Raw genomic sequence first — 44,181 nt, 5'->3', positions numbered from 1 at the left:
CACGAGAACGCTCAGCTGACGCCAGCCGCCTAAACGCCACACGCAAATACGTCACCGAAATTCCGACCCAGACCACTAAGTGCCGGAGTTGCCGGATACCCGCTGGTGGACCGTCAGCAGGAGATGGTCGAATTCGCTTTGGACGCGGGCCGACGGAGGTGGCAGCGTTTGGATTTCGGCGACCAACTGCGTGGCCAGCGCGCGCAGCTTGCTGTTGGTCTCCTGCGATCGCCAGCGCAAGACGCCGAAGGCCTGCTCGGCGCTGACCCGGTAGATGGCCATCAGGACACCCTTGGCCTGCTCTATCACCGCCCGGGCCTCGACCAGGTCAGGCAGCGTTTCGTCGAGGACCTCCTGGCGGGTCTCCTGGAAGGTGTCCGTCAGGTCGATGTAGTAGCCCTCGGTTCCCACCACGGCGCCGGTCTCCTCGGTCATCCGGTCGCCCACCACGATCGCGTGGTGCACATTGCCGGCGGTGTCCAGGAAGCGGTGGCGGCTGGAAAACGTGCCGCCGCCGTGCAGCGCGCGGTCGAGTATCTCCTGCACGTGGGCCCGGTCCTCCGGATGCTTGTGCGCGAGCATCAGTTCCGTCGTCGGCTCCACCGACCCGGGCTCGTAGCCGTGCATCCGGGCCACCTCGTCGGACCACTCCCAGCGCTGGCCCACGAACCAGAACCGGAACATGCCCACGTTCGCGTAGGTCCTGGGTTCGGCGATCATCGCCTTCTGCACGTTAAGAAATCATTCCACCCGGGAGTCGAACCGGCCAGGGGGCAGCACCTCGGCGGCGTAGCGTCCCGGCGCCACCAGCGACGCCAACGCACCGAGCAGCATCATCACCGTCGCCGCACTGAACACCACCGTCAGCCCGGTGTGGAACGGCCCGGACATCAGCAGCGGGAAGAAGGTGTGGCCGGTCAACACGTCGGCGGCCACCCCGGGCTGCCGCAGGGCCCCGGACGGTCCGAGCAGCTCGGCGATCGGGTCGTAGCCGAGGAACGCCGCGAACAGGCTGCCGACCGGCGGCGTGTGCGCCACCTGGTGGGCCACCGACGGCGCCACCCCTTGCTGCTGTAAACCGGCGCTCATCGCGCCCGGCAACGAGTTGGCCAGCCCGATGACCATCAGCGAGAAGAAGATGCCGATCGACAGCGAGGTGCCCGCGTTGAAGAACGTCGCCCGCACGCCCGAGGCCGACCCGCGCTGATCGGCGGGAACGCTGGACATGATGACGGCGGTGTTGGGTGCGGTGAAGATGCCGCCGCCGAACCCGTTCAGGAAGACCAGTGCCGCGAACACCCAGTAGTTGAAGTCGACCGGGATTGTCATCAGCAGCACGAAAGTGATTGCCATCAACAGCATTCCGCCGACCGTGAACGGCCTGGCTCCGCGCCGGTCGGCGAGTGAGCCGGCCAGTGGACCGGCCACCAGGAAACCGACCGTCATCGGCAGCAGGTAGATGCCCGACCATAGCGGGGTGGATTCGAAGCTGTAGCCGTGCAGCGGCAGCCAGATGCCCTGCAGCCAGATGATCAGCATGAACTGCAGGCCGCCGCGGCCCACTGCGGACATCAGCCCGGCGAGGTTGCCGGTGCCGAAGGCGGTGATTCTGAACAGCCGAATGTCGAGCATCGGGTGGGGCACACGCAACTCGATGACGCAGAACGCCGTCATCGCCAGCACCCCGGCAACCATGGCGCCCAGCACCCACGGGTTCGTCCAGCCGGTGGCCGAATCACCGTGCGGCTGAATGCTGTAGGTGATCGCGGTGAGAAGCACGGTGAGCCCGACGCCAAGCGTCACAGTGCCGGCCCAGTCCGGTTTGGCCGGGCTGGTGTCGCCCAGTTCGTGCAGCGAGCGCATCGCCCAGATGGTGCCCGCCAGCCCGATCGGCACCCCGACCCAGAAGATGGCGCGCCAGTCCCACTCCGAGAGCAGCCCGCCCAACACCAGACCGATGAACGATCCGGCCACCGCGGCAACCTGGTTGATGCCCAACGCCATTCCGCGCTGGTTGGCCGGGAACGCGTCGGTCAGGATCGCCGACGACGTCGCCATCAGCATTGCGCCGCCGACGCCTTGCACCACCCGCCATCCGATCAACCACAGCGCGCCGGCCTTGAGCTGGAACGGGTCGATGGACAACGCGACGGCGGCGGCGGTGAATACCAGGAAACCGAGGTTGTAGACGCGCACGCGGCCGTACATGTCGCCGATCCGGCCGAAGAACACCACCAGCACGGCGCTCACCAACAGGTAGCCCATCAGCATCCACAGCAGGTAGCTGACGTTGGCGGGATCCAGCGCGTTCAGCCCGATGCCGCGGAAGATCGCGGGCAGCGAGATCAGCACGATCGAGGAGTTGATGGTGGCCAGCAGGACGCCAAGTGTGGTGTTGGAGAGCGCGACCCATTTGTAGAACGGATGGTCGCGCTGCACGCGCAACCGGCGTCCGGGGTCGGCAGCCCGGGTCATTTCGGTCACCACGAAACACATATGTTAGCTATACAAATGATTGCGGTCGAATTCTTTCCCGATACCTGCCACCGACTGCGCTAGCGTGGGTACCGTCCGTTAATCCACGCGGTGACGATGAGGTCCGGGTAACGGACCGAAGAGGAGCCGCGTAATCCAACACCGCGGGAGCTCACCCAAGTGAGCTGAGAGGACGGCTCGGGGGCCGTCGACCGTATGAACCTGACCGGGTAATGCCGGCGTAGGGAGAAGGAATGACCGTCACGTCAAACAGCACTGCACCAACCGTGACCACCGGCCCCATCGCCGGTAGCACCAAGATCTACCGCGAGCTCGCCGACGGCGCCCGGGTGCCGTTCCGCCGGGTGAACCTATCCAACGGCGAGCACTTCGACCTCTACGACACCTCGGGGCCGTACACCGACGCCGACGCGGTGATCGACGTGCACCGCGGGCTGCCGCCGCGCCCCGGCGTGGTGCGCGACCGCGGCACCCAGTTGCAGCGGGCCCGCAACGGCGAGATCACCGCGGAGATGGCGTTCATCGCCTTGCGGGAAGGCATGCCCGCCGAGCTGGTGCGCGACGAGGTCGCCCGCGGCCGCGCGGTGATCCCGGCCAACCACAACCACCCCGAGAGCGAGCCGATGATCATCGGCAAGGCGTTCGCGGTGAAGGTCAACGCGAACATCGGCAACTCGGCGGTCACGTCCTCGATCGCCGAGGAGGTCGACAAGATGGTGTGGGCCACCCGCTGGGGCGCCGACACGATCATGGACCTGTCCACCGGCAAGGACATCCACGAAACCCGCGAGTGGATCATCCGCAACTCGCCGGTGCCGGTCGGGACCGTGCCGATCTATCAGGCGCTGGAAAAGGTCAAGGGCGATCCGACCGAGCTCACCTGGGAGATCTACCGCGACACCGTGATCGAGCAGTGCGAGCAAGGTGTCGACTACATGACCGTGCACGCCGGGGTGCTGCTGCGCTACGTGCCGCTGACCGCCAAGCGGGTCACCGGCATCGTGTCGCGCGGCGGGTCGATCATGGCGGCCTGGTGCCTGGCGCATCACCAGGAGTCGTTCCTGTACACGCATTTCGAGGAGCTGGCCGACATCTTCGCCCGCTACGACGTGACGTTCTCGCTCGGCGACGGGCTACGGCCCGGCTCGATCGCCGACGCCAACGACGCCGCGCAGTTCGCCGAGCTGCGCACCCTGGGTGAGCTGACCAAGATCGCGAAAGCCCATGGCGCACAGGTGATGATCGAAGGGCCGGGGCATATCCCAATGCACAAGATCGTCGAGAACGTGCGGCTGGAGGAGGAGCTGTGCGAGGAGGCGCCGTTCTACACGCTGGGCCCGCTGGCCACCGACATCGCCCCAGCGTATGACCACATCACCTCGGCGATCGGCGCGGCAATCATCGCCCAAGCCGGCACCGCGATGCTGTGCTACGTGACGCCCAAGGAACATCTGGGATTGCCGGACCGCAAGGACGTCAAGGACGGAGTGATCGCCTACAAGATCGCCGCGCACGCAGCGGATCTGGCCAAGGGTCACCCCCGCGCGCAGGAGCGCGACGACGCGTTGTCCACGGCGCGCTTCGAGTTTCGGTGGAACGACCAGTTCGCATTGTCGCTAGATCCCGACACCGCGCGGGAATTCCACGACGAGACACTGCCGGCCGAACCGGCCAAGACCGCGCACTTCTGCTCGATGTGCGGGCCGAAGTTCTGCTCGATGCGCATCACCCAGGATGTCCGCGACTACGCCGCCGCGCACGGACTCGACAGCGAGGAGGCCATCGAAGCCGCGATGGCGGAGAAGTCGGCCGAGTTCGCCGAGCACGGCAATCGGGTGTATCTGCCGATCGCACAGTGAAATACCTGCCGCTGGCACCGCCCGGCGCGACGCCGCTGCGGGTGCTGGCCATCGCCGGGTCGGACTCCGGCGGCGGTGCCGGCATCCAGGCCGACGTGCGCACCTGCACCCTGCTGGGAGTGCATGCGCTGTGCGCGGTGACTGCGGTGACAGTGCAGAACTCGGTGGGCGTCAAGGGTTTTCACAAGGTTCCCGGCAACGTCATCGCGGCCCAAATCGAGGTGGTGTGCCACGACATCGGGTTGCAGGCCGCCAAGACCGGCATGCTGGCGTCCACCGAGATCATCGAGGCGGTCGCTTCGGCGTGGCGCGACCATGCCCCGGATGGCGCGCCGCTGGTGGTGGACCCGGTGTGCGCGTCGATGCACGGCGATCCGCTGCTGGACGCGGGCGGCCTGGATTCGCTTCGCGCCGAACTGCTTCCGTTGGCCACCCTCGTCACGCCCAACCTGCACGAGGTGCGGCTGCTGGTGGATGTCGAGGTCACAGACGCCGAGTCTCAGCGGGAGGCGGCCCGCGCGCTGCACGACCTCGGGCCGACGTGGGCGCTGGTGAAGGGCGGGCATCTGCGCGGCTCGCAGTGCAGCACCGATTTGTTATTCGACGGCAACGACTTTCACGAGTTCGAGTCGCCGCGCGTAGACACCATCCACGACCACGGCTCCGGGGACACGCTGGCCGCCGCGATCGCGTGTGCGCTCGCGCACGGCTACCCCGTTCCCGATGCCGTCGCGTTCGCCAAGGACTGGGTGACCGAATGTCTGCGCGCTTCTTACCCACTCGGCCACGGCCACGGTCCGGTATCGCCGTTGTTCAGGCTCGGCCAATGAGCCTCGAAGTCATCGCCGGCGTCGCGCACGAACCTTCCGGCAGCCCGTCGGGTGTGGTGGTGCTGACGCACGGTGCCGGCGGCAGCCGCGAATCTCCTCTACTGCAACGGGTTTGCGACGAATGGGCGCGGCGTGGCTGGCTGGCGGTGCGCTACAACCTGCCCTACCGCCGGCGCAGACCCAAGGGACCGCCGTCCGGTTCGGCGGGCACCGACCGCGCCGGCATCGTCGAGGCGATCACCGTGTGTCGCGAGCTCGCCGGCGGACCGCTGATCGCCGGCGGGCATTCCTACGGCGGTCGGCAGACATCGATGGTGGTGGCCGCCGGGGACGCGCCGGTGGACCTGTTGACGCTGTTCTCCTACCCGGTTCATCCGCCCGGCAAGCCGGACCGCCCGCGCACCGAGCACCTGCCGGACATCGCGGTGCCGACGGTGCTCACCCACGGCACGTCGGACCCCTTCGGCACCCCCGACGAGGTGTGGGATGCCGCCGCGCTGATTCCCGCACCGACCGAGGTTGTCGAGATCACCGGCGCGCGACACGACCTGGGGGCCAAGAGCCTCGACGTGCCGGCGATGGCCGTCGATGCGGCGCTGCGTCTACTATCCGGTACCGCGGGTTCTGTATAGTCGCGTCATGGACTCACCACAGTATGACTTCGTCATCGTGGGTGCGGGCTTCGCCGGTATCGGCACCGCGATCCAGCTCAAACGGCTCGGCTACCACAACTTCGTCATCCTCGACCGCGAGGAGGATCTGGGCGGCACCTGGCATGTCAACCGGTATCCGGGTCTGGCCGTCGATATCCCGTCGACCACCTACTCGTACTGGTTCGAGCCCAACCCGTACTGGTCGCGGTTGTTCGCGACGGGCCCCGAGCTCAAGCAGTACGCCGACCACGTCGCCGACAAGTACGACGTCCGCCGCTACATGCGGTTCAACACCGCGGTGGAGGGGGCGCGCTGGGACGAAGACTCGCAGATCTGGCGGGTGGCGCTGGCCAGCGGCGATACGCTGACCACCCGCTTCCTGATCACCGCGACCGGCTTCCTGTCCCAGCCGCACACGCCGGACATCCCGGGCATCTCCTCCTTCGAGGGCAGGATCATCCACACCACGGCCTGGGACGACAGCTACGACTTCGCCGGCCGCCGCGTCGGCCTGATCGGCACCGGTGCCACGGCCATCCAGCTCATTCCCGAACTGGCCAAGACGGTCGCCGACCTGACCGTGTACCAGCGCACCGCGATCTGGGTGGCGCCCAAGATCGACTTCCGGATCTCCCCCGCCGTGCAGCGGCTCTTCGCCCGGGTCCCGCTCACCCAGCGGGCGGTGCGGTGGTTCACCGACAACCTGTTAGAGCTGATGACGTTCACCGGCGTGCTGAACTACCGCTACTTCCGCCGGCTGTCCATCGCCGCGATGGACCTGTGCAAGATCCACCGGTTCGTGCAGGTGCGGGACAAGGAGTTGCGCCGGAAGCTGACCCCGGATTACGACATCGGCTGCAAACGGCCGAGCTGGTCCAACGACTACTACCGCAGCTTCACCAAACCGCATGTGCACCTGGAGACCGGCGGCATCGACCGCATCGAGCCGGACGGCATCGTCACCAACGACGGGACCAAGGCCGTCATCGACACGCTGGTCCTGGCCACCGGATTCGACCTGTGGGACGCCAACTTCCCGGCCATCGAGGTGGTCGGCCGCGAAGGCCGCAACCTGGGCAAGTGGTGGCGGGAGAACAGGTTCCAGGCCTATCAGGGCGTGTCCATCCCGTACTTCCCCAACTACTTGAGCCTGGCCAGCCCGTACGCGTTCTCCGGACTGTCGTTCTTCAACACCATGGAATACCAGATGCGCCACATGGACCGGCTGCTCGGTGAGGTCAAGCGCAGGGGCGCAACGACTTTCGAGGTGACCGAAGAGGCCAACGCACGCTTCCTGGATCGCATGACCCGCCATTTGGACAGCTCGGTGTTCTACGCCGGCGACTGTGCCACGTCGCGGTCCTACTACTTCAACCACAGCGGCGAGGCCACCCTGCTGCGGCCGACCTCAGTGCGCAACGCGGTTCGGGACGGATCGCGATTCCCGTTGGACGACTACGCAATCGCCTAAGGAGACCCATGTCACGCAAGAGCAATCGTCTGGCCCGGTTCTCCGGTCTGGGATTGGCCGGCGCCGGGGTGTCCCATTTCACCAGTCCACGGTTGTGGGAGCCGATCACCAAGCCGATATTCCCACGTAACACCCGTCAGCACATCTATGCTAACGGTGGTATCGAAACCGTTCTGGGACTGGGCTTTTCCAGTCGACAGACCCGCAGCCTGGCCATCGTCGGGTTGATCGGGTACGTAGCGTATTTGGGCGGGAACGTTATTCGCAACGGCCAAAAAGCGTAGCCTGCATCAACTTTCGCACGCATGCCTGCGGGTAGGCGGATTGCTCGGCCGAGTCTTCGTAGTGCACCAGCCGGCCCAGATCGACCACCAGGGCCATGGCGGCGTGCACCAGAAACCGCGCCTGCGCTGCCGTCAACGCCGGCCGCGCCGCCTCCAGCAGCCGCGTCCAGGAGTCAATCGTCGACCGCTGCACGTCGCGCAGCAGTTCCTGGTCGGTCCGGGTCAGGTTGACCCGCTCCGTGTAGTAGATGGCAGCCAGTTCGGGGTTGGCGAACGACGTCGCGACGTAGGCCTCGATCAACGTGGTGAGCATCTGGCGCGCGTCGCTGACACCGGCCAGGATCGCCGAGAAGTGACCGGACACCCGGTCGGCCGCGCGCCGCAACCCGGTCGAGAGGATCTCGCACTTGCCGGAGAAGTAGCGGTAGATGCCCGACACCGGGATGCCGACCGCGGAAGCGATTTGCGCCATGCTGGTTTCGGAATAGCCGTGGTGGCTGAACAACACCATCGACGCGCCCAGCAGGGCCTCGTACACGCCGGCATCCGACGCGAAGATCCGCCAGGCCGCCGGACGGGCGATGGGGTCGTCCGGGTGCGGAAGCTCGGTGGCGAGCATTGCCAACGCGGCTTCGGCCATCAACGTGCGGATCTCGTCGTCCGCCAGCCGGACCCGGTGGTCGACGATGCTGCCGATCACGCTGAGCACCCCCGCCGACAGCATCCACCGCTGCGTCGAGCTCAGCGCCGGCCGAATTGCCATGAGCGGCCGCTGAATTCGGCGGTTGACCAGCCGCAGCTGATCGGCCAGCGTGGACTCGTCCTCGCCGTGCAGATAACGGGCCTGCCAGCGGTACAGTCCGCCGGACTCCCGGTTGGCCAACGCCAGGTCGATCAGCGCATCGACCAAGCGCTCCAACGTTGCCGCCGGGTCCGCGTCGACGGGCTCGGCGTCGGCGAAACCGGTGCAATCGACCAGCTGCTGGCCCAGCGCGAGCACCGCGCCGCGAAACAGGTCGTACTTGCTCGAGTAGTGGCGGTACAGCGCCGCCGCTGAAATCCCGACCTTGGCCGCAATGGCTTCCATGCTGACCGCGTGGTACCCCTGCGCACTGAACGCCTCGGCCGCCGCCCGCGCGATCTGCGCCTTGCGGTCTTTCGGCCGTCGGCGTACCTGCGTCGCCGACTCGGCGCGAGGTGTCGTCACCGCCTCACCCTAGCGTCAGATTTACGGTCCGGAAACCTACCCTTGGGTCAGAACCTCCATTAACATAGCTGCTATTCCGACGCCGGGGACGACGGTGCCGGGGTTTACCTGTCGGAGGGACGCACATGCTGGAGAAGGTTCGCCAGGTGCTTGGCTTCCAGATCACCATCGCCGAGTTGATCGGGCTCGCTTTGATCGTCGGTACGCCATACTTGCTGGTCGGCGTGGTCTGGTCGACGACACACACCGATCATCTGCACGAGATGCACGGGGCCGATCTGGTGGTGTCGTTCCTTGGATCGATCGTTTCGTGGCCGGTTTTGTTGTTCGCCAATGTCTGCATGACATGACCGCCGAAGCCGGAGCGCCGCTGACCACGGCCGATACCCGTATTCACATCACCCGCCGCACCGCGCGTTGGGACAACCGCCCGGCCACGGTGGCCGACGCACTCGACTTCTGGTCGTTCGCCGCCGGGGCCGCCAACGTCGTGATGCAGCTGTCCTGGCCCGGGGTCGGCTACGGCGTGATCGAGAGCAAGGTCGAATCCGGCAGCCTGATGAAACACCCGTGGAAGCGGGCCCGCACCACGTTCAGCTATCTGGCGGTGGCCATTCTGGGCAGTCCCGAGGACCGGGACGCCTTCCGTGACGCCGTCGACGTGGCGCACCGGGAGGTCCGCTCCGGGCCGGACAGCCCCGTAAGGTACAGCGGCTTCGACCGCGATCTGCAGATGTGGGTCGCGGCTTGCCTTTTCGTCGGGCTGGAAGACACCTACGAGCTGCTGCGCGGCAAGTTGACCGGCGAGCTCGCCGAGCACTTCTACCGCTCGGCGTTCACGCTGGGTACCACACTGCAGGTCACTGAGGACCAATGGCCGGCTACCCGTGTGGATTTCGACCGGTACTGGAACGAGGCTTGCGGGCGCGTGGTGCTCGACGACACCGTGCGGGGGTACCTGCAGGACCTGATCAACTTGCGGATGATCACGCCACCACTGCGTATCTTCGTCCCGCTGCTGCGGTTCTTGACGACCGGGTTTCTCGCTCCGGTTTTCCGCGACGCGCTGCAGGTCTCGTGGACGCCCGGTCAGCAGCGCCGCTTTGAATACCTGTTTCTGTTGGTGGCATTCGTCAACCGGTTTCTGCCCAAGTTCATCCGGCAGGCCGGCAGCTATGTGCTGCTGGCGGACGTGCGCAGCCGAATCCGGCGGCGGCGCAAGCTGATTTGAAAGGAGGTGACCGAGTAACCGTGCGACAACTGAGCCACAGCCACTTCTTCGCCGGCGTGGTGGCCGTATTGCTGATCGCCGTCGGATTGCTGGCGCTGTGGTGGCCGGTCTATCTCGACCAGTTCGACCACTACGGAGTCCAGATCACCTGCGGGAGAGGCTTCAGCGCCAACCTGACCCAGGCCGCCGATGCCGGCGGCGACGTAGCCGGCAAATGCGGTACGGCGCTGCTCATCCGGCGTGCCTGGGCCATCCCGACCGCCGTCATCGGATGGGTGATCATCACCATCGTCCTGGCGATCTGGGTTCACACCCAGCCCGGCCCCCAAGAGGAAAGCACGCGGTTCTGGGAATTGCGTGGCGACGCGACATAGCAACGCGCGCCGCATATCTCACAGCAAGTCGACCTTGCTGGCCAGCCATCGGCCGTCGACCTTCTCCATGGTCATCGTGACCCGGCTGCGGTCCAATTGCGGTTCAGGTGCGGCTGCGTTGCTCACCGACTGATCGACGAACAGCACAACCTCGACCTTGTTCTTGGTGGCCGATTTCACGGCCGCTTCGATGACGGTGCCGTGTGCGGCAGCCTTGTTGTCCACCAGCGTCTGTCGCAGCCGTGCGCTCGACTGGGTGTACATGTTTTTGAACTCGCCGGTCGCGCCGTCGAGAACGTCGGCGAAGTTCTTGTCGATCGCGTTGGTGTCGATGCTGGTCAGCGCGAGCGTGTATTTGGTTGCGGCGTCCAGTGCTTGGGCCGAGGCGACCTTGACCTGATGGTGCTGAAACAGCAGCCAACCTTCGTAGCCGGCTCCGGCCAGTACGGCGGCAAGCACACCGGAGGCAACCCACCGGCGTATCTTGCGCGGCCGCCTTTGCGGCTCTTGCGGTTCCTCGTCTTCGTCTGCGCCTCGGCTTCCAGTTCGTCAGTCTCGGTACTGGTCATCAGTTGCATGCCCCCGAATCGCGGATCGCGTTGCCCCATCCCGTCGCCGCCACGATGTTGGCGTGGGTGACGCCTGACGGGTCTTTCTTTTTGATGCTGGTGCCGATACGGGTCAGCTGAAACGCCACGCTGGTCATCGATTCGCCGCCGTAGATCGGCGAGTACAGGCCGAAGTTGTCGGGGTTGTTGGTGACGATCAGCGGTTTGACCCGGGGTGCCAGGAACGCCGTCGACTGGTCGATATTGGCGACGACGGCGTCGGCCTCGCGTTGCACACCGCCCGAATAGTTCTCGTGGTGGTCCCCGAGGTTGCGGTTGAACTCGTTGATCTGACCCATCAGCGGATCGAACTGCGCGTTGAACCACTGACAGGAGTCCGACATGCCGCTGACCATCTCGGGGTCACCCGATAGGTGAAGGTGTTGTACGGCCAGATGTCGACGTTGGGCGACCAGTCACTCGGCGCCGGGCTGAACACCGGCAGCGGCGACGGTGGATTCGGATCGGCGTGCGCGGCGCCGGCCAGCCCGAGCGTGGCCGCCGCGGCCAGGCTGCCCGCCGCCCACAACGACGCGGTCGGAACCATGCAGTCAACCGTAAAGGACGAAATTATCGTTAACAAGAGCTTGGCGTCCGGCACCTCGGTGCTGATGGCGAGGTTAGCGGGGCATCGCACCATGTCCCGCAGGGTCAGCGCGTCGGCACCGCCGAATAAGTTGCTGCACGCTGTCGGCGCGTGTCATCGAAACCGTTTGTAGACTACGGCTCTTTACGCGTCCCGGGGTTTCTGTAGGAATTCGCGGATGCGCAACCGCGAGCCGGTGACGGGCATCTGACCGGGACGGCCCAGCGGCCGCCTGCTTACTCCGGCCAGTTTCACAAAAGCCTTCCCCAGATGCGGAACCGTGATTAACATGCTCGCCGTGGATCGTGGCACAGACGTGGCGCCCGACGGTGTGGCGGCCATTGAAGAGTGGACCGCGGGCTACGTCCGCCGGCACCCACTCGCGTCGCTGACGACCGTCGGAGAGCAGTATTTCCTGGCCGTGCGCACCATCCAGTACTTTTTCGTTGACCTTTTCACCGGACGCTTCCAGTGCCAAACTATCCGGTGGGCCACGACTCCCCCATCCAGTACAACCAGGCTCAGCAATGGTCGATGGACGGCGGCACCGTCGAGCCGCACATTCCGCTGGCAGCATTGAGTTCGGTCCCGCGTCCGGAGTTCGGCGGAGCGTGACGTAGCCAGCCTGAACTGTTCAGTTCAGCCTGTCTAGTGTACGGTGGCTGGTATGGACGGGCCGAGCGAGTCTGCGATGCGGGCGGCACGCGATCTGCGGGTGTTTTTCAGCCGATTGCGACGCCGGATGCGCGAGGTTGCCACCGACGACGACCTCACGCCGTCGCAGACGGCGGTGTTGACACGACTGTGGAAGGACGGGCCGTCGTCGGCCAGCGTGCTGGCGGGCGCCGAGCGGGTTCGTCCCCAGTCGATGGCGGCCACGCTGGCCGCACTTGATCGGCACGGCTTGATCCGGCGGGCGCCTGACCCGGAAGACGGTCGGCGGCAAGTGATCTCGTTGACCGCCGCCGGGCGTCGTCTCGCCGAGAACCACCGCAAGCTGCGCGGTGAATGGCTGGCCCGCGCCATGCAGGAGCAGTACTCGGACAGGGAGCGCCGCGTCATACTCGAGGCGTTGTCGCTGCTCGAGCGCTTGACCGACTAGTGAAAGGACGCGCCAATGGAATTGGCTATTCACTTCATCGACTTCCTCCCGGAACATCCGGCCCGACTGGCGCCGACGCTGGCGGCAACCGCGAAGGCCGCCGAAGACATCGGCGCGACGCTGTTCACCCTGGCAGATCATTTCTTCCAAATGGAAACCGTTGGGCGCGCTGAGGATCCGTTCCTGGAGGGTTACACGTCGCTGGGCTATTTGGCGGGGCAGACGTCCACGATCGAGCTGGCCATGCTGGTCACCGGCGTCACCTACCGCTACCCGGGCCTGCTGGCCAAAACCGTCAGCACCCTCGACGTACTCTCGCAGGGCCGCTCGATGTTCGGCATCGGGGCCGCTTGGTACGAGCGCGAGCACGTCGCCTTGGGTGTCCCGTATCCGCCGTTGCGGGATCGGTTCGAGATGCTCGAAGAGACGCTGCAGATATGCCGGCAGATGTGGAGCGACGACAACGACCCGTACCACGGCAAGCACTATCAGCTGGCCGAGACGATCTGCGTGCCGCAACCGATTCGGCGCCCGCCGGTCCTGATTGGCGGCTCCGGCGAGAAGAAGACGCTGCGGCTGGTCGCAGAGTACGCCGATGTCTGGAACAGCACGGTCTCCGAACCCGACGAGCTCGAGCACAAGATCGACGTGCTGAACCGGCATTGCGCGACGGTCGGCCGTGATCCCGCCGAGATTCGCAAGACCGTGGGGCTGTTGGCGGATCCGTTCGCGGACCTCGACGGGTACTTACGGACGCTCGAACGCTATGCCGCGCTGGGTGTTTCGATGATCAACGTCGGCCCGATGCCTGGCAATCCGGATCCGGCCGGCTTCGTGAAGCGTCTCGGCGACGACCTGATGCCGAGGATCGCCGAGATCGGTTGAGCGCGGCGATATCCTTTCGCGATGGCGTCGAGCGTGTCGGGGAAGGTCGCATTCGTTACCGGCGGCGCGTCGGGCATCGGCGCCGCGTTGGCTACCCGGTTGGCCCGCGGGGGCGCCAAGGTCTGGATCGCCGATCGCCAGGTCGGACCGGCGCAGGAACTGGCCCAACGCCTTAGCAGGGGCGGCGGAAAGGCGCACGCGATCGAGCTTGACGTGCGCGACTATTCGTCGTTCGAGCGCGCCGTTGGCGAAGCAGTAGAGCAATCGGCGCGGATCGACTACCTGTTCAACAATGCCGGCATCGGGGTCGCCGGGGAGGTCGACTCGTACACGCTCGACGACTGGAACGACGTCTTCGACGTGAACCTGCGCGGCGTCGTGCACGGCATCCAGGCGGTCTATCCGATCATGATCCGGCAGCACTCCGGCCACATCGTGAATACGGCCTCCATGGCCGGTCTTGTCACAACGGCAGGGCAGGCGAGCTACACCGCCACCAAACACGCCGTGGTCGCGATCGAAGACGTTGCGGATCGAGGCTGAGCGCCATGGTGTGCGGGTCTCGGTACTGTGTCCTGGGGTGATCAGGACCCCGATACTCACCGGCGGCCGGTATGGACGGACCGAGAAGGCCGGCCTCAGCGACGACGAAATCCTGCGGCGCTGGGAGCAATTGCGGCCGATGCCGCCCGAAAAGTTCGCCGAGCGCGCCCTTCGCGCAGTGTTGCGTGAAGACGCGATCATCGTCGTGCCGGCGCGGTGGAAGACATTCTGGTACTTAGAGCGGCTCTCGCCGTCGTTGTCGATACGCCTTGCACGAGTCACGCTCGAGCGCATCCGGAAAGCGAACTGATCCACGCTAAAACGGTGGGTCTTCATCGTCGTCGAGTAGCTCGTCGGGACGGTTGATGCGGTTGACCCGTGGTGGGCCGGTGCCATCGCTCCAGGCGAGGCGGCCTTCGTCGGTCACTGTTGTGGTGACGTGGCCGTCCGTTGCCTCGGAATGGTCGGGCGCGCATAAGAAATAGAGGCTGTCGGCGTTGGTGAGCCCGCCTTTGGCCCAGTTCACTGCGTGATGAACCTCGCAATGGTAGCCCGATTCGAGACAATCCGGGCGCGTACAACCGCCGTCACGGGCGTAGCAGATCAAACGCTGATCAAGGGTGGCGATCCGCTTGCTGCGACCCAAATACAGCGGGCGATCCGAGTGATCCTCGAAGACCGCCAAATAGTGAATGCTGTTGGCGGCCATGCGGATCAGGTCGCGCATTGGCAGGCGGCTGTTTCCTCCGGTGCGGGCCGGGGGCGGCATTGGAATGCTTGGGTCTTGCGCAGCACGAGCCGCCTGCTCGAGGTCGGCGAGCTTGGTCGTCACGATCACGGTGACCGGAACGCCGCGATGAACACCCAGCTCGCCGGACGAGATTCCGTACCGCAGAGCCAGCTTGAGCCCGTCGTGGCAGCGCTGCGCGGGCGTGCGGTCATCGCGCTGCTCGGGGGGTGGATCTCCATTCTCGGGAAGATGACGCCCCGGCCGCATCGCCGCGGTCACGGTTTCCACATAGGCACGGGCTTCCGGGTCCAGCCAGCCGCTCAGCCGACTCATGCCATCGACACCTTGCTTGCCCAGCACCAGGCCGCGCCGCTTTGCACGGTCCTCGTCGGAAAAGTTGCCATCTGGGTTGAGGTAGTCGCTGATCCGGTCGCCCGCTGCGGCCACGAACTTGGCGTCTTGCTTGGTGGCGTGCCTGACCAGGATGCGCTCGGCCTTGTCGCGGTCGACGGCACTGACCGTCGACGGCAGAACATCGAGCGCGTGCAGGACCGCGGCGATGTGGTCGTCACCCACTTTGCCCTGCTCGACGGCCTCGGCCAGCTTCGGCAGTTCAGGCGGAAGGGAGGGGCCAGTCAACGAGCGTCGTGGACGAATCCGCGCCGCCACTCGAAACCGTCGCTTGACCTCCGCAGAGGTGATTCGCAGCCGCGAGCACAGCAGGCGACGCATTGAGACGTCGGCCGGCAGCGCGGGGTCGTCGGGCCCGTCGGCTGGGTCGGCGATCTCGCCGAATATTCGGTAGGACAGTCCACGGTTGAGCCGGTCCAAAGTCTCCAGCCGCTCGGCCGTCTCGACGCGGAAGGCATTGCCCACCAGGTCGGTATACGTCGCACGGAGCCGACCATAGGCGGCCTCGATGAGCTCGAGCTCCGCGCGGACCTGTGCGCGCGCCGCGTCTGCGGGCAGGGCTTGCGCGCATGAACTCATGACTCGACGCTATCGAAAGTTTGTTCGACTAGCTCCGATCAATCGACCGATTGTGGATGAAACGCCAACTGTGGATAACCCGTGATTTCTGCAGCAGGGCATGCGGCCCACCGCAGTAGGTCGTCCGCACCGGTAGTAGTGAAGGGGCCATCGAGGCGTTGCGCAAGCAACACCAACTACTTCTTCAGTTCGTGGCGGGTGCGGTCATCGCGGATCGGAACACCGTTGCGGCCACTGATGTCCTGGGCGTACAGGCCGGTCGCGTAGGCGACGCCGGCACCGTGGATGCCCAGCGCGGTGCGGTCGACATGGTCAAGGGTGTCGGTGGCCTTGTGGTAATTGGGGTCGAACGGCTGATCCGCCTCGCCGCCCCACAGCTTGGCCTGCTCCTCGGACTTCTTGTTCTCGGCGCCGGAGAACAAGCCGCCTGCCGGGATACCCGCGAGCGTGAACCCGTCGTAGTCGGACCGCCCGTCGAACGACGTGTCCTGCGGGGTTTTGCCGGCCGAGCGCAGATACGCGGCCAACGACCGCTCGATACCCGCGGAGCCCTCGGGCACAATCGGCTCGCCCCGCTTGTCGACCGGCAGCGACTGGTCTCCGTCATAGGTGAAGTAGCCCGGATTCGGCGATCCCAGCATGTCGAAGTTCAAATACAGCGCAATGTCTTTCAGCGCATCAAGGTTCAGCGACTCGACGTACTTGCGTGACCCGATCAGCCCGAGTTCCTCTGCGCCCCAGAAGCCGAAGCGCACCGCGTTGTGCACCTGCGGCGAACTGCCCAGCTGCAGCGCGGTTTCCAGCACCGCGGCTACACCGGAGCCATCGTCGTTGATGCCGGGCCCCTCCGGGACGCTGTCCAGATGCGCCCCGATCATCACCACATCGGAGGTGGAACCGGTCTTCGTTTGCGCAATGACGTTGCGGGCCGCGATGTCTCGGGTCTCCGCCTTGAGTTTGACGGTGACCGGTCCGGGCTTGTCGCGCAACTGCACCCCCGCCGCTCGGGTGACGCTGACCACCGGGATCTTGACATCGGCTTTGTCGCCCAGCGTGCCGCCCATCTCTTTTTCGTCGACGTTGTCCGCGACGATCAGCGCTACTGCGCCGCGCTGCACCGCGGCCTCCTCCTTCTCGGTGAACGGGCAGGTGCCGCGGTCCACCAGCACCACCGCGCCCTTCACCGGCAGCTTGTCGTAATCGGACGGGGTGCAGCCGGGGCTGTCGTCGACGGGAGCGGACACCAGCGGTCCGCTCACCCCGTCGGGCGGGGTGGGCAGGCTGAACTGCAACGCGCGGGCCTCGAAGGTTTTGTCGCCAATCGCCACCGAACCCGGCTCGGAGTGGAATACCCGAGCCTGGAACTCCGGGGTTTGCACGTCAAACCCCTTGTCGCGCAGCTTGTTTACCACGTAGTCGACGCTGGCGTCATAACCAGGGGTTGCCACCGCACGCGTGTTTCCATTAGCGCGGGCGATGTCCTGCAGTTTCGACAGGTGCGCCATCATCGCGTCGGTGCTGATCTTCTGCCGCAGGGAGGTCGCGAAATTCGAGGCGGCCGACGACGCGGGCTGGGCAGACTTCGACGTGCCGCAGCCGCCGATCAGCAATGCCGCCGTCGCAGCGACAATCAGGATTGCCTTCGATTTGTTAGCCACCGAGCCCACGTTAGACGTTGGCGGCAACCCAATCGCGCCGCGGTGCCACCGTCAGCCGGCGTCGGCCAGATCGGCTGCTTCCACCCACACGTTGGTCAGTTCGAGCAGCTCGGCCAGCCGGGCCACCATGCGCCGGTCGGTCCGCAAAACGACGTGCCGCCCATCCGCTGCGGCGAGCCGATCCAGCGCACAGAGCTGAGGGTGCGTGACGAAGTCCAACGCACGCGCGTCGATGACTATCTCGTCGCCGGCGGCCAGCGGCCAGATCCGTTGCAGCGCAGTGGTAAACGCCTCGTGGCCGGCGGCGTCGAGTTCACCGGCCAAGGCGAAGTCGATGCCCTGCTCTGCATAGATGCGGAAGCCGACCGCACCCGCATTGACGAAGGGGTGCAGGCATATCAGCTCCTTGGCGGCGTCACCCAAAAGGGTGAGGTTGTAGGCACACAGCGCCGCGAACGGCAGCACCGCCATCTTCTCGTCGACGAGATACTCGAGGCGGGTGAACGCGGCACGTTGCTCGGGCGTGCGGACCAGCACCGCCCCGTCGACCACCGCGCGACAGCCGCTGCACCCGGCTCCGACCACGTAATTCATCGCGGCCACCCCGTCGGCTATCGTCGCGTCGGCATCGACGACGTCGGTGCCCGGAACGAACCGGTAATGCTCGGCCACCGGCGTGACCGCGATCTGCCCGGCTCGCACCGCGTCGCCGAAACCCATCTCGTCCAGCTCGTTGCGCAGGGCGGCGGCGCTGGCGTCGCACGCGTACAACACGCGCTGGTTTCGCGCGAGGCCGTCCGCGATGTATTCGGCGGCGCGGGTCAGAAACTCCGAGCGGTCGCGGTAACCCCACGCCACGTGGCCCAGCGGATTGAGGCCGGCGGCGGAAGTGACTTCACCATGCCGTCGTGTCATCGCGCTCCATACTCAACCACTCCCGACCACCCCCACCACATAATCGAGATATTTGCGGCGGTCATGTCGACGACGTGGTGTCGAGCCGTAGATAGGCATGAATGGTGGTGCCCTCCGGCGTGGTGTGCGTGCGCAATAGGTCAGCGACGGCGTTGACGACGAGGAGTCCGGTCGAGCTGGGTTGGTCGCGACTCGGCGGCCGCCGCCCGGCCAGAGGGTCGGAGAACGAGCCGTTATCGCGGGCTTCGCAGACCAGGTGGCGCTCGTGCTCCCACAGAGAGAGCCGACATGCCGTCCCGGCATGCTGCAGGCTGTTGGTGGCTAACTCGGTGACGACGAGTTGCAGGTCGGCGACTCTGTCGACGGGCAGGCCGAGCAGTCGGGCGTAACGACGGCCGTATCGGCGCGCCCCGGCGAGGTCGTGGGGCCGCGCGACCGTGTACCGCACCGACGCGGGGCTGGCGGCCAGCGGTTGGTTGCGGCGCGCTAGTGCGGCGTCGACGGCGTAGTCGGTGCTGCGTTCGCGCGATCCGTTCCACCGGATCAGTGGATGGGTGGCCCGAACGTCGGCCAGCACGGTGTCGTCGAGCAGCGACGCGTCATACGGGCAGAGGCCCGTCACCTGGTAGTCGACGAAGGCCACGTTGACCAGGGCTTCGTGCTGGATGCAGGCCGGGTATTCGAGCGTGCTGCGGCCGGGCCATATCGGCTCGGCGACCATGCGGACCGGTCGGTGGCGGTGCCGTTCGACGAAGGCCAATTCCGCCGCGAGGATGCGCCCCGGATTACGGCCCAGCTCGGCAATGTCGACCCACGCCACCTGCCCCGCCGAGTCACCCAGCGCGCGGCACAACAACGCCATTTTGTCTTTGGGGACCGCCGCCCACACCGGCTCCCCCCGGGCCAACCCCTCGGCGACAAAGGGTACGACGGAGCCGAGATATTCGTCCGGAGACCGATAGACGACGGCGGTGTGGTCGTATCCCGGCTTTTCAGCCGGCGCGCATGCCATGTCAGCGGCCCAGCTCGAACAGATGCATCGGCAGACGCCTACCCCCGCCGGCAGGGCCTTAATCAGTCAGGACCGGCCCAGAATCAACTCAGCCACCGCACGCATCCCCGCGGCATTGGGATGAAACGGCGCCGCACGCCAGGGCAGCGGCAATGCGGCGCCCACCGTCCACGGGTCATCCGACCAGGCATGATGCTCGCGGCTGGCGTGGCCGGCGCGCACGATTTCGCAGCCGGTGGCCTGTGCGGCCGCGGCAGTGAGCTCCTCCATGCGAGCGGCGACGTGGCGGCCCAGCTCGGCGTCGGCCTTCGACAGCGGCGGTGCGGCTTGGCCGTCAGGCGGCAGCATCGTCAGGTAGTCGACGAACATCACCCGGGCGTTGGGGGAACGCCGACGCACCACCGCGCCGACAGCCCGCAGCGAGTCGCCGACTTGGCCGAGGGCCTGTTCGCGGGCATCACGGTTGAGCAGGTTGCCGATCGGCGGCAGCAGCCGCGCCGGTGCAGGCAAGGCGGCCGCCATCAGGAACGGCACGTATCCGACGTCGTTGCCGCCGATCGTGATGGTGACCAGCTCTTCGGACCCGTCGAGTGCGTCGATTTGCGGCGGTGCACCGCGCTGCCGGTCGGCGAGTACGTGGGCGGTGGTGGCACCGGAAAACGTGACGTCGACCAGATCGAGGTTCAATCGCTGCGCGACGAGATGCGCGTAGTTGCGGGCCGAGCGTCCCGATCCGAACGGCGCACCTTTGGCGCGAGGCCGGATGCCGGGACCGGCTGCCATCGAACTGCCCAGCGCGACATAGCGTTTCGTCATAACGACGGGCTGGAAGCCTGCGCCCAGAAGCGTTTCGGGATCCGGCCGGCGTTGCGCGCCAGATAGCCGGCGGTGACGGCGGCGGCCATCGCGGCGGCCATCGCGGGCGGGTCGGCGGCCCGGGTCACCGCGCTGGCCAACAACACTGCGTCGCAACCCAATTCCATCGCCAGCGCGGCGTCGCTGGCGGTGCCGATGCCGGCGTCGAGCACCACCGGGACACCGGCGGCCTCGACGATCATTTCGATGTTGTGCGGGTTGGCGATTCCGAGCCCGGTGCCGATCGGCGAGCCCAGCGGCATCACGGCGGCGCAGCCGGTGTCCTCCAGTCGCCGCGCCAGCGCCGGGTCGTCGTTGGTGTAGGGCAGCACGACGAACCCGTCGTCCACCAATTGCTCCGCGGCGCGGACTAATTCGACGGCGTCGGGCAGCAGGGTGCGTTCGTCGGCGATCACTTCCAGCTTGACCCAGTCGGTGCCCAGCGCTTCGCGGGCCAGCTGCGCGGTGAGCACAGCCTCCGCGGCGCTGCGACAGCCGGCGGTGTTGGGCAGCGGCGTGATACCGAGCCGGCCCAGCAGGTCGAGCATCCCGGTGCCGCCCTCGGCGTCGACCCGGCGTATCGCGACGGTGGTCAGCTCGGTGCCCGACGCGATCAGCGCCTCCTCGAGCACCGCGAGGTTGGCCGCTCCGCCGGTGCCCATGATCAGCCGCGACGAGAATTCACGCCCGGCGATTGTGAGCTTGTCAGCCACCTTGCACCGCCGTCACCACCTCGAGGCGGGCTCCGTCGGAAAGTGTTGTGGTCCAACTCGATCGGGGCAGCACCGCCTGGTCCAGCGCCACCGCGATACCGCGATCGGGATACCCCAGTGATTCCAGCAGCGCCGCGACCGTGGTCTGGTCATCGACCTGCAACTGTTGTTCGTTGACGCGGACGATCATGCCTGCGCTCCCACCGGAACCAATTGGGAAACAATCTGTTCGGCGGTCCACGGCGCCAGCAGAAAACCGTTGCGGCCATGGCCGGCGGCCACCAACGTCCGTTCGTCCAGGCGCTGCACGAGTGGCAGGTTGTCCGGTGTCATCGGCCGCAGCCCGGCGGCACACTCGGCCAGTTCGTATTCGCCGAGAGCCGGCAGCACGGCGCACGTGTCGTCGAGCAGGTCGCGCACACCGGAGACCGCCGGGGCGGTGTCGCGGCCGTGCTCGTATTGGGTGGCGCCGACGACCACGCCGTCGGGGCGGGGCACCAGATACACCTGACGCCCGTGTACCCGGGCCCGAATGACCCGCTGCGGCACCGGCATACATCCTTTGCGCCAGCGCAGCCGCAGCACTTCGCCCTTCACCGGGCGGATCGGCAGGCCGGGCCACAGCGTCGGCGCGTCGATCCCGTTGGCGATCACGACGGCGTCTGCGTCGACGTCGGTCAGGTCACGCACCGGCCCGCCCCACTGCACGCCGAGCCGTTCACACGCCGCCTCGAGCGCGTCGAGCACGGCGCGGTTGTCCACCGCCAGCTCGGTGGGCGCCCGGAAGCCGTGCCGGATACCTTGGGCCAGAAGGGGTTCCACGTCGCGGGCGGCCGGCTCCCAGATCACCGGATGGCCTTGCGCGGACAGCCAATCGGCGACGGTGCGCAGGTCGGCGGCGTCGGCGCGGTCGACGGCGACCACCAGCGACTCGCGCGCGGTGATCACGTGCGGCGGCAATCCGAAGTCTTCGCGCCAGAGCCGCAGCGACTCCAGGCCCAGCCGCAGCAGCCGTTCCTCGCCGGGCCAGCCCTCGCTGTGCGGGGCCAGCATGCCGGCGGCCACCCACGACGCCCCGTGGTCGCCGGTGCGATGCACGCGCACCGACAAGCCGGCCTCGGCCGCCCGGCGCGCCACCGACAGGCCGATGACACCTCCGCCGATGACGGCCAGTGACCCTGCAGTGACGGCATCGAGACTGCACTGAGCGCGCGATTTCTGCCACTTCGTGGCACTGGGCGCAGTCTCGGCGGGCATGCACCCGACGCTAGCGGCTAGCGTCGCGGTGTGCACGAACCTGCTGCCCGGCTCGAGACAGCGCGGCTCTACCTGTGCACCGACGCCCGCCGCGAACGCGGTGATCTGGCCGAGTTCGCCGAGGCTGCATTGGCCGGCGGGGTGGACATCATCCAGCTCCGCGACAAGGGCTCCGCCGGGGAGAGCCGATTCGGGCCGTTGGAGGCGCGCGACGAGCTGGCGGCGCTCGAGGTGCTGGCCGACGCCGCCCGCCGGCACGGGGCGTTGGTCGCCGTCAACGACCGCGCCGACATCGCCCGCGCCGCCGGCGCCGACGTGCTGCACCTGGGCCAAAACGACCTTCCGCTACCGGTGGCGCGCGCGATCGTCGCACCCGAAACACTGATCGGCCGCTCCACCCACGACGTCGACCAGATCACCGGCGCCCTGGCCGAGGACGTCGACTACTTCTGCGTCGGCCCGTGCTGGCCGACCCCGACCAAGCCCGGTCGACCCGCACCCGGCCTGCCGCTGGTCCGGGCAGCAGCCGCAATGGCGACCGACAAACCGTGGTTCGCCATCGGCGGCATCGACGCCGACCGGTTGCCCGAGGTCATCCAGGCCGGCGCCCGCCGGGTGGTGGTGGTGCGTGCGATCACCGCGGCCCAGGACCCCCGCGCCGCCGCCGAACGGCTCAGTTCGGCGCTGGCAGCAGCGAGCTGATCCGGTTGGACAGCTGAGACGGCGCGTGCTCCGGGCCGCCCGCCGTGCACCACAGGAAAACCCCCGCCTCGATCTCGACCGTGCGCGGCAGGTGACGCCGCCGCTCGTCGCCCGGGCTCAGCGGCACGGTCGCCGGGGCGGCACGCAGCCGCTGCCAGCTGGCGGCGAACCCGGGATGCAGCGGCAGGTCGGCCACCTCGTCCTCGCCGACCCAGCGCAGCTCGGCGCTTTCCCGGTTGGGCACGGTGGGCAGCAACTCGCCGGCGTCGGCGACGACGGTGGTGTAGGTCCAGTCGGTGCCGCCCGCCGTCGCGGTGATGACCGTCGCGCGCACCGCCAGTTGCTCGCCGGTCAGCCCGGCCTCCTCTAGCGCTTCCCGCACGGCGGCCTGCTCGGGGGTCTCGTGGCTGTCGCGGGCACCCCCCGGCAGACCCCAGGTGCCGCCTTGATGACTCCACGGCGCACGGTGTTGCAGCAACACCGCGGGGCTGCCGTCGGCGCGCGGAGCCCGCAAGAGCAGACCCGCCGCGCCGTGCCGGCCCCAGTACGGCACACCGGTGTCGGAAATCACCCAGCCGTCGCCGTCGCCGCGCACGCGTTCAGGATAAGCAGGTCACAAAGGCCCAGCTTCCCCGCATCCGCGGGACAAACTCTTAGACTTCTTTTATAGAGTTCGTGCGACACACAGCGAAGAGATGAGGTCCGAAGAGACGTGACCGTTGAGTTGGCGCACCCGTCGACTGAGCCGCTGGGGTCGCGGTCGCCAATCGAACCGGCGCACCCGCGTTGGTGGTTCATCTCGACGACACCGGGCCGCATCCTGTCCATCGGCGTCATCTTGGCGATTCTGGGCGGGCTCAGCGCGTTTGCCACCTCGACGACCATCAACCAGCGCCAGCAGGCGCTGACCACCGTCCTCAATCACACCGAGCCGCTGTCGTTCGCGGCGGGCCGGCTCTACACCACGCTGTCGGTGGCCGACGCGGCGGCGGCCACCGCGTTCATCGCCCAGGCCGAGCCGCGGACCGTCCGGCAACGTTACGAGCAGGCCATCACCGACGCCGCGGTCGCGGTCACCCGGGCATCGAGCGGCCTGACCGACGAGCCGCTGGTTCAGCTGCTGGGCCGGATCAACGCCGAGCTGGCCGTCTACACCGGGCTGATCGAGATCGCGCGCACCAACAACCGGGCGGGCAACCCGGTCGGCTCGTCCTATCTGTCCGAGGCATCGGCGCTGATGCAGTCGCGGATCCTGCCCGATGCCCAACAGCTCTACCGCCAGACCTCCGAGCGGGTGGACAGTGAGACAACAGCATCCACTCAGATTCCGGCTCCGGTGATCCTCGTCGTCGTCACCACGGTGATCTTCGGCGCCTTCGCGCACCGCTGGCTGGCCCGGCGTACGAAACGACGCATCAACCCCGGTCTCGTCGTCGGCGCACTGGCGATCCTCATTATGGTGGTGTGGGTTGGAACGGCCCTGGCGATTTCCACCTCGGGTAGTCGCAGCGCGAAAAACACTGCGGCAGAATCGTTGAAGACCGTCACCAACCTGTCGATCACCGCCCAGCAGGCGCGTGCCGACGAGACGCTGTCATTGATCCGGCGCGGGGACGAAGAAGTCCGCCAGCAGTCCTTCTACCAACGCATCGACGCCATGCACACCCAGCTCGACGAATACCTGTCCCGCGGCGACGCAGTCGACAAGACCGACTTGCACGACGCGGGCCAGCTGCTGGCCCGCTGGCGCCAGGCCAACGACCGGATCAACGCCTACATCTCGGTGGGCAACTATCAGGCCGCCACCCAGGTTGCGCTCGGCAACGGTGAAGACGACTCCAGCCCCGCGTTCGACAAGCTCGACGAGGCGCTGCGCAAGACCATGGAGCAGAGCCGCAACCAGCTGCGCACCGATATCCTCAACGCGCGCCAGGGGCTGTCCGGCGCGACGGTCGGCGGCGTGGTGCTCAGCCTCGGCGCCGCCATCGCGGTCGCACTTGGCTTGTGGCCCCGACTGAACGAGTACCGATGACGCGGCGATCGCAAGCACGGCGGAGCCGGGCCCTGGGGGTCGGCGCCATCGGACGACGCCCGCTCGCGATCCTGTGCGCCGTCCTGATGCTGCTGGCCGGCTGCGGGCACTCGGCGTCGATGGTGGTGGCGCCGGTGCCGACGCTGCCGCCGCCCACCCCGGCCGGCATGCAGGAGCTGCCGCCGCAGCCGCCGCGCCCGCCGGAGAAAGCCAACGCCGACTGCGACGTCACCGCCAGCCTGCGGCCGTTTGCCACCAAGGCCGAGGCCGACGAGGCGGTCAGCGGCATCCGCGGCCGCGGCCGGCTGATCGTCGGCCTCGACATCGGCAGCAACCTGCTGTCCTTCCGCGACCCGATCACCGGCCAGATCACCGGTTTCGACGTCGACATCGCCGGCGAGGTGGCCCGCGACATTTTCGGCAGCCCGACCTCGGTCGAATACCGGATCCTGTCGTCGGCCGAACGCATCACCGCGCTGCAGAAGTCGCTCGTCGACATCGTCGTCAAGACCATGACGATCACCTGCGAGCGGCGCAAGCTGGTCAACTTCTCCACCGTCTACCTCGACGCCAACCAACGGATCCTGGCGCCCAGCGATTCGGCGATCACCAAGCCGTCGGACCTGTCCGGCAAGCGGGTCTGCGTGGCCAAGGGCACCACCTCGCTGGGCCGGATCCGCGAGATCGCGCCGCCGCCGCTGATCGTGGAGGTGGTGAACTGGGCCGACTGCCTGGTGGCGCTGCAGCAGCGCGAGGTCGACGCCGTCAGCACCGACGACACGATCCTGGCCGGGCTGGTGTCGCAGGATCCGTACCTGCACATCGTCGGGCCCAATATGGACACCCAGCCCTACGGCATCGGGGTCAACCTGAACAACACCGGGCTGGTCCGGTTCGTCAACGGCACCCTGGAACGCATCCGCCGCGACGGCACCTGGAACACGTTGTACCGCAAGTGGTTGAACGTGCTCGGTCCGGCGCCGGCCCCACCCGCCCCGAGGTATCTGGACTGATGGACAAGCCTGACGACGACGTCGTCTCCCCCGGCACGGAGCCGCCCGACGCGACGGCCGACTCCGCCGCGCAGATGCGCCCGGTGTCCACCCAGGCGCTGTTCCGGCCGCACTTCGACGACGACGAGGACGAGGACAGCAGCTCAGCCCGCACCGTCGAGACCGAGTCGCAGGAACGGGTGACGACGACCCGAGTGGCTCAGCCGGTCCGGCGGCTGGGCGGCGGCCTGGTGGAGATTCCGCGGGTGCCCGACATCGACCCGCTCGAAGCGCTGATGCCCAACCCGGTGGTGCCGGAGTCCAAGCGGTTCTGCTGGAACTGCGGCCGGCCGGTGGGGCGCTCCAGCCCCGACGGCAAGGCCCTCTCGGAGGGCTGGTGCCCGTATTGTGGCAGCCCGTATTCGTTTCTGCCGCAACTGAATCCGGGCGACGTGGTCGCCGGTCAGTACGAGATCAAGGGCTGCATCGCGCACGGCGGGCTGGGCTGGGTGTACCTGGCGTTCGACAAGAACGTCAACGACCGGCCGGTGGTGCTCAAGGGTTTGGTGCATTCCGGTGACGCCGAAGCGCAGGCGATCGCGATGGCCGAGCGGCAGTTCCTCGCCGAGGTGGTGCACCCGTCGATCGTGCAGATCTTCAACTTCGTCGAGCATCCCGACCGGCACGGCGACCCGGTCGGCTACATCGTGATGGAGTACGTCGGCGGGCAGTCGCTCAAGCGGGGCAGGGGCGTGAACCTGCCGGTGGCCGAGGCCATCGCCTACATCCTGGAAATCCTTCCCGCCCTTGGGTATTTGCATTCCATCGGCTTGGTCTACAACGACCTCAAGCCGGAGAACATCATGGTCACCGAGGAGCAGCTCAAGCTGATCGACCTGGGCGCGGTGTCGCGGATCAACTCGTTCGGCTACCTGTACGGCACGCCCGGTTACCAAGCGCCGGAGATCGTGCGCACCGGGCCGACGGTGGCCACCGACATCTACACGGTGGGCCGGACATTGGCGGCCCTGACGATGACGCTGCGCACCCGCAACGGGCGCTACGTCGAAGGGCTGCCCGAGGACGACCCGGTGCTCGCCGAATACGACTCGTTCGCCCGGTTGCTGCGCCGCGCCATCGACCCCGACCCGCGGCGGCGCTTCGGCAGTGCCGAGGAAATGGCCGGCCAGCTGTCCGGTGTGCTGCGCGAGGTGGTCGCCCACGACACCGGTGTGCCGCGGCCCGGCCTGTCGACGATCTTTTCCCGCACCCGCTCGACGTTCGGGGTGGAGTTGCTGGTGGCGCACACCGACGTGTATCTGGACGGCCAGGTGCACTCGGAGAAGCTGACCGCCAAGGAGATCGTGACCGCGCTGCCGGTGCCGCTGGTCGACCCGGCCGACGTCGCCGCGCCGCTGCTGCAGGCGACGGTGCTCTCCCAGCCGGTGCAGACGCTGGACTCGCTGCGCGCGGTCCGGCACGGCTCGCTGGATTCGGAAGGGATCGATCTGTCGGAGTCAGTCGAACTGCCGCTGATGGAGGTCCGTGCGCTGCTCGACCTCGGTGACGTGGCCAAGGCCACCCGCAAACTCGACGACCTGGCGGAGCGGGTCGGCTGGCGATGGCGGCTGGTCTGGTATCGCGCCGTCGCCGAATTGCTCACGGGCGACTACGAATCGGCCAGCAAGCACTTCAGCGAGGTGCTCGACACCTTCCCCGGCGAGCTGGCCCCCAAGTTGGCGCTGGCGGCCACCTCGGAGCTGGCCGGCAGCTCCGACGAGCACAAGTTCTACGAGACGGTGTGGGAGACCGACGACGGGGTGATCTCGGCGGCGTTCGGCCTGGCCCGTGCGCTGTCGGCCGAAGGCGACCGCGAAGCCGCGGTGCGCATCCTCGACGAAGTGCCCTCCAGCTCAAGGCATTTCACCACCGCGCGGCTTACCAGTGCGGTGACGCTGCTGTCCGGCCGGTCGACCAGCGAGATCACCGAGGAGCATATCCGCGACGCCGCGCGGCGGGTGGAGGCGTTGCCGCCGACCGAGCCGCGGGTGCTGCAGATCCGCGCCCTGGTGCTCGGCAGCGCGATGGACTGGCTCGAGGCGGGCCACGAGGCCAGCACCAACCACATCCTCGGCTTCCCGTTCACCGGACACGGGCTGCGCCTCGGCGTCGAGGCGTCGCTGCGCGCGCTGGCCCGGGTGGCGCCCACGCAGGCGCATCGCTACACGCTGGTCGACATGGCCAACCGGGTGCGGCCCACGTCGACGTTCTAGGCGCCCGCTCCCTTGCGCGTCGAGTGTGAATCCTGGGCGTCGATTGTGCACGTAGGGCGGGGTTTTCGCAATTTTCCCGCCATGGCTTCACACTGAAAACCCTCAGTGCACACTCGATTTCCGCGACTGCAATGCCTGACGCACCCGGCGCAGGATGTCGACCGGGTGATCGCCCGCGACCACGCGGATGACGATCCAGCCCAGCCGCTCGAGCGTCTCCCGCCGCCGAATGTCCTTGCGGTATTGCAGTGGATCGGTTCGATGGTGGTCGCCGTCGTATTCGACCGCGACCATGCAATCTTCCCAACCCATGTCCAAGTAGTACGTTTCCACCGCGGTCACGACGGGAATTTGCGTCTGCGGCCGGCGCAGGCCGGCGTCAATGAGGAGCAGCCGCAGGTAGGTTTCCCGGGGAGATTCCGCGCCCGCGTCGACCAGGTTGAGCACGTCCTCCAATCGCCGCAGCCCACGCACGCCGCGGTGGCGTAGGGCGAGGGAGGCAACGTCGTCGATCTTGAATCCCGATGCGCGCGCCAGTGCGTCGAGTCGAGCAACCGCCAAGCGCGGTGCCTCACGCCGGCCGATGTCGAAGGCGGTGCGCTCGGGTGTGGTTACCGCGCGGCCGGCCACGGTCATGACTTCTCCATCGAGCAACACGTCACGACGCGTCCGCACCTGGCGGAGGGTGGGCATTGGGGTAGAGCAACTCGATGGCGATGTCGTCGTCGATCCACTTGGCGTCGTGTAGAGCGGCGGCCGCTGTTCCGGCGATCACCCCCTGGCGATCAGACCACAACCATGCCGCGGCAATGCGCTGCTCGAGAGTCGGCTCGGGCCGCCTCGGCAAATACACATTCGGAAACACCGCCGTGTACCGCGTCCGCAACTGATGCCGACTCACTGCCCCACGCGCCAACGCCTCGCTGCCGACGAACGGCTCCCCCATCGCGCAACCCTCGCACGCGGCCCAAAACCACGACTCCGGATATCCACAGGCAAACAAAGCGTGTCCTCAGCAAATTTCCAGGTCCACGGTTCACAGTTGTGTCATGGCGGGGCAATCCGACCGGTGGATCACCACTGCCCGAATCCTGCGCCGCACAGGGTTCGGGGTGAGCGGCCCGACCGTCGACGCGGTCGTCGCGCAAGACTGGCCGACTTACGTTGCGGCGGCGCTGGATTCGGACCCCGACGCCGACCCCGGGGCCCGCGCGACGCCGATGCCCACCTTCGAGGTGCCGCGCGCGCCTGGCAAGGGCGCAACCAAAGAAGCGCGAAAGGCACACAATCGGCAGCTATCCGAGCAGATGTCCGAGCTGTCGGCGTGGTGGCTGCATCGCATGGCCTCGGTCGAGCAACCGGTCCACGAGAAGTTGACCTTGCTGTGGCACAACCACTTCGCCACCTCCGCACAGAAGGTCCGGGTCGCCGACTACATGGCGGCGCAGAATCAGAAGCTGCGCACGCTCGCACTCGGCGACTTTCGGACGCTGGCCTACGCGATGCTGACCGATGCGGCGATGCTGCGCTGGCTTGACGGCCAGACGAACACCGCCAAGGCCCCCAACGAAAACCTGGCCCGCGAATTCATGGAGTTGTTCGCGCTGGGCCACGGCAACGGCTACACCGAGGACGACGTGCGGGCCGGCGCCCGGGCTCTGACCGGCTGGGTGATCAAGCCGGGTGGCGAAACGTCGATGCTGCCCAGGCGCCACGACGACACCACCAAGACGGTGCTCGGTGCCACGGGTGATTTCGACGCGGCCGGATTCTGCGACACCGTGCTGGCCCAGCCGAAGTCGGCGGAATACGTCGCCGGACGGCTGTGGCAGCAGCTGGCTTCCGACGACCCGCCATCAAGAGCCGCACTGGACCGCGTCGCCGCCGCCTACGGCCCGGGCCGCGACCTGAAGGCGCTGACCACGGCGATCCTCACCGACGACGAGTTCCTCGGTGCCCGTGCTGCGATCGTCAACACGCCCGTGGAGTGGCTCGTCGGAATGATCCGGACCCTGCGCATTCCGCTCGACACCCCGAAACGCCTCAAGACCGCCGACGCGACGCTGAAAGCACTGGGGCAGCGGCCTTTCTACCCGCCGGACGTGGGCGGGTGGCCTCACGGTCAGGTGTGGCTGTCCACCGCCAGCGCCGACGTGCGGTTGCGCGCGGCGAGCAACCTGGCCCGCGCCGGTGACCTGTCCGCGATAGAGGACGCCGCCGCCGAGGACCGCATCGACGCCGCGGGTTATCTCATCGGCGTCGGGGCGTGGTCGGATCGGACCGTCGCCGCACTCAAGCCGTTGGCGCGCAAGCCCGTGCAGCTGCTGGCCGCGGCGGTGAACACACCGGAGTACTTGACATCATGAATCGCCGCAAGTTCCTGATCGCCAGCGCGGGGGTGGGCGCTGCCGGTCTGCTGTCCGGGACGGTGGCGGTCAGCTGGCCCGACCTGTTGCGGGCGGCCCACGATCGACCGCTGGCCGACGGCAGGGGCGTGCTGGTGATCGTCACCCTCTACGGCGGCAACGACGGCATCAACACCGTAATCCCGCACGCCGACAACGCTTATCACGACGCCCGCCCTGAACTTGCTTATGCCCCGGGCGATGTGCTGCACCTTGACCAGCAGCTGGGGCTCAACCCTGCTTTGAAAGGTATGGCCCAGCTGTGGAACCAGCGCAAGCTGGCCATCGTGCGGGGAGTCAGCTACCCGCGGCCCGACCACAGCCACTTCCGGTCCATGGATATCTGGCAGACAGCCTCGCCGGCCGAGCCCGTCTCGACGGGCTGGATCGGCCGCTGGCTCGACGCCACGGGCGACGATCCACTGCGCGCCGTCAACATCGGATCGGTTTTGCCGCCGCTGGCGGTAGGTGAAAAATGCACGGCCGCAGCACTTTCCCCGACCGCAGCGCCGGAGTCGGCGGACAGATTCGCCGCGACCAAGGCGGCGCTGGGCGTCGACGACCCGGACGACACCCCGGCGATGTCCGCGGTGTGCGCCGCCTACTGCGCAAGCCGCACCACCGACACCACCTTCGCGGACATCAAACCGACCGGCGAGGAGCACAACTGGCTGGCCGCCCAGCTGAGCATGGTTGCCGGCGCGGTGCGCGCCGGGGTGCCGACCCGGGTCTACACGGTGCAACTCGGCGGATTCGACACCCACGCCGACGAACGCGAAACGCAGCAGCGCCTGCTGGCGACCTTCGATGACGCGCTCACGCCGTTCCTGCAGCAGATGGCCGGCGACCGGTACGGCAGGAACGTCGTCGTGCTGGCGTACTCGGAGTTCGGCCGGCGGGTGAGGGCCAACGCGTCGCAGGGCACCGACCACGGCACCGCCGGCCCCGTGTTCGTCGCCGGCGCACCGGTCAGGGGCGGCTTCTACGGCGACGAGCCCAGCCTGACCGACCTGGACAACGGAGACCTGAAGCCCACCACCGACTTTCGCGACGTCTACTACGAGCTGCTGGCGCGGACCCTGCAGTCCGACCCCACCCCGGCGGTCGGCAGCGGCAGGCGCGCGCTGGGGTTCCTGTAGGTCAGCTCGGCACCAGCTTGACCACCTGGTCGTTGCCGTAGTCGGTGACGTAGACGTTGCCTGCGTCGTCCACCGCCACACCCCGGGTGTAGCCGAGGCCGGTGACCGGCACCACGGTCTGCTGGTTCGACCGCGCGTCCAACCGCACCACCCTGCTGCCGTCGGTGACGTAGACAGCGCCTTGCTCGTCGGCCGCCAGTCCGGACGGGTCTTTCAGGCCGGTGAACGGGAGTACCTCCTGGCTGGTCGATCCCGGCGGCAGCTTGAGCACCCGGTTGTTGCCGGTATCGGTGACGTAGACGCGACCGGCCCTGTCCACCGCGACCCCCTTGGGCCGTTCGAGGCCGTTGAACTGCAACACGGTCTGGCTGGTCGATCCCACATCGAGCTTCAGGACTCGGTTGTTGAGAGTGTCGGCGACGTAGACGCGGCCCGCCGTGTCCACCGCAAGCCCCTCTGGCCGGTTGAGCCCGTCGAACGGCAGCACAGTCTGATTGGTTGTCCCCACATCGAGTTTCACTACGCGGTTGCCGTCGGTGTCGGCGACGTAGACGTTGCCGTCCTTGTCGACCGCCAGGCCGTACGGTTCCTTCAGGTTGGTGAACGGCAGCACGGTCTGGGTGGTTGTGCCGGACTCCAGCTTCAGCACCCGGTCGTTGTCGATGTTGGCGACGTAGACGTTGCCCGCCGGGTCCACCGCCACGCCCTCCGGACCGGTGAGCCCGGTGAACGGCAGCACGGTCGGTTGATACGTTTTCGGCGCGGCCGACGGTTGGGCGTGCGGTTCTCCGCCCGTCGCGGCCACCCGCCACACGACGACGCCAACAGCAGCGAGCACCAGCAGCGCCACCACACCGATCGCCAGCGGCAGCAGCCTGGAGCGCCGCCACGGCGGCGCGGCGGACTCCTGTGAGTAGAAGTCCAGGTTGGGAATCGGGTCGGGGAGACGGCCGCCGCCGCGCCGAGCGGCGATGACCTTCCCGAGGTCGCTGGCCCGGCGAACCATCGTGGGTGCCTCCCCGGCGCCCGCGAGCGCGTCGCGGGCGGCGCGAGCGAGATCGCCCGCCGTGGCGAACCGCTGCTGGGGATTCTTCGCCATTCCGCGCGCGACGACGCCGTCGAACCGGGCCGAAATGGCGTGCGGCCGGGCCAAGCTGGGCTTGGGTGGCGGGGCGGTCAGGTGGGCCTTGATGACCTGGCCCACCGTCGTCGCGGCGGGGAACGGCCGGTCGCCGGTCAGGATGGCGGTCAGGACAGCGGCGAGCGAATAGACGTCGGCGCGGTTGGTCACGGGCCCTTGGTCGAAACGCTCCGGTGCCATATACGCATAGGAAGTCGCCGTCGGCCCGGGCGCGCTCAGTGTCGGGTCGGCAATGCCGAGGCCGAGCAGGTACGCGTCGCCCTCGTCGGTGACAACGATGTTCTCCGGCTTGAGATCCCGATGGATCAGCCGAACAGCGTGCGCAGCGTCGAGAGCCGCGGCGATCTGCTCGATGATTGCCACCGCGCGTACCGCGTCGACTGGCCCGAATGTGGCCACCAGCGATTGAAGCGTCTCCCCCGGCACCCATTGCGTCGCGACATAGCAGCGCCCGTCGATCTCCCCCCAGTCGAGGACCGGGATGACGTGCGGTTCTTTCAGCCCCGCGACGACGTCCATTTCGCGGAAGAACCGATCACGATCCACGGTCGGCGGCAGCAGCGTGAGACCGACCGTGCGTTCTTTGGCCGTGTCTGTGGCCTCGTAGACCTGACCGACGCCGGTGTGGCGAAGCAGCGCGCGGATCTTGTAGCGGCCGAATTGCGTCCCGATCGGTGCAATGCCAGGCTGCTCACCCATGTTCCAAACTGTAGCCTTCACCGCGCCGCAATCACGCTCAGACAGTCGCGGGCGATGGCCAGTTCTTCATTGGTCGGAATCACCAGTACGGCAACGGGTGAGGCGTCGGTGGAGATCCGCCGCACGCCGTGAGCCTGCTCGAGGTTGCGCTGCTCGTCGACCTCGATGCCCAGTGCCGCAAGGCCGCTCAGCGCGTCGCGACGCACCGTCGCGGCGTTCTCGCCGATGCCGGCGGTGAAGCTCACGGCGTCGGTGCGGCCCAGCACCGCCAGATAAGCGCCGACGTATTTGCGCAGCCGGTGGATGAACACGTCGTAAGCCAATTGCGCTGAGCTGTCACCGGATTCGATCATCTCCCGCAGCCGGCGAAAGTCGCGTTCGCCGGCCAGTCCCAGCACCCCGGAGCGATGGTTGAGCATCGACTCGATGTCGTCGACGCTCATCTTCGCCTCACGACAGAGGTACCCGATGATCCCCGGGTCGATGTCGCCGCTGCGGGTGCCCATCACCAGGCCTTCCAACGGAGTCAACCCCATGGAAGTGTCGATGGGTCGGCCACCCACGATCGCCGACGCGGAAGCGCCGTTACCGAGGTGCAGCACAATCTGATTCAGTTCGCGCACCGGCCGGCCCAGAAAAGCCGCCGCCTGCTCGCTGACGTACTGGTGCGACGTGCCGTGAAAGCCGTATCGGCGAATCTGCCACCGGTCGGCCAGGTCGCGCTCGATCGCATAGGTCGCCGCGGCCGGCGGCAGGTCGTGGAAGAAGGCCGTGTCGAACACCGCGACGTGCGGGACGTCGGGCAGCAGCTTGCGGGCCACCTCGATGCCCCGCAGCGCCGGGGGGTTGTGCAGCGGGGCCAGCGGCGACAGCTCTTTCAGCTTGGTGATCACCGCATCGTCAAGGACGGTGGGCCGGTAGAAGTCCTGGCCGCCGTGCACCACCCGGTGCCCTACCGCCGTCAGCCCGCAGGTCTTCAGGTCGATCCCGTCGTCGGCCAGCCGGTCGAACGCCAGCCGCAGTGCCGCATCGTGGTCGGGAACCTCCGAGCCGCGCTCGCCGATCCGCTCGACGAGGCCATCCGCCCGCGACTCGCCGGAATCAGGCTGGAGCAACTGGTATTTCAGTGACGACGAGCCGGAGTTGATCACCAGCACGAGGGGCACGGTCATGACCCCTGCGCCTGGATCGCGGTGATGGCAACGGTGTTGACGATGTCTTCGGCGAGGGCGCCGCGGGACAGGTCGTTCACCGGCTTGTTGAGGCCCTGCAGCACCGGGCCGATCGCGATGGCGCCGGCGCTGCGCTGCACGGCCTTGTAGGCGTTGTTGCCGGCGTTGAGGTCCGGGAAGATCAGCACCGTCGCGCGCCCGGCCACCGCCGATTCGCGCAGCTTGGTCGCGGCCACCGACGGGTCCACCGCGGCGTCGTACTGGATGGGTCCCTCGACCAGCAGCTCCGGTGCCCGGCTGCGAACCAATTCCGTTGCCGCCCTGACCTTGTCGACGCCGGCGCCCGCGCCGGAGTCACCGGTGGAGTAGGACAGCATGGCCACCCGCGGTTCGATGCCGAACCGGGCAGCGGTGCGGGCCGAGCTGATCGCGATGTCGGCCAGCTGCTCGACCGTCGGGTCCGGGACAATCGCGCAGTCGCCGTAGGCCAGCACCCGATCCGGCAGGCACATCAGGAAGACGGACGACACCGTGGAGACGTCCGGCGCGGTGCGGATGATCTCGAACGCGGGCCGCACCGTGTGGGCGGTGGTGTGCGCCGCGCCGGACACCATCCCGTCGACCAGACCGTTGTATACCAGCATGGTGCCGAAATAGGACACGTCGCGCATGACCTCACCCGCCAACTCGAGCGTGACGCCCTTGTCGGCTCGCAGCTCGGCGTACTGGTCGGCGAACTTCTCCCGCAGCTCGCTGGTGCGGGGGTCGAGCACCGCGGCCACCGACAGGTCGACGCCGAGTTCGGCTGCCCGGGACCGGATCTCGTTCTCGTCGCCGAGAATCGTCAGGTCGGCCACCCGGCGCTGCAGCAGCCGTCCGGCCGAGCGCAGGATGCGGTCGTCGTCGCCCTCGGGCAGCACGATGTGCTTGCGGTCCGAGCGGGCACGATCCAGCAGCTGGTAGGTGAACATCTGCGGCGTGGTGACGGTCGGAATCGGGATCGCCAGCCGCGCAACCAGTTCGGCGACGTCGACGTTGCGTTCCATCAGCGCCAGCGCGGTGTCGATCTTGCGCTGTGAGCCGGCGGTGATCCGGCCGCGCGCCGACGCGACGGCGCTGGCGGTGTCGTAGGTGCCCAGCGTCGTCGCGATGATCGGCAGCCGCAACCGCAGCCCGGACACCAGCGCGGCGATCGACGGATGCAGCTCGAACCCGCCGTTGAGGATCATGCACGACAGCGACGGAAACCCTTCTGCCGCATGCGCACTCGCCACGGCGAGGACGACGTCGGAGCGGTCGCCCGGGGTGATCACCGCCACCCCGTCGCTCAACCGCTCCAGCACATGGTCGGCGGTCATCCCGGCGACCACCACCCCCATCGCCTCGCGGCCCATCAGCTCGGTGTCACCGGACAGCAGAGTGCCGTTTACGGCGGTTTGCAGGTCGGCTACCGTCGGCGCGACCAGCAGCGGCTCGTCGGGCAGCACGTAGGTGTTCGGTTCGAACCCGCTCAACGCCGCAGCGACCGCCTTCATGTGCGAAGGGTCGCAGCGGTTGGCCACCACCGCCGCGGCGTGGGCGTGCTGGGCGGCCAGTTCGGCCAGGCAGATCTCGACGACCTGGGCGACCTCGTCGGGCGTGCGGCCCAGGGCACGAACCGTCAAGACCACCGGCGCACCGAGGTTGACCGCGATGCGGGCGTTGACCGACAGCTCGGCGGGGGCCGCGACATCGTTGTAGTCACTGCCGACGATGACCACCGCGTCGCACTGGTCAGCGACGACGTGGAACCGGTCGACGATCTCGGTGAGCGCGGCGTCGGTGTCCTGGTGTAGCTGCTGGTAGGTGACCCCGACGCACTGCTCGTAGGACAGGCCGGCGGTGGCGTGCGCCAACAACAGTTCTGCGATGTAGTCGCGATCGGTATCAACCCGCGGCGACCCGCTGCGCCCGGCTTCGCCGCGCTTGCGATCACCGCCGCCCGCCCGCACGATCGGCCGGAACACGCCGACCCGGGCCACCGTGGCGGCCAGCAGGTGCAGCACGCCCAGCGCGATCGTCGACTTACCGGTGTCGCCTTCCGGCGACGTGATGTAGATGCTCGAGGTGGGCACGTCAGGCCAGTCGCCGCAGCCGCGGCGCGAGATCCTTCTCGAAGAGCTCGAGGAACCGGCGCTGGTCGTGGCCGGGCGCATGGAACACCAGGTGGTTGAGGCCCCACGTGACGTACTGGCCGACCTTCTCGACGGCCTCGTCGGGGTCCGACGCGACGATCCAACGCTTGGCGACCTGCTCGATGGGCAGCGCGTCGGCGGCTTTCTCCATCTCGATCGGGTCGTCGATGCTGTGCTTTTGCTCGGCTGTCAGCGACAGCGGCGCCCAGAACCGGGTGTTCTCCAGCGCCAGCTTGGGGTCGGGGTCGTACGAGATCTTGATCTCGATCATCTTGTCGATGTCGTCGACACTGCGGTTCGCCGCCGCGGCTCCCTCTTTGACGGCCGGGATCAGCTTGTCCTTGTAGAGCTCTTCGCCCTTGCCGGAGGTACAGATGAACCCGTCGCCGGCCCGTCCGGCGTATTTGGCCACCGCCGGCCCGCCCGCGGCGATGTAGATCGGGACGCCGCCCTCGGGAACGTCGTAGATCGAGGCGCCTTTGGTGTGGTAGTAGTCGCCGTCGAAATCCACGCGGTCCCCGCGCCACAGTTCGCGCATCAGCCGGACCGACTCGCGCAGCCGGGCGAAGCGCTCCTTGAACTCCGGCCATTCGCCCTCGTAGCCGGTAGCGATTTCATTCAAAGCCTCGCCGGTGCCCACGCCCAGGAAGATGCGGCCCGGGTAGAGGCAGCTCATCGTGGCGAATGCCTGGGCGACGACGGCGGGGTTGTACCGGAAGGTCGGGGTGAGCACCGAGGTGCCCAGGGTGATGCGCTTGGTGCGCTCGCCGACCGCCGTCATCCAGGCCAGCGAGAACGGGGCGTGCCCGCCCTTGTGCCGCCAGGGCTGGAAATGGTCGCTGACGGTGGCGCTGTCCATGCCGTGAGCCTCGGCCGCGACCGCCAGCTCGACGAGCTCCCGCGGCGCGAATTGTTCGGCCGACGCCTTGTACCCCAGTTTGAGTTCAGCCACGCTGTCGTTTCTACTCCAGTAGCTAAGCTCGCGGGCATGGCACCGGTGCTGACAGCCATCACGAATCGCGTGCACCTTGCCCAGGGCGAGGCGGTCAACTGGCTGCTGGTCACCGACGAGGCAGGGGTGATGCTGATCGACGCCGGGTATCCCGGTGATCGCGACGACGTGCTCGCCTCGCTGCGCGAGCTGGGATATGCGGCCGACGACCTGCGGGCGATCCTGCTCACCCACGCCCACATCGACCACCTGGGCTCAGCGATCTGGTTCGCCAAGACGCACGGCACCCCGGTGTACTGCCATCCCGACGAGGTGGGCCACGCCAAACGGGAGTACTTGGAGCAGGCCTCGCCGCTCGACGTCGCACTGCGGATCTGGCGCCCACGCTGGGCACTGTGGGCCGCGCACGTGGTGCGCAACGGCGGCCTGATCCGCGAGGGCATTCCGTCGGCGCAGCCGCTGACCGCCGAACTGGCCGCCGACTTGCCCGGCCACCCGATGGCGATTCCGACCCCCGGGCATACGGGCGGGCACTGCTCGTATCTGGTCGACGGCGTGCTGGCCAGCGGCGACGCGCTGGTCACCGGACATCCGTTGCTGGCGCGCAGCGGGCCGCAGTTGCTGCCAGCGGTGTTCAGCCACAACCAGGACGACTGCGTGCGCAGCCTGGCCGCGCTGGCCCTGCTGGACACCGAGATCATCGCGCCCGGCCACGGCGACCTGTGGCGCGGCCCGATCCGCGACGCCACCGACAAGGCGACCGCGCTGGCCCAAAGTCGCTGAGCGCGATCACAATTCGATTACAGTGAACATCACGGTTCATTAAGAATTCTCACGATTGCAGCGCGGCTCTGGTCGAGTGCTTACCAACGACCGCCACAACTGCACCATTGTTCACGCCGGTTCCGATTCATCCACTGCGGCATTGGTTTTCGCGCCCTTCTCGACGCTTCACGATCTGTTGTGTGCGCGTACGTTGGGCGTCGGGCTTGCTACGGCCCCGCCCGCTTGAGCAGGAGGCGGGCCTTCCAGCCAATGTGCAACTCCAAGGAACAAACAATGATGAAAATCCGTGGTATTTCCGCGCGCCGGCACACCGCCGCCGTCTGTGCCTCCTGCTGCCTGTTCGGTGGTCTGGCGGCAATGGCGGCGCCGACGGCATCGGCGGCGCCCGACTGCAGCCCCGCCGGGGTGCAGAACACCGTCAACTCGGCGACCGGTTCGGCTCGCCAGTACCTCGACGCTCACCCCGGTGCCAATGCGGCGGTGACGGATGCGATCACCCGCCCGCGTCCGGAGGCGTCGGCTACTCTGCGCACCTACTTCACCGCGCACCCGCAGGAGTATTACGACCTGCGGGGCATTCTGGCGCCGATCGGTGACACCGAGCGGCAGTGCAACACGACGGCGCTCTCACCCGAGCTGGAGTCGGCCTATCACGAATTCATGGCCGGCTGATCGCGCAGATGTTCCCGCAGCGTCCGGCCGGTGTATTCGGTGCGGTAGACCCCGCGTTCCTGCAGTAGCGGGACCACCTGGTCGACGAAGTCGTCCAGCCCGTGCGGGGTCAGGTGCGGGACCAGGATGAACCCGTCGCAGGCGTCGGCCTGCACGTAGCGGTTCATCTCGTCGGCGATATGGGCGGCGGTTCCGACGAACTGCTGCCGGCTGGTGACGGCGATCACCAGCTCCCGGATCGAAAGGTTCTCGGCTGCAGCACGTTCGCGGTACCGTTGCGCCACCGCGATCGGGTCGCCGTGTCGCACCCTGCCCTGGGTGATGCTGGTGTCGCCGGTCGGGTCGACGTCGGGCAGCGGGCCGTCGGGGTCGTAGTCCGACAGGTCGCGGCCCCACACCTGTTCGAGCATCGCGATCGCGGTCGGGCCGCTGACCTGTTGGCGACGGATGTACTCCGCCTTTTCGGCAGCGTCGGCCGCGCTGTCGCCGAGCACGAACGTCGCAGCAGGAAAAACCTTGAGCTCGTTAGGGTTTCGGCCAGACGCTGCCGCGCGGCCCTTGACGTCGGCGGTGTAGCGCTGGCCGTCCTCTAGCGACCCGTGCAGGGTGAACATGGCGTCGGCGTGGCGGGCTCCGAACGAACGGCCCTCCTCGGAGTCGCCGGCCTGCAGCAGCACCGGCTGGCCTTGCGGCCCCGCGGGCAGTGTCGCCATTCCGCGCACGTCGAACTGCGGGCCGTGGTGCTCGACGGTTGTGATGCGGATGGGGTCGACGTAGACCCCGGCGTCCACGTCGGCCCGCACGGCGCCGGGGGCCCAGCTGTCCCAGAATTCGCGTGCGACGGCGAGGAATTCCTCGGCGCGGCGGTAACGGTCGGCATGGTCGAGGAAACCGCCGCGACGAAAGTTGGCGCCGGTGAACGCGTCCGACGAGGTGACGATGTTCCAGCCGGCCCGCCCGTCGGACAAATGGTCCAGGGTGGCGAATTGCCGTGCCACTTCGAAAGGTTCGTTGAACGTGGTGTTGATCGTGCCGGTCAGCCCGATCCGGTCGGTCACACCGGCCAGCGCGGCCAGCACCGTGAAGGTGTCCGGCCGGCCCACCACGTCCAGGTCGTAGATGCGGCCGCGGTGCTCGCGCAGCCGCAGACCCTCGGCCAGAAAGAAGAAGTCGAACAGGCCGCGTTCGGCGGTGCGGGCCAGATGCACGAACGAGTCGAACTCGATCTGGCTGCCGGCGGCCGGATCGGCCCACACGGTGGTGTTGTTGACGCCGGGAAAATGCGCGGCCAAATGAATCTGCTTCATGCGCACAATCCCCAGCGTTTGGCCATCAGTTCGTGTGAGCGCAGCCGATCCTCGTGGCGATAGGTCACCGAGGTGACGACCAGCTCGTCGGCGCAGCTGACCCGTTGTAGCGCCGTCAGCCGCTCGGCCACTTCGTCCGGGTTGCCGACGAATTGCGTTGCCAACCGGTCGTTTACCACTGCCAGCTGTTCGTCGGTCAGCGGTAGGCACTCGTCGGGGTCCGGGTACGGCACGGCGCCGTCGCCGGCTCGAATGGAGTACACCCAATGCCCGTAACTGGAAGCCAGGCGTCGCGCGGTGGCGCTGTCGTCGGCGACGACGATGTCGGCCGAGATCACCACGTACGGCCGGGAGAGAAATCGCGACGGTTGGAAGGCGGCGCGATAGGCGTCGACGGCGTCCAGCGCGGTCGCCGGGGTGAGGTGATAGCTGGCCACGAACGGCAGCCCCAGTGCGCCGGCCACCTGCGCGCTCTTGCCCTTGCTGCTGCCAAAGACCCACGGCGTCAAGCCGCTTCGCTCACCAGGGACCGCGTGCAGGTCGAACCCGTCAACCTGGTAGGTGCCGTTCAGCATCGCGATGATGTCGCCTAGCTGTTCGGCGAAGTCGGGTGCGACGGCCTCGGGCTGCTGCAGGATCGCCATGGTCGCCTGCACGCGTTCCTTGTTGAGTACTGAGCGCAGGTCGAACGGTGGCGGCACGACCACACCGTCGATTTCGCGCCACTCGCGGGGCGTTTCGGTCTTGGGCCGCGGCTTGCGAGGCTTGTCCGGCGTGAGGCGGCGCTGCCCGGAGCGGCCCACGCCGAGGTCGATACGGCCGGGATGGAGAGCCTCGAGCATGCCGAAGCTTTCCACCACTGCGGCGGCGGTGGTGTGGCTGAGCTGCACGGCCGCGGTGCCGACCCGAATAGTGTTGGTGGCAGCGGCAATCTGGCCCACCAATACCGCCGGCTGGGACGCGGCCACACCGACGAAGTGGTGCTCGGCGACCCAATACCGCCGAAAGCCCCACCGCTCGGCGTGCTGAGCCAAGTCGATCGTGTTGCGCAGCGCGGTTGCGGCGTCGCTGCCGGCGCTGATCGGCGCCAAATCGAGAACCGACAGCGGGACCCCGGTCATTGTCGTACCGCCGCATAGCGATTGGCGGCCACCGGCAGGCCGAGCCGTTTGCGCAGTGTTTCACCGTCGCGGTAGCCGGTGCGGAATCTGCCTGCTCGCTGCAGAAGCGGCACCACCTGGTCGACGATCACCGGCAGGTCGGTGGCGTTGACCGCCGGGCGCAGCCGGGCGCCGTCGATGCCCAACTCCTGCCAGCCCAGCAGCAGATCCACCAATTCTGCTGGGCTACCTGTAAATACGAGCGCATCGGATCTGCATGTCTCGCCATTGAAAGAGACCACCACGTCCGCGTAGATCTTCAGGCGGGAGTCTATCTCGTCGAGTATCCGGCGCAGCCCGTCGTCGTCGATGGGTGTAATGAATACGAGATCGGCGCTGGCGGAGGCGAATTCATAGATGCGGGGCGTGTGCGCCAGGGCGGTCACCACCGGCTGGCCCTGCGGGGGCCGCGGGGTGATCGATGGGCCCTTGACCGAGAAGTACTTGCCGGTGAAGTCGATGTAGTGGAGCTTGTCCCGGTCGATGTAGCGCCCGGTGGCGGCGTCGCGGATCACCGCGTCGTCCTCCCAGCTGTCCCAGAGCCGGCGCGCCACCTCGACGAAATCGGCGGCCTCGTCGAACAGATCACCAGATAGGTCACGACGGCCGAACAGTGCCGCCTCGTGCGCGGTCGCGCTAACCCGGGCTTGCCACCCCGCCCGCCCATGCGAGACGAAGTCGAGAGTTGCGATGGCCTTGGAGACGTGGAACGGCTCGGTGTGGGTGACGGTGGCCACCGGCATCAGGCCGATGTGCCGGGTGGCCGGCGCGATGCGGGCGGCCACCAGAACTGCGTCGGCCCGCCCGGCCAGCCGCCGCGGATCAATCGCCTCGCGGCGGCCGGGTTGCGGCATCAGCGTGTCGTCGATCGTCAGGAAGTCCAGCAGTCCGCGTTCGGCGGTGGCGGCCAGGCCGGCCCAATACCGGCCGGACAGCACCGATTCCGTCGTGGGATCAGCGGCCAGCGTGGTCCGCCAGGCCCGCGGGTGCCAGCCGTAGCCGTCGAGCGCGACGCCCAGATGCAGCTGTTCGGTCATGTCAGCCACTTCTCGAACGCGATCGGACGAAACTCGCCCCACGAGGGCAGCGGCTCGTCCAGCCGGGTGTAGCCGATCGTGCGGTACAGCTCCTCGGCCTCTGGCTGGCGATTGCCGGTGATCAGGTAAATGCGCCGGTATCCGCGGGCAGCGGTCTTTGCTTCCAACTCTGCCAGTAACGCCGTGGCGTAGCCGCGGCGACGATGGGCGCGGTCGGTCCAGATCCGCTTGAACTCGGCGGTGTGGGCGTCGTAGCGCCGAAACGCGCCGCCGGTGACCGGTACCCCGTCGATAACGCCGATCACCAAGCCGCCATCCGGCGCCGCCAACTCTGCGGACGGGACGCGCAGCCAGGTCAGGTGGATGTCCGGCGTGCCGCCGTAGCGCTGCGCGTATTCATCGGCCAATTCGGCCAGCAGCGGCTGCGCCAGCGGATCATCCTGGGAAACCGACACGAACTGGGGCATCACCTAACTTTCTAACGTGGATTGCCCGGCCGCATTCCAGGACCGACTTTCCCGGAGCAGACTGCGAAGTTGATGGTGCCGTTGTCTGCACGGGAGTTCTCCGCGTACGGCCCCTCGTATTGGGCCGTCATAACGGTCTTCGCGATCGGGGCCGGGCTCCTGGTCTGGATCGGACGCCGGCAGACGGCATCGCAGGCCCGCCGGCTCGGCCGCATCCTTGGCTTGCTGACGGCCGCGATATACGGCGCTGTTGTGATCTACTCCCTGATCCCACCGGCCGTCGACCAGTCGGTACCGCTGCGCCTGACCGACCTCGCGACCGTCGCCGCCGCCTACGCACTGTGGTCGCGGCGCCACTGGGCTTTCGCCCTCACCTATTACTGGGGCCTCACTCTGAGCACCCAGGCGTTGATCTCGCCGGTGCTCAAGGGTCCGGATTTTCCGCACTACCGGTTCCTGGGTTTCTGGGGGATTCACCTGCTCGTCGTGTGGGCCGCCATCTACCTCACCTGGGGCCGGAGGATGCGGCCCCGGTGGCACAGCTACCGCATCGCGATCGCGGTGACCGCAGTGTGGGCGGCAGTCACCTTCGCCTTCAACAGCATCGCGGGAACCAACTACGGCTTCCTCAACGGAAAGCCCGCCACCGCGAGCCTGCTCGACGTGTTGGGCCCGTGGCCGGTGTACGTGTTCACCGCGGCCATCCTCATCCTCGTCGTGTGGGCCCTGATGACGTGGCCTTGGGAGCGATCAACGCAACCGCCGCCCGCCAGCCCAGCAACAGCACCGCGGTGACGAGCGACGCCACCACC

The 44,181-nt window shown here is 67.6% G+C and carries 40 protein-coding genes, 6 pseudogenes and 1 riboswitch (1 of these 47 running past the window's edge); of the genes and pseudogenes, 22 read left to right on the top strand and 24 right to left on the bottom strand.

Annotated elements, in window-relative coordinates; genetic code table 11:
• Positions 1-75: 75 nt before the first annotated feature.
• Positions 76-720 (bottom strand): PAS and ANTAR domain-containing protein, encoded by a 645-nt coding sequence (locus AWB95_RS18600; RefSeq protein WP_062540109.1) that lies wholly within the window; start codon positions 718-720, stop codon positions 76-78.
• 21 nt (positions 721-741) lie between these two features.
• A complete protein-coding gene (locus AWB95_RS18595; RefSeq protein WP_062540108.1) occupies positions 742-2,475 on the bottom strand; it encodes an MFS transporter in 1,734 nt (577 codons plus the stop codon).
• Between the two features lie 154 nt (positions 2,476-2,629).
• Positions 2,630-2,740, top strand: a riboswitch (TPP riboswitch).
• Between AWB95_RS18595 and thiC the strand changes: the two genes are divergently transcribed.
• The 5 genes from thiC (at position 2,730) to AWB95_RS18570 (ending at position 7,593) form a co-directional block, all read left to right on the top strand.
• Positions 2,730-4,355: a phosphomethylpyrimidine synthase ThiC gene (gene thiC / locus AWB95_RS18590; RefSeq protein ID WP_085168494.1), complete on the top strand. Its 1,626-nt coding sequence runs from the start codon at positions 2,730-2,732 to the stop codon at positions 4,353-4,355. It overlaps the preceding riboswitch by 11 nt.
• Positions 4,352-5,185 (top strand): bifunctional hydroxymethylpyrimidine kinase/phosphomethylpyrimidine kinase, encoded by an 834-nt coding sequence (thiD, locus tag AWB95_RS18585; RefSeq protein ID WP_062540106.1) that lies wholly within the window; start codon positions 4,352-4,354, stop codon positions 5,183-5,185. The genes thiC and thiD overlap by 4 nt, the downstream gene beginning before the upstream one ends.
• Complete coding sequence (locus AWB95_RS18580) at positions 5,182-5,817, top strand: alpha/beta hydrolase family protein (protein WP_062540105.1); 636 nt, start codon at positions 5,182-5,184, stop codon at positions 5,815-5,817. Before thiD ends, AWB95_RS18580 begins: the two co-directional genes overlap by 4 nt.
• A 7-nt stretch (positions 5,818-5,824) precedes the next feature.
• On the top strand, positions 5,825-7,309 hold the full coding sequence (locus AWB95_RS18575; RefSeq protein WP_062540104.1) for a flavin-containing monooxygenase: 1,485 nt from the start codon (positions 5,825-5,827) through the stop codon (positions 7,307-7,309).
• A gap of 8 nt (positions 7,310-7,317) precedes the next feature.
• Positions 7,318-7,593, top strand: a complete 276-nt coding sequence (locus tag AWB95_RS18570) for a hypothetical protein (RefSeq protein ID WP_084707119.1) — start codon at positions 7,318-7,320, stop codon at positions 7,591-7,593.
• Here the strand turns inward: AWB95_RS18570 and AWB95_RS18565 are convergent.
• Positions 7,568-8,800: a TetR/AcrR family transcriptional regulator gene (locus AWB95_RS18565; protein ID WP_062540103.1), complete on the bottom strand. Its 1,233-nt coding sequence runs from the start codon at positions 8,798-8,800 to the stop codon at positions 7,568-7,570. The genes AWB95_RS18570 and AWB95_RS18565 overlap by 26 nt on opposite strands.
• Positions 8,801-8,925: 125 nt before the next feature.
• Between AWB95_RS18565 and AWB95_RS18560 the strand changes: the two genes are divergently transcribed.
• From AWB95_RS18560 to AWB95_RS18550, 3 genes are read left to right on the top strand one after another with little or no spacing between them, the layout of a single operon-like run.
• A complete protein-coding gene (locus tag AWB95_RS18560; RefSeq protein ID WP_062540102.1) occupies positions 8,926-9,150 on the top strand; it encodes a hypothetical protein in 225 nt (74 codons plus the stop codon).
• Entirely contained in the window at positions 9,147-10,031 is an 885-nt protein-coding gene (locus AWB95_RS18555) for an oxygenase MpaB family protein (RefSeq protein WP_062540101.1), read from the top strand. The genes AWB95_RS18560 and AWB95_RS18555 overlap by 4 nt, the downstream gene beginning before the upstream one ends.
• A gap of 20 nt (positions 10,032-10,051) precedes the next feature.
• Positions 10,052-10,405, top strand: a complete 354-nt coding sequence (locus AWB95_RS18550) for a hypothetical protein (RefSeq protein WP_232315678.1) — start codon at positions 10,052-10,054, stop codon at positions 10,403-10,405.
• 18 nt (positions 10,406-10,423) lie between these two features.
• On the opposite strand, the pseudogene AWB95_RS18545 reads toward AWB95_RS18550, so the two are convergent.
• Positions 10,424-10,903: pseudogene (locus AWB95_RS18545) on the bottom strand (Mce protein); the annotation flags it as partial.
• A gap of 70 nt (positions 10,904-10,973) precedes the next feature.
• Positions 10,974-11,560 (bottom strand): annotated as a pseudogene (locus AWB95_RS18540) (hypothetical protein).
• A 328-nt stretch (positions 11,561-11,888) separates the two neighbouring features.
• Here AWB95_RS18540 and AWB95_RS18535 point away from each other — a divergent pair.
• From AWB95_RS18535 to AWB95_RS18515, 5 genes and pseudogenes are all read left to right on the top strand, one after another.
• A pseudogene (locus AWB95_RS18535) lies at positions 11,889-12,077 on the top strand (hypothetical protein); the annotation flags it as partial.
• Positions 12,071-12,214: pseudogene (locus AWB95_RS18530) on the top strand (mannan-binding protein); the annotation flags it as partial. The pseudogenes AWB95_RS18535 and AWB95_RS18530, both read left to right, overlap by 7 nt.
• A 52-nt stretch (positions 12,215-12,266) precedes the next feature.
• Positions 12,267-12,701, top strand: coding sequence for a MarR family winged helix-turn-helix transcriptional regulator (locus AWB95_RS18525; RefSeq protein WP_062540099.1), 435 nt, complete (start codon positions 12,267-12,269; stop codon positions 12,699-12,701).
• 15 nt (positions 12,702-12,716) lie between these two features.
• On the top strand, positions 12,717-13,586 hold the full coding sequence (locus AWB95_RS18520) for an LLM class F420-dependent oxidoreductase (RefSeq protein ID WP_062540098.1): 870 nt from the start codon (positions 12,717-12,719) through the stop codon (positions 13,584-13,586).
• A 21-nt stretch (positions 13,587-13,607) separates the two neighbouring features.
• A pseudogene (locus tag AWB95_RS18515) lies at positions 13,608-14,439 on the top strand (SDR family NAD(P)-dependent oxidoreductase).
• Positions 14,440-14,445: 6 nt separating this feature from the next.
• On the opposite strand, the gene AWB95_RS18510 reads toward AWB95_RS18515, so the two are convergent.
• The 8 genes from AWB95_RS18510 to thiO form a co-directional block, all read right to left on the bottom strand.
• Positions 14,446-15,849, bottom strand: a complete 1,404-nt coding sequence (locus AWB95_RS18510; RefSeq protein ID WP_062540096.1) for an HNH endonuclease signature motif containing protein — start codon at positions 15,847-15,849, stop codon at positions 14,446-14,448.
• A gap of 176 nt (positions 15,850-16,025) precedes the next feature.
• Positions 16,026-17,459, bottom strand: coding sequence for a M28 family metallopeptidase (locus AWB95_RS18505; RefSeq protein WP_373280774.1), 1,434 nt, complete (start codon positions 17,457-17,459; stop codon positions 16,026-16,028).
• A gap of 99 nt (positions 17,460-17,558) precedes the next feature.
• On the bottom strand, positions 17,559-18,422 hold the full coding sequence (locus AWB95_RS18500) for an MEDS domain-containing protein (RefSeq protein ID WP_062540095.1): 864 nt from the start codon (positions 18,420-18,422) through the stop codon (positions 17,559-17,561).
• Positions 18,423-18,483: 61 nt separating this feature from the next.
• Positions 18,484-19,434, bottom strand: a complete 951-nt coding sequence (locus AWB95_RS18495; RefSeq protein ID WP_062540094.1) for an anti-sigma factor RsbA family regulatory protein — start codon at positions 19,432-19,434, stop codon at positions 18,484-18,486.
• A 66-nt stretch (positions 19,435-19,500) separates the two neighbouring features.
• Entirely contained in the window at positions 19,501-20,250 is a 750-nt protein-coding gene (locus AWB95_RS18490; RefSeq protein WP_085168493.1) for an SGNH/GDSL hydrolase family protein, read from the bottom strand.
• A complete protein-coding gene (thiG, locus tag AWB95_RS18485; protein ID WP_085168492.1) occupies positions 20,247-21,002 on the bottom strand; it encodes a thiazole synthase in 756 nt (251 codons plus the stop codon). The genes AWB95_RS18490 and thiG overlap by 4 nt, the downstream gene beginning before the upstream one ends.
• Positions 20,995-21,192, bottom strand: coding sequence for a sulfur carrier protein ThiS (gene thiS / locus AWB95_RS18480; RefSeq protein ID WP_062541936.1), 198 nt, complete (start codon positions 21,190-21,192; stop codon positions 20,995-20,997). The genes thiG and thiS overlap by 8 nt, the downstream gene beginning before the upstream one ends.
• The gene (gene thiO / locus AWB95_RS18475; protein ID WP_238600892.1) at positions 21,189-22,259 is read right to left on the bottom strand and encodes a glycine oxidase ThiO; all 1,071 of its coding nucleotides are present in this window, start codon (positions 22,257-22,259) and stop codon (positions 21,189-21,191) included. Before thiO ends, thiS begins: the two co-directional genes overlap by 4 nt.
• A 30-nt stretch (positions 22,260-22,289) precedes the next feature.
• On the opposite strand from thiO, the gene thiE reads away from it, so the two are divergent.
• Complete coding sequence (gene thiE / locus AWB95_RS18470) at positions 22,290-22,961, top strand: thiamine phosphate synthase (protein ID WP_085168491.1); 672 nt, start codon at positions 22,290-22,292, stop codon at positions 22,959-22,961.
• Here thiE and AWB95_RS18465 read toward each other — a convergent pair.
• Positions 22,933-23,556, bottom strand: a complete 624-nt coding sequence (locus AWB95_RS18465; RefSeq protein WP_085168490.1) for an NUDIX hydrolase — start codon at positions 23,554-23,556, stop codon at positions 22,933-22,935. The two genes, thiE and AWB95_RS18465, sit on opposite strands and share 29 nt — an antisense overlap.
• A gap of 117 nt (positions 23,557-23,673) precedes the next feature.
• On the opposite strand from AWB95_RS18465, the gene glnX reads away from it, so the two are divergent.
• From glnX to AWB95_RS18450, 3 genes are all read left to right on the top strand, one after another.
• Positions 23,674-24,993: a protein kinase G-activating protein GlnX gene (glnX, locus tag AWB95_RS18460; RefSeq protein ID WP_062541853.1), complete on the top strand. Its 1,320-nt coding sequence runs from the start codon at positions 23,674-23,676 to the stop codon at positions 24,991-24,993.
• Between the two features lie 86 nt (positions 24,994-25,079).
• Positions 25,080-26,006 (top strand): glutamate ABC transporter substrate-binding protein, encoded by a 927-nt coding sequence (locus AWB95_RS18455; protein WP_238600894.1) that lies wholly within the window; start codon positions 25,080-25,082, stop codon positions 26,004-26,006.
• Entirely contained in the window at positions 26,006-28,258 is a 2,253-nt protein-coding gene (locus AWB95_RS18450; protein WP_062538836.1) for a serine/threonine-protein kinase PknG, read from the top strand. The genes AWB95_RS18455 and AWB95_RS18450 overlap by 1 nt, the downstream gene beginning before the upstream one ends.
• Before the next feature lie 102 nt (positions 28,259-28,360).
• Here AWB95_RS18450 and AWB95_RS18445 read toward each other — a convergent pair.
• A pseudogene (locus AWB95_RS18445) lies at positions 28,361-29,204 on the bottom strand (DUF559 domain-containing protein).
• Positions 29,205-29,307: 103 nt separating this feature from the next.
• Here AWB95_RS18445 and AWB95_RS18440 point away from each other — a divergent pair.
• On the top strand, positions 29,308-30,624 hold the full coding sequence (locus tag AWB95_RS18440; RefSeq protein WP_062538835.1) for a DUF1800 domain-containing protein: 1,317 nt from the start codon (positions 29,308-29,310) through the stop codon (positions 30,622-30,624).
• The gene (locus AWB95_RS18435; RefSeq protein WP_062538834.1) at positions 30,621-31,802 is read left to right on the top strand and encodes a DUF1501 domain-containing protein; all 1,182 of its coding nucleotides are present in this window, start codon (positions 30,621-30,623) and stop codon (positions 31,800-31,802) included. Before AWB95_RS18440 ends, AWB95_RS18435 begins: the two co-directional genes overlap by 4 nt.
• A gap of 1 nt (position 31,803) precedes the next feature.
• On the opposite strand, the gene AWB95_RS18430 is transcribed toward AWB95_RS18435, so the two are convergent.
• Genes AWB95_RS18430 through fgd form a run of 4 tightly spaced genes read right to left on the bottom strand, consistent with a single transcriptional unit; the run spans position 31,804 to position 37,940 of the window.
• Entirely contained in the window at positions 31,804-33,642 is a 1,839-nt protein-coding gene (locus AWB95_RS18430; protein WP_062538833.1) for a serine/threonine-protein kinase PknD, read from the bottom strand.
• Between the two features lie 17 nt (positions 33,643-33,659).
• Positions 33,660-34,814: an acetate kinase gene (locus AWB95_RS18425; protein WP_062538832.1), complete on the bottom strand. Its 1,155-nt coding sequence runs from the start codon at positions 34,812-34,814 to the stop codon at positions 33,660-33,662.
• Positions 34,811-36,928, bottom strand: a complete 2,118-nt coding sequence (gene pta, locus AWB95_RS18420; protein WP_062538831.1) for a phosphate acetyltransferase — start codon at positions 36,926-36,928, stop codon at positions 34,811-34,813. The genes AWB95_RS18425 and pta overlap by 4 nt, the downstream gene beginning before the upstream one ends.
• 1 nt (position 36,929) lies before the next feature.
• Positions 36,930-37,940: a glucose-6-phosphate dehydrogenase (coenzyme-F420) gene (gene fgd / locus AWB95_RS18415; protein WP_062538830.1), complete on the bottom strand. Its 1,011-nt coding sequence runs from the start codon at positions 37,938-37,940 to the stop codon at positions 36,930-36,932.
• A gap of 36 nt (positions 37,941-37,976) precedes the next feature.
• Between fgd and AWB95_RS18410 the strand changes: the two genes are divergently transcribed.
• Positions 37,977-38,723, top strand: a complete 747-nt coding sequence (locus AWB95_RS18410; protein WP_062538829.1) for an MBL fold metallo-hydrolase — start codon at positions 37,977-37,979, stop codon at positions 38,721-38,723.
• 279 nt (positions 38,724-39,002) lie between these two features.
• Positions 39,003-39,398, top strand: coding sequence for a heme-binding protein (locus AWB95_RS18405; RefSeq protein WP_062538837.1), 396 nt, complete (start codon positions 39,003-39,005; stop codon positions 39,396-39,398).
• Here the strand turns inward: AWB95_RS18405 and AWB95_RS18400 are convergent.
• Genes AWB95_RS18400 through AWB95_RS18385 form a run of 4 tightly spaced genes read right to left on the bottom strand, consistent with a single transcriptional unit; the run spans position 39,377 to position 43,369 of the window.
• Positions 39,377-40,705, bottom strand: a complete 1,329-nt coding sequence (locus AWB95_RS18400; protein WP_062538828.1) for an NtaA/DmoA family FMN-dependent monooxygenase — start codon at positions 40,703-40,705, stop codon at positions 39,377-39,379. The genes AWB95_RS18405 and AWB95_RS18400 overlap by 22 nt on opposite strands.
• The gene (locus tag AWB95_RS18395; RefSeq protein ID WP_062538827.1) at positions 40,702-41,826 is read right to left on the bottom strand and encodes an LLM class flavin-dependent oxidoreductase; all 1,125 of its coding nucleotides are present in this window, start codon (positions 41,824-41,826) and stop codon (positions 40,702-40,704) included. Before AWB95_RS18395 ends, AWB95_RS18400 begins: the two co-directional genes overlap by 4 nt.
• Positions 41,823-42,902, bottom strand: a complete 1,080-nt coding sequence (locus tag AWB95_RS18390; RefSeq protein ID WP_062538826.1) for an LLM class flavin-dependent oxidoreductase — start codon at positions 42,900-42,902, stop codon at positions 41,823-41,825. Before AWB95_RS18390 ends, AWB95_RS18395 begins: the two co-directional genes overlap by 4 nt.
• Complete coding sequence (locus AWB95_RS18385; protein ID WP_062538825.1) at positions 42,899-43,369, bottom strand: GNAT family N-acetyltransferase; 471 nt, start codon at positions 43,367-43,369, stop codon at positions 42,899-42,901. The genes AWB95_RS18390 and AWB95_RS18385 overlap by 4 nt, the downstream gene beginning before the upstream one ends.
• A gap of 72 nt (positions 43,370-43,441) precedes the next feature.
• Between AWB95_RS18385 and AWB95_RS18380 the strand changes: the two genes are divergently transcribed.
• On the top strand, positions 43,442-44,164 hold the full coding sequence (locus tag AWB95_RS18380; protein ID WP_062538824.1) for a YwaF family protein: 723 nt from the start codon (positions 43,442-43,444) through the stop codon (positions 44,162-44,164).
• On the opposite strand, the gene AWB95_RS18375 is transcribed toward AWB95_RS18380, so the two are convergent.
• A protein-coding gene (locus tag AWB95_RS18375) for a DUF3054 domain-containing protein (RefSeq protein ID WP_062538823.1) crosses the window boundary here: on the bottom strand, positions 44,076-44,181 show its 3' portion. The gene runs 266 nt beyond the window's last position; only the last 106 of its 372 coding nucleotides appear in the window; its start codon lies off the right edge, out of view — the gene reads right to left on this strand; the stop codon is at positions 44,076-44,078. The genes AWB95_RS18380 and AWB95_RS18375 overlap by 89 nt on opposite strands.

This window comes from Mycobacterium celatum, assembly GCF_002101595.1.
Classification (GTDB): domain Bacteria; phylum Actinomycetota; class Actinomycetes; order Mycobacteriales; family Mycobacteriaceae; genus Mycobacterium; species Mycobacterium celatum.
This window is presented reverse-complemented; position numbering and strand designations above follow the sequence as displayed.

Bases quoted from the DNA above. Each gene is read 5' to 3' on its own strand.
- AWB95_RS18600 (WP_062540109.1), bottom strand. From the start codon at position 720: ATGATCGCCGAACCCAGGACCTACGCGAACGTGGGCATGTTCCGGTTC.
- AWB95_RS18595 (WP_062540108.1), bottom strand. From the start codon at position 2,475: ATGACCCGGGCTGCCGACCCCGGACGCCGGTTGCGCGTGCAGCGCGAC.
- thiC (WP_085168494.1), top strand. From the start codon at position 2,730: ATGACCGTCACGTCAAACAGCACTGCACCAACCGTGACCACCGGCCCC.
- AWB95_RS18580 (WP_062540105.1), top strand. From the start codon at position 5,182: ATGAGCCTCGAAGTCATCGCCGGCGTCGCGCACGAACCTTCCGGCAGC.
- AWB95_RS18575 (WP_062540104.1), top strand. From the start codon at position 5,825: ATGGACTCACCACAGTATGACTTCGTCATCGTGGGTGCGGGCTTCGCC.
- AWB95_RS18570 (WP_084707119.1), top strand. From the start codon at position 7,318: ATGTCACGCAAGAGCAATCGTCTGGCCCGGTTCTCCGGTCTGGGATTG.
- AWB95_RS18560 (WP_062540102.1), top strand. From the start codon at position 8,926: ATGCTGGAGAAGGTTCGCCAGGTGCTTGGCTTCCAGATCACCATCGCC.
- AWB95_RS18555 (WP_062540101.1), top strand. From the start codon at position 9,147: ATGACCGCCGAAGCCGGAGCGCCGCTGACCACGGCCGATACCCGTATT.
- AWB95_RS18525 (WP_062540099.1), top strand. From the start codon at position 12,267: ATGGACGGGCCGAGCGAGTCTGCGATGCGGGCGGCACGCGATCTGCGG.
- AWB95_RS18520 (WP_062540098.1), top strand. From the start codon at position 12,717: ATGGAATTGGCTATTCACTTCATCGACTTCCTCCCGGAACATCCGGCC.
- AWB95_RS18510 (WP_062540096.1), bottom strand. From the start codon at position 15,849: ATGAGTTCATGCGCGCAAGCCCTGCCCGCAGACGCGGCGCGCGCACAG.
- AWB95_RS18500 (WP_062540095.1), bottom strand. From the start codon at position 18,422: ATGACACGACGGCATGGTGAAGTCACTTCCGCCGCCGGCCTCAATCCG.
- AWB95_RS18495 (WP_062540094.1), bottom strand. From the start codon at position 19,434: ATGGCATGCGCGCCGGCTGAAAAGCCGGGATACGACCACACCGCCGTC.
- AWB95_RS18490 (WP_085168493.1), bottom strand. From the start codon at position 20,250: ATGACGAAACGCTATGTCGCGCTGGGCAGTTCGATGGCAGCCGGTCCC.
- thiS (WP_062541936.1), bottom strand. From the start codon at position 21,192: ATGATCGTCCGCGTCAACGAACAACAGTTGCAGGTCGATGACCAGACC.
- thiO (WP_238600892.1), bottom strand. From the start codon at position 22,259: ATGCCCGCCGAGACTGCGCCCAGTGCCACGAAGTGGCAGAAATCGCGC.
- AWB95_RS18455 (WP_238600894.1), top strand. From the start codon at position 25,080: ATGCTGCTGGCCGGCTGCGGGCACTCGGCGTCGATGGTGGTGGCGCCG.
- AWB95_RS18450 (WP_062538836.1), top strand. From the start codon at position 26,006: ATGGACAAGCCTGACGACGACGTCGTCTCCCCCGGCACGGAGCCGCCC.
- AWB95_RS18440 (WP_062538835.1), top strand. From the start codon at position 29,308: ATGGCGGGGCAATCCGACCGGTGGATCACCACTGCCCGAATCCTGCGC.
- AWB95_RS18435 (WP_062538834.1), top strand. From the start codon at position 30,621: ATGAATCGCCGCAAGTTCCTGATCGCCAGCGCGGGGGTGGGCGCTGCC.
- AWB95_RS18430 (WP_062538833.1), bottom strand. From the start codon at position 33,642: ATGGGTGAGCAGCCTGGCATTGCACCGATCGGGACGCAATTCGGCCGC.
- AWB95_RS18425 (WP_062538832.1), bottom strand. From the start codon at position 34,814: ATGACCGTGCCCCTCGTGCTGGTGATCAACTCCGGCTCGTCGTCACTG.
- AWB95_RS18410 (WP_062538829.1), top strand. From the start codon at position 37,977: ATGGCACCGGTGCTGACAGCCATCACGAATCGCGTGCACCTTGCCCAG.
- AWB95_RS18405 (WP_062538837.1), top strand. From the start codon at position 39,003: ATGAAAATCCGTGGTATTTCCGCGCGCCGGCACACCGCCGCCGTCTGT.
- AWB95_RS18400 (WP_062538828.1), bottom strand. From the start codon at position 40,705: ATGAAGCAGATTCATTTGGCCGCGCATTTTCCCGGCGTCAACAACACC.
- AWB95_RS18395 (WP_062538827.1), bottom strand. From the start codon at position 41,826: ATGACCGGGGTCCCGCTGTCGGTTCTCGATTTGGCGCCGATCAGCGCC.
- AWB95_RS18390 (WP_062538826.1), bottom strand. From the start codon at position 42,902: ATGACCGAACAGCTGCATCTGGGCGTCGCGCTCGACGGCTACGGCTGG.
- AWB95_RS18385 (WP_062538825.1), bottom strand. From the start codon at position 43,369: ATGCCCCAGTTCGTGTCGGTTTCCCAGGATGATCCGCTGGCGCAGCCG.
- AWB95_RS18380 (WP_062538824.1), top strand. From the start codon at position 43,442: ATGGTGCCGTTGTCTGCACGGGAGTTCTCCGCGTACGGCCCCTCGTAT.